The following is a 57,671-nucleotide window of genomic DNA, read 5'->3' as shown; positions in this document are numbered from 1 at the left end:
TTGATTTCTTAAAGGACGAAAGTAGTCAAACTTGGCTGCGTCTACCCTTGTCCTTCGGTTTTTTTGACTACTTAGCCAAAGATATTACCGATGGTGAATTGCCTTCCTCGGTCGGCACTATGACCATGACACCCGGCATCGAACACCACTGGCAAGCAACGGTAAACACGCGGATGGAAGCCTATCTGGATGTGGGGTTTGGGACGAATTTCGATACCGATGCAAACGTGGCGATTTTAGCCTCGGGCGTGAGTAGCTTATATGATTTCAGCCTCGCGGGTGAAGACAGCGTTTGGGTGTCGAGGTTAAGGTTTGCGGGCTACAGTGAGCGGGTAGGGAAATTAACCGACCAATTTGCGGTATTGCAAACCGGGGTCGATATTGGCCTTTCACCCCGCTGGCAATGGTTGAATATTCAGATGCAGCCGAGAGTCTTTGCGGTTGGCTATTGGTATTTCAACGAGCTGGATTTTAGCCAAAATGCTGAAGATGAAACCATTGTTTCCGGCAGCTACGAATTTGGCGCGACACTCGCCTTTGCTAAGCCTTTGGGTGGTGAACTCCTCGGCATAGATAGAATTGGGATCAGTTATCGAACCGGTGATGGATTAAATATCTGGCGTTTATTATTTAGTTTCCCTATTTAGTTTGCTATTCAAATCAAGCGTTAGACGCGATATTTATGAGTAGTCGTTAGTGGTTCATTTCGAGATTAACCTGCCGATTTCTTGGCTTCTCGCACTTTTTGCTCCATCAAACTAGTCATTTGACCGCTAAGCTGCATAATTTGATCCTGTAACAGCTTGCGCTGTTGAGCCGCAGCTTCTGAGTTATCACCCTTCAGCTTAGTGAGTTTTTCTTGCAAGTCTTTGATTTGTTCTTTGATACGCTTAATTTGCTCATCAATAATCGATGTGGGTTTCTCTTCCGTTTCCTTACTTTGTGACTGCTGCAGTTTGTCGGCGAATGCAGTTCTTAAGGTTGCACTAAGATCGTTGGCAAGCGCTTGCCTTCCCGCATTTGAAATATTCACGCTGGATTGTGTGTCTGACTGAGACTCTGTGCTCGCCGCCGTATCGGCTGGGGAAGTGACGGGTGGAATTGAAACATATGCCGTAGATACCGACTTAAAGGCGCCGCTGTTTGCGGTAGTATTTAATCCATTAATGTTCACGATAGATTCCTTTAGTACTTCAATGTGGTCGCTCAACTATGTTCAATAGCGTAACCAATGTGAGTGACACGTGTGCTTTATCAAGTTATCGGCTGATGGATAAAAAACTCAAGCAGATTTTTACCCTTATTTTGCAAAGGACGCGGTATGTGCGATTGAGAAAGGGCAAATTGGCAGTGAGTTATTTGTTACGGAAACTTCCTTGTTGGATTGACATGCTAAGTCAGGGGATTTGGTAATACGGAATATCTAAGGTAACGTAGGCCAATTAATTGTACGACAATAATTTTACCCTACTAGGATGCGAGTCAATGGATCATAAAAAACGCGCCGTACTACTCACAACAGCCAGTTTTAAGGCGGTTTCTCTCTTATCTCTCAGTGTCTTGAGTGGTATTTCTACGCCAGCAATAGCCAAGAATATCTTAGATAAACTGACGGTTGCCGAAGGTTTTAACGTAAGCCTATTCGCTGATGATGTTGAAAATGCGCGCGAAATTGCCGTATCCGATAAGGGCATCGTCTATGCGGGCTCAATGAAGGCGGGGAATGTTTATGCCCTAATCGACCGTAACCAAGACGGCGTTGCCGATGAGAAAATCCTCGTTGCCTCAGGACTTAAGCTACCTTCAGGTGTGGTCATCAAAGATGGCGATCTGTATGTCTCCGAAGTCGAGCGCATCATTCGATTCAAGGATATAGACAACAACTTAAACTCACCCAAATTTGAGGTGGTCTTCGATGGCTTTCCAAGTGAAACCCACCATGGTTGGAAAGTGTTAGGGGTTTCACCGACAGGCGAGTTAATCATTCCGGTGGGCGTGCCCTGCAATGTGTGCGCGGAGAATGAACGCTATGGGCGCATTTTCTCGCTTAATCTTGAGACCAAAAAATTAACGACGATTGCCCAAGGGGTTCGTAATTCCGTCGGGTTTGATTTTCAGCCTGGCACTCAAACCCTTTGGTTTAGCGATAATGGCCGCGACATGATGGGCGATGATATTCCTCCCTGCGAAATCAATAAGGTCAGTTACTTGGGTGAACATTTTGGCTTTCCTTATGTGCATGCAGGTACGATTCTTGACCCTGAGTTTGGCCAAGGTAAAGATCCTGCCAAATACACTGCACCGGCACTCTCCCTAGGGGCGCATGTTGCGCCGCTCGGCATTCATTTTTATTTGGGTAAACAGTTCCCTAGCGACTATCAACAGCAGTTATTTGTGGCCGAGCATGGTTCGTGGAATCGCACTAAGAAAGCGGGTTATAAAGTGGCCGTGGCAACGATTGAGCAAGGCAAGGTGGTGAAATACACCCCGTTTTTAACTGGCTTTATGCAGGATGAACAAACCTTCGGTCGCCCAGTGGCGTTTGCCGAATTGGCCGATGGCAGTTTACTCGTATCGGATGATTATGCGGGGGCGATTTACCGTGTGACTTATCCGCAGACAAAGTAGCCGATAGCTAAGGCTTAAACGTTAATCCGGCTGTTAAACCACTTAAAAAATAATGCGCGGGATAATCGAGTGAATTATCCCGCGCATTTTTGTCTGTTCTTGTGAATGCGCTTTTGAATATTCTCGCGAAATTAGTCGCGCTTGCCCCAGATATGGCTATTGATCTGGCCATCCGTTGCAGTTGTCGATGCGGCTGCATTCGTCTGAGCAGGTTTTTGTGCGGGTTTTGCAGGCTTCTTGGCCGCTGCTTTCGCCGGAGCGTTAGATGATTTTGCGCCTGGCAGTGGTAGTTTATTGGTTTTTAAATACAAATATTCCACTTTTTCCCGCGCCCAGTCGGTTTTTCTTAGAAAGCGCAGACTCGATTTGATACTCGGATCTTCGGTAAAACAACGGATTTTGATGCGCGCGCCGAGTTCTTCCCAACCATAGTGTTCCACCAGTTGGGTGACTATGGCTTCGAGTGTGATGCCGTGTAATGGGTTATTTGATTGAGTCATCTTGAATAAACTGCCGTGAACAATGGCGGGATTATACCAGCATTATGGGCTTAGGCTTAAGGCGATGGATAAAAAAACGGACACTGATGAGTGTCCGTTCAATTTGAGTCGCGATATTTCTAGTGGTTTTGCTAGAAATTAGGCTTCATCCGGTAATTCGCCTTCGCTATCGACTTCGCCTTTTCCTTTGGTTTTCACAATCAATAACGCAGTGATAACTAAGGTTGAAATGCTTCCTGCGATGGTCGACAGGGTCATAGGCAAACCTGCGCCTAAGGTTGCTGAATTGAGCAGGAAAGTGATAACCACGGTAGTCATAAACATCGCTGGAATAGTGGTGATCCAGTGCAGTTTATTGTGACGTAGTAGGTAAGCAGAGGCTGTCCAGAGCATTAATACTGCGGTCGCTTGGTTAGCCACACCGAAGTAGCGCCAGATCACGCCGAAGTCGACTTGAGTCAATAAACCACCAATCACAAACAATGGGATGGCCAAGACTAAACGTTTTGGTAGGGCAACCTGTGGCATTTTAAAGAACTCAGCCAAGATCAAACGGGCAGAGCGGAAAGCGGTGTCGCCTGACGTAATAGGCAGAATGATGACCCCAAGGATGGCCATAAAGCCACCTACAGCACCTAATAGACCGGTAGAGGCTTCGTAAACTACGTTTGCAGGGTTGCCCGCCATGCCTGTGCTTAATCCTTCAACACCGTGGAAGTAAGACAGTGCAATCGCACACCAGAGTAGGGCGATGATACCTTCACCGATCATGGCGCCAAAGAACACGAAACGGCCGTTCTTTTCGTTTTCAACACAACGTGCCATCAGCGGCGATTGTGTCGCGTGGAAGCCTGAAATCGCACCACAAGCAATGGTGATAAACAGTGCGGGCCACAGTGGCATGTCTTTAGGGTTTAAGTTTTGGAAGAAGTCACCCGCTTGCACATTAGGCAGCAGTGTATGTTCGCTCGATAATATGATCGCAAAGGCTAAACCAAAGGACATAAAGAACAGCAGCGCGCCAAAGAAGGGATACAGGCGGCCGATAATTTTATCGACAGGTACCACTGTAGCAATCAGGTAGTAAATGAAGATAATCGCAACGAAAATGCTGACATCCCAACCCGTTAGCTTGCCTAACAGACCCGCAGGTGCAGAGATAAACACCACACCCACAAGTAACAGTAGGATGATGGCAAACACGTTCATAAAGTGTTTGGCACTCTTACCTAAGTATTTACCCGCAAGGTTAGGCACAGATTGGCCGCCGTTACGGACCGACAGCATACCCGAGAAGTAATCGTGCACCGCACCGGCAAAAATACAACCGATCACAATCCACAGCATGGCTGCTGGACCGTAAAGCGCACCAAGGATTGGGCCGAAGATTGGACCCACACCCGCGATATTCAATAATTGGATTAAGTACACTTTGCCTTTCGACATAGGCACATAGTCTACGCCGTCAGTTTGGCTAAAAGCCGGTGTTTGACGTTTTTCGTTGATACCAAATACCTTTTCAACAAAGGTACCGTAGATAAAGTAACCGCCGATCAATAGACCGACGCAGAGTAGGAACCACATCATTTTAGTTATCTCCCCATTTTGAGTTGTGCAGAGTGTAAACAAGTTGTTTACACAAAACAGGGCTAACTGGGTGAGAGGTCGATAATGCTGACTCAGCGGTAATAGAATGGGGCGAGCGGTTGCATACGTATGTCATTCATAAGTATTAACTGCCCCGAGCGGTTAGGAGGTGAGCATAAGCGGTTAATTATCGGACTATTGGAAGCCAAACAATTGCTTAAGGCTTTTGAGATAGCGGCGAGATACGGGCACTTTGTCGCCAAGCAGGGTGGTGACTTCGGCGCCGGTATCGAGCAGTTCTATCTCGGCAATGGCCTTGGGTGAAATCAGATATTGGCGATGACAGCGCACTAGCGGTGTTTTTTCCTCTAACACCTTCAGTGTGAGCTGGGTGTGGACCTTGCCCTTAGTACAAGCGACATGAATACCGCTTAAATCGCTAAATACATATTCAACATCTTGAATGGGGATGACTTTTAACTTACTGCCGCTGTAACAGGGCAAATGCTCTAGCGTCGATGGGGCGATAAGATTTACGGCTTGGGGCGTAAGATCCTTACGCACTCGTTTCAAGGTTTGACTGAGACGCTCGGCATCTATGGGTTTGAGTAGATAATCAAAGGCATGATTATCAAAGGCTTTGACTGCAAACTCATCGAACGCAGTCACGAACACGATTTTCGGCAAAGTGTCGGGGTCGAGCATGGCAATCAACTCCATGCCGGAAATCCGCGGCATTTGGATGTCGAGAAAAATCAATTGAGGTTTTTCTTTGGCAATGGTTTGCAGCGCCTCAATCGCATTGGAGCATTGGCCAATAATCTCAATATCGGCTTCTTGACCGAGCAGATCGGCCAGTTCCTCGCGGGCAAACAATTCATCGTCGACAATTAAACAAGTGATCACGTGTTAGTTTCCGTCTGTTCTATGGGTAAGCGAATGGTGACTTTGGTGTACTCATCCGGCTCGCATTCCACCTGAATGCCATACTGCTCGCCAAACAGGTTTTGGATCCGTTTATGGACTAAGTTCATGCCTAGCCCTTCAGAACCAATAATCGGTTGGTAAAGCCCCGCATTATCAGTGACTTCTAAGACTAATACCTGTTCATCCATCCGGCCTGTTACCTTGATTTGCCCTTGCTCAATCATATGGGAGGTGCCGTGTTTGACGGCATTTTCAATAATCGGCTGCAGGGTAAATGCAGGTACTTTGCAGTGATAGAGTGACTCAGGGATAGCGATATTGACCTGTAATTTATCAATAAATCTGGCTTTCTCAATGGTGAGATAGGAGGCGATGTGATCGAGCTCATCCCCTAGTGTTACTAAACCCGTGGTACGCTTTAAATTGATCCGCAAAAACTGCGATAACTGCTGTAGCAGTTGCTTCGACATATCGGGATCGCGCTTAATAATTGCACTGATGGTATTGAGTGCGTTGAATAAAAAATGGGGATTCACTTGAGCTTGCAGCAATTTGAGCTCGGCTTGGGTCAGCAAATTTTGCTGCTGTTCAAAGCGTCCATAGAGGATCTGGTTCGACAATAGCCGCGCTATCCCTTCGCCTAAGGTGCGGTTAATGTTCAAGAACAGTTTATTTTTAGGCTCGTATAACTTGATGGTGCCAATGACTTCAGTGTCGCTGCGAAGTGGGATCACTAGGCTCGAACCGAGTTTACACTGGCTCGAAATCGAGCAGGAATAGGGCATTTCTACCCCATCGGCGAACATCACCTTGTTCTGGTTAATGGCCTCAAGGGTTATTTTTGAGGAAATCGGTGTGCCGGGAATATGATGGTCAGCGCCTATGCCAATAAAAGCCAAGAGTTTTTCGCGGTCGGTAATGGCCACTGCGCCGACATTGGTTTCTTGGATCACAATTTGCGCGACCTTACCGCTGCTCTCTTCGTTAAAGCCCTTGGAGAGTAAGCCCACGCTGCGCTCGGCAATCTTGAGCGCCTTGGTCGAGAAGCTGGAGGAAAGCTTATCGAACATGGTTTTTTGGTCACGGATCATGCTCATAAACAGCGCTGCACCGATGGAGTTAACCAAGAGCATCGGCGGCGCAATCTGCCGAACTAATTCCCAGGCATCATCGAAAGGGCGGGCGATCAGTAGAATAATGCTCATCTGCATCATTTCGGCGTAAAAGGTAACGAGGCAAACTAACAGTGGATTGTAGATAAGCTCGCTCTTGCCCGCGCGGCGCAGGTAAAAACTGATCATGCCCGCAGACAGACCTTCGAGGGTAGTGGAAATGGCGCAGGCTAAATCGGTAAACCCCCCCATGCTGTAGCGGTGTAAACCACCCGTGAGTCCGACTAAAAATCCCGTAACAGGACCACCGAGTAAGCCTCCTAATACGGCGCCCATCGCGCGAGTATTGGCAATGGCGCCCGAGGTTTGCTCGCCAAAATAAGTCGCCATGATGCAAAAGCTTGAAAAGATAAGATAAATAAATACCTTGTGCGGTAGGCGGGGGGAGGTTTCGGCGAACAGTTTAAAGAGTGGCGTTTTACTGACCAAATACACTATCACTAAGTAGAGTGACATCTGTTGAGTCAGGAGCAAGATCAAGGACATAGTGGCTCACTTTATCGTCATTGCAGTCGGCACAGGCATTGAAATCGGCAGTATGTGCGCAAGATCAGGGTTAAAATTCAACAGTTCGGATATAAAGCTTAATCTTTTTTACATCTTTTGGAGAGACTATGTCCGATTCTGTTCACGGTCATGACGTTATGGCGCTGATGGTAGCGCAAGAAAATCCGCTTTTAAAGCCTGAGTTTATCGCCTTGATGGCACAAACCTTTGGTGATAATGCACGTTACCACACTTGCAGCGCCGATAATCTACAGGCGGAAGAGCTGATTAGCTTATTACTGGGCAAAGGAAAAATACTGGAATCGAAGCAAGGTTTGACATTGGTTGCGGGCCGGCAGTGTAATCATTCACACCACTAGATAATTTAAAGACTCACTTGCTAATCGAAGCCTAGCTAATCGAAGCTTAGGCAATAGAGGTTGAGCCTAATTGCAATCTAGGTCATATGAGCTTGGGCGAACTGACCTTAGTCGATATAGCGTCGGTCCAGTTTAGAACCATTGGCCGTATTAGGTTGCGGCCAATTAAATCTCTCTAAAGCGGGATTTTATAGAGGTTTGCATCGCGGCAGTTTTATTGCAGAAAACTTAAGCCGTTATCACTCACCGATAACCGCTAATATCAATGCATAAAGAGTCGAGTTAACCCTCATTTTTCTTACTTTTATTGACTACTTTGAGTTGTTCCTCAGCCGTTCTGTGGCTGAACTCATCAATCAAAATCCGCAGCAGCCGCGATTTAGCAATCTTGGTTTCCTTTGCCAGGCCATCGAGCTGGGAAATACTGGTTTCGGTTAAGGTAAAAGTGGCGTGGCGGTAAATCTTGGCGGACTTTTTATCTAATCCCTTTGGCTCGACTGTGGGGATGTTAAGAATACTCGCCTTGCCAAGAGCATAGTTATTGGCATCTTCAATAAAATCATCAACAGAAACCGACTTGATGACTTGTTTGGGTTTCTTACGTTTAAGATCAGTTAAGCTCATAACTATTTTCTGGAGGTAAGGTGAACAGCTCATCCACAATTGCGCGGATTTCGTCGGCCGCTTTTCCATCGGGCTCAATTTCCATCACAGACGATCCTTTTTCCTCACTGTCATCGTAAATATTGCGGCAGAACGTCACCGAATTAAGCACGCGTAACCCGAAGGATTGCACCACTTCTTTGGCCTCTAAAATACGTTTAACCTGTGTGGGCAACGCGGGACATTGGGTGAGCACTATGGTGGCCACCATTTTGGGGTTAACCATCTTACAGGTGCTGAGCATGTCTTCCATATGGGGCAAGGTTTTTAGATCGCGACGCTTAGGTCTTAGGGGGATCACCACGTAAGTGGCCACCGACATCGCGGCGCGCATCGCAAGGTTATCTTGGCCACCACAGTCGACAATCACATAGTCAAAACGCTCGTTGAGACTGAGCAAATCATTGCGAATTTTGCCGTAGAGTTGAATACAGTTAATAGCAGGGAGGCTAGGGTCGTTGTTTCGGGCTTGGATCCAATCGGATGTGGTACGTTGTGGGTCACAGTCGACCATCAGCACATTGGCGTCAAATTTCTGTTTTATATACACCGCCAGATTTTGTGCGAGGCAACTCTTGCCACTACCACCTTTTTCACCACCCACCAGCAATATCATAGCTATGTCCCCTGTACGAATAGTTCAACTAATTCAGTGTAGAACAGCTCAATCGACCCTGCGTAGCTGGATTGAAATTAAAGCAATTGCATGGCGACATGATAACTTTGATCATGACGTTTAGAGCAGCGGCAGACCTGACCTTTAACGCTATTCTCATGATCGGTGTCAGGATTAAAGGTCACTGTGACTAAGTCACCCAGCGAGAACGGTTTTTTATAATCAAACAAAATGCCTCGACGGGCTAAATCGATGCACACGCCTTGGTCGGTATGGTTTACATCGTCGTTATCTGTCCAATGTAAGAGTACGCGCTCGGCTTCCATATCCACGCGAAGCGACCCACGTTTTTCTTCAAATCCTGTTGGATGGTCACCCATAACTCAATTGCCCCGTAAATAATTGATCTCAGTAAAACTAGCATAATTGCTTTTTGGCAGAATACCAATGTGAAAGCGAGGTCTTTGGTGGGGATTTTACTGGCAAGAACATCGCGCCATTGCCTTTGGCTGGCAATGGCGCGCGTGAGGATTAATTATCGTATTCTTGATTTTTAGGGTAGGGCATTTTTAATTGGCCCCAACGGATAACGATAACCGTGGCCGCTAAAATCAAAGTCGAGAGAGAAATGGCGGCAATGCGCCAGTCGTCCATGCTCTTCATATCTAAGATTAAGTACCGCGCTAGGGCGACAATCGCAATGTACAGCGGCATACGCACGGGTAATTTGCCCGATTCGGCGTAGTTGGCCACCATGGCGAGCACTTCAAGGTAAATAAACAATAACAGTAGATCGGCAAGCGCTACGGCGCCGACATTAAAGACATGAACAATTTCTTGGCCGATGGCGACAACGGTCGCAATGGCGATGATGATTAATACCAGATGCTCAACGGCTTTTAAGCCCTTGGCACCGTATTGGCGATAAAATGGCATAGGTACTCCCTACTGAATATTTTTATAGATAGTAACAGTAAAAATACCTTAGGTAGGGAAAAGAGGCGTGATTCTCTGTGACTCAATTCACAAGATAACAAATGCTCGCTGAGCCACAGAATAAAAGCGCCGTGATTTTAGACGCCGCTTTAGCCTGGGCGCCCATCGGCCCTTACGCGACAAAGCATAGGTCCATAACAGTAACAGAAACAGCCAAAGGCTAAGATCCACAGCGCAATGGCGGCGAGCATGAGTTCGATAAACCAAGTACTAAGTAAGCCCGCGAGGACGCGCAGCACTGTGGCGCAGAGGATCAAGGCAAAAGCCAGCGCCATTGGTCGCGGCGGTGTCAGTGTACGCCCCGTATGCCCGAGTGAAACCCGTGACATCATCGCAAGGATCATTCCGCCTAATCCCCCAACAGTAATGGCATGCATGCCAACGGAAAGTGGCAATCCTGCAGCAATTAGCCCTAAACCTATGGGGATACATAAGTAATTTAAATGCAGCGACCATAATAGCGGCACAGGCCAACTGGCATTCCATCCCCAGCGAGACCAACGAATGAAGAGTACTAAGCCTGCAACACCTGCAAGGAGGCGGGTCAATAATGTTTCTGTTAAAAAGAGACTTATCACTAGGGTTAATAGGCTAACGAAACTTAAATACTCTAGCGCAGGGAGCGGGGCTTGCTTTTGCCATTGGGTTGCACGTTCAGTAAAAAATGGGATCACCCGTCCACCGAGCACCGCGACAATAACCGCGACCAATATCACTGCGGCATAGAGTCCGTTATTCATCCAATTCAATTGATTAGTCATTAAGCCGTAGTAACTCACGCCGTTGAAAACGGTGAGTAAACTCAGAATGGGGATAAACACAAAGTTGCGCCACTGGCGAACCTCAATCACCGAAATGGCTAATAAGACCGCCGTTAAGGGTAAAAACAGCAGATCGATGATCATTATGACAACAAGCGGAATGTTGAAGGGCAATATGAACAACAAACGAGGCAGTAGCCATACTAAAAATAGTCCAGCTAAAGGCAAACCTTTAATGCCAGGGCGTCCCGTCCAGTTTTGAACGGCTGTCAGTAAAAAGCCTGCAACTACAGCGCAGACAAAGCCAAAAATCATCTCATGGCCATGCCACCACAGAGGATTGAGTGTGCTTGGTAATAACGATTTGCCTGAGAGCAAACCGCCCCATATACCCAAACTTAAGAGACTAAACAGGCTGGCAAATAGGAAAAAGGGTCTAAAACCTAAGCGAAACAAGGCCACTTTGGGTTGTAGGTGTGCGGGTTCATCAATATTCAGCATACAGAGCAGTGGTGAAGGTGAACATGGGGACATTTTAAGCTGCAAATAAAATGAATGTATATATCTCCTTTTGAGTAACAGTCAGTTTACTGCGGTGAAAGCTGTTTATTTTGCTGTTAGATGTGACGGATTGGCTCTTAGATTCGAGACGAGATAGCGGGCAGCTTAAGGATTTAAGTTTAGCAAGCGGCAAGTGTTACAGGGGCTGAGAAGGTCATGCAGAGAGGAGTTAACTTGTTCAATATCTTGGGTGAGCTTGACTACGAGATCCAATGCAACAAGTTAAGCCAATGTACTAAGCTGGATCACTAACAAGACATCTAAGCGCTAATCAAAGTGATTAGATGCGCTTAGATGCCCTTAAATCAAATACGAGTGAGCTGCGGGATGGTGCAGCAAAGCTTCGGCAATTATTTTGTCTTACGCTTTTGCCATTTAAACATGATGGAGTATTTCCACAGGTTACTGATCGTCAGGTATCCCAAGGCGGAAAATATGACTCCCAACACTAAGCAACCAAGCAAAAATGCAGGGCCAATGGTGGCCAATGAGGATTCAATCCATTGCCAGCTGGCTTCAAAGGCAAACTCCTGCGGCGCATGGCCAAGAATTTTTGCGCCTAATAAATAAGCACCATAAAACATTACCGGCATGGTGAGCGGGTTGGTGATCCACACTAATGCGACAGAGACGGGAATATTGACATTAAACAAGATGGCGAAAGCGGCGGCGACCACCATTTGAAACGGCATTGGGATCCAAGCGACAAACAAGCCTATGGCAAAGGCCCCTGGGGCAGAGCGGCGATTAAGCGCCCACAGATTGGGGTTATGTAATAAGCGACCGAAAATGCGTAGGTGTTTGTGCTCACGCAGAGTTTCAGGCTTAGGCATATATTTTTTGATTAATTTTTTTGGCATAGGCTGAAATTGCTGTCTTAACTTAATTCACTATGAATGGATTCATTTTTGGCTTTAGTGCCACCTTATTATCAGCGATGTTGTGGCCCTCGCTGCTGCCAATCAATTCTTTACCCTACCTTTGCCTTGGGGCACTCATCTTATTCAAAAAAGCGCCGAGTTTGTCTGGCATGCTTTTCGCGATGTGTTGGCTTACAGGGTTTTGCTTAGTCTTATCTCGGCAGGATCTTCCTTTATCGCAACAGCCAATTCAAGTGAGGGCCGAAATCATATCACTAGTTAGTCAAAACAGCGACTGGGTTAGCTTCGATATTATTGTCGATAAACCAAATTTAATCTTTTGGCCAAGGGCGAAGTTGCGACTCACTTGGCAATCTCCCGAAGCGGTGCAAGTGGGGCAAGTTTGGTCATTTACGCTGATGCCTAAAACTATCTCGAGTGTGTTAAATCAAGGTGGCTACAACGAGCAAAAGCAATTGATTAGTCAGCATATTGTTGGCAAGGGCAGGGTACTACATGCAACGTTAGAAACATCGCTTTTTTCATTAAGAAATCATCTGATTAGCCAATTGTCCCCTAAGTTGTCGACATTTGCGCAGGGGGATATTTTGCTCGCGCTGATCTTGGGCGATAAGCAACTCATACCAGCCAGTAAGTGGCAGGCATTAAGGCAAACCGGAACTGGGCATTTAGTGGCGATATCAGGGCTGCATTTATCTGTGATCACCGCTTGGGTTTATGTATGCACGCTGTTTCTATTAAGCCGCTTCGCGGCGCATCCGAGCAGGCGAAATCTAGTGATTGCGCTATTGCTCGCCGGAGGTAGTGCCTTATTTTATAGCTATTTAGCGGGGTTTGCCGTTTCGACCCAACGCGCGTTAGTGATGATTTTATTGATCATGCTGCTGAGTTTATTAAGACGCTACTCGAGTGCGTGGGACCGTTTACTGTTTGCACTCTTTATTGTGCTTTTGCTCGATCCGCTTGCCTGTTTGAGTGCTGGTTTTTGGCTGTCGTTTTGCGCCTTGGCGATTATTTTATATACCTTGGAAAGCGCGCCGCGTATTCAGCCCGTTGAAGGTAACGCTACCTTTAGGGCAAAAGCGAGAGGGAGACTTGCGCAATTTTGGTCAATTCAATGGCGTTTAAGTCTGGTATTAGGGCTGGTGCAGGCGGTTTTTTTCGGCGGCCTTAGTGTACACAGTCTGTGGATGAATATGCTGGTGGTGCCGTGGTTTAGCTTAATTGTTATCCCCTTGTCTATGCTGGCGTTTATCCTCTGGTGGTTAGGCACGCTTTTTGGTCAAGTATGGTTTGCGTTGTTCCATCTGGCTGATTTAACACTGTTACCCTATGGCAAGTTATTGGAACTTAGTGGTGATTTACCCGCCCATTGGCATTCAGTTTCTGAGACCTTGCTCGGCGCCAGTCTGTGCGGACTGTTGGCCTTGATACTGTGGCGTTACCTTCCGCATCATAGTCGGTATGGGCTCTGGCATTTACCCTTAGCCTTGCTGTTTATTCCGTTCATATTAGTGATTTTTCCTCGGGTGACTGAGTCCTCTTCACCTCAGTGGACACTGCATCTACTCGATGTGGGGCAGGGATTAGCCGTGGTGATTGAACAGGATAAACGCGCACTTATCTATGATACGGGCGCCGCCATTGGTGAGGATTTTAGCTATAGCGAACGGGTGATTATCCCGTTTCTTAACAGCAAAGGCTTAGCTCAGGTGGATTATATTGTTGTGAGTCATGGCGATAACGACCATGCAGGTGGTGCTGAAGTACTGGCTAAAGCCTATCCAAGGGCAAACTGGATAACCGATGTGGCTCATTTAGAGGGTATACCTTGTTTGCCGCAGCAAATTCACTGGCAGCAATTAACGTTAAACTTTATTTCGCCGCAGACGGCCAAGGGAGGGAATAACGCCTCCTGTGTGCTGCGTATCGATGATGGCGCGCACAGTTTGTTACTCAGTGGTGATATTGAAAAGGAAACCGAAGCGGTACTGATTGAACAAGCGCTCACAGGCGCCGAGCTTAAAAGCCAAGTGCTCATTGCGCCGCACCATGGCAGCCGCACCTCATCAACCCCTGCCTTTATCGATGCTGTCGCTCCTGAATTAGTGTTGTTTCCAGCAGGTCTCAATAACCGTTATGGTTTCCCCAAGCCCGATGTGGTTGCGCGCTATCAAGCGCGTGATATTCATTATTTAACGACGGGGCGAGAAGGGCAGATCAGCGTTTCTTTTGCTGCTGGACGGCTTGAGGTGAAGACCTATCGGCGTGATTTGGCGCCATTTTGGTATAACCGCTTGTTTAGATTTGGTGACTTGATTAATCCAGAGTAGAATGGCCACTTTGCCATAATTTAGTGTTTTCAATGACAGCATCTCCTAAAGACGAAATGTGGACAGTTTTCAAACGACTACTGGGCTACCTCAAACCGATGAAGGGCATGTTTTTGCTTTCAGTTGTCGGCCTGATTGTATATGGGCTTGTCGACGCGGCCTTTATTTCTTTTATCGGTCCTTTTATCGATAAAGGCTTTTCCAGTGCACCGGCGATCAGTAACGGTATCGCACTCCCAACCACGCAAGGCTTTCATGCCGATAACCAAGTGTTATTAATGGCGCCGATAGTGGTTATTTTGATGTTCTCCCTGCGTGGTTTTGCGAACTTTGTCTCCACCTACGGCATTTCGTACATGAGTGCGCGTTTGATCATGGATATGCGCCAGCAGGTGTTTGAGCATTATCTAAGCTTGCCCGTGAGCTACATGGACAAAGAAAACACCGGGAACTTGATTTCAAAAGTGACCTTCGATACCGAGCAAATTGCCCGAGCATCGGGAAGTGCCTTGATTTCCATCGTGCGTGATGGGGTGACGGTTATCGGTATGCTTGCGCTGATGTTTTATAACTCTTGGAAGCTTTCCCTGTGCATTTTAGTGATTGGCCCGATTATGGGGCTAGTGATCACTATTGTCAGTCGCCGCTTCCGTAAGGTATCGAAACAAATCCAAACGGCGATGGGCGATGTCAGTGCCGCGACCGAGCAGATGATCAAAGGCCATAAAAACGTGTTGGCCTTCGGTGGACAAGAAACCGAAACGGCGCGTTTCGCCAAAATTAATGACAGAAACCGTCACCAAAACATGAAACTCGCCGTGGCGCAGGCGATTAGCCAGCCGCTGATCATGGTGATTGGCTCCTTTGCCTTGGCCTTTGTGCTGTATGCTGCGAGCCTCGATAGCATGAAAGCCGATCTGACCGCAGGTACCTTCGCGACCATCCTCGGCGCTATGATGGCCATGCTGCAACCCATCAAAAACCTCACGCGTGTGAATGCCGAATTTCAGCGAGGTATCGCGGCCTGTACCACGGTCTTTGAATTGTTAGACACTTTGCCTGAATCCGATACCGGGACTTATACCGTCAAGCGTGCTAAGGGCAACTTACGTTTTGATCATGTTTCCTTCAGTTATGATGGGCAGGAGCGCCGCGCCTTAGATAAAATCGACTTCGAGGTCACCCAAGGGCAAACCTTGGCCTTAGTCGGCCGCTCTGGCTCGGGTAAATCCACTATCGCCAGTCTGGTAACGCGTTTTTATACTGGCTTGGAATCTGGTGATATTCTGCTCGATGATGTCAGCATCTATGATTACTCATTGAAATCATTACGTAATCAAGTGGCGCTAGTGTCGCAGCAAGTGACCCTGTTTAACGATACCATTGCCAACAACATAGCCTATGCCTATCCCGGTGAAGCGACCCGCGAGCAGATTATCCAAGCGGCGACCTTGGCCCATGCGATGGAATTTATCGAGCAACTGCCCGAAGGTTTAGACACTCAAGTGGGTGAAAACGGCGTGTTATTATCGGGCGGCCAGAGACAACGTATCGCGATTGCCCGCGCTATGCTGCGTGATGCGCCAGTGCTGATCCTCGATGAAGCCACTTCGGCACTCGATACCGAATCTGAGAAGGCGATTCAGCAGGGGCTGGATAATCTACGTCAAAACCGTACCTCGGTTGTGATTGCCCACCGTTTATCGACCATTGAAAGTGCCGATCAAATTTTAGTGGTCGATCAAGGCCGTATCGTTGAGCGTGGTACCCATAAATCCCTGCTGGAACTTGGCGGCATGTATGCCAAGTTATACCAAATGCAGTTTGGTAGCTAAATGCAGGCGCTGGTGAATAAAATTTGGTACGAGGGTCACCCATTGCGGTGGCTCTTGCTGCCGTTTTCTGTGCTATTCGCTTTGATCACCGCGATTCGTCGCAGCCTGTTTCGCTTGGGGCTCAAATCACAAACCTCATTACCCGTACCCGTTATTGTGGTGGGGAACATTACCGTTGGTGGCAGCGGTAAAACCCCCACAGTCATTTATTTGATTGAACTGCTACGGCAACAGGGGTTTAACCCTGGCGTTATCAGCCGTGGTTATGGTGCGGATATCCAAGGGGTAAAAGTCGTTACCGCAGCGGATAGCGCGGCGGCTGTGGGCGATGAGCCTGCCATGATAGTGGCACGCACCGGCGTACCTATGGTGGTGGGAGCCAAACGTGTCGATACCGCCAAGGCGTTGCTGGCACAGTTTGCCGTAGATGTGATTATCTGTGACGATGGCTTGCAACATTACGCCCTTGGCCGTGACATTGAGCTGGTGGTGATTGATGGAAAACGCGGTTTAGGGAATCGTCATTTACTTCCCGCAGGGCCACTACGTGAAGGTGCTTGGCGCCTAAATCAAGTGGATTTTGTGGTGGTCAATGGTGGGCCCGCGCAGGTCAATCAGTATGAGATGCAGCTGAGTCCGAGTGCGGTGTTGCCGGTAAATCCCAAAGCTGAGGCCGTGTTTGACCCGACGCAACCCGTGGTGGCGATGGCGGGCATTGGTCATCCGGCGCGTTTTTTTGAGACGTTAACGCAGCAAGGTATTCAACTCGCGTTATCCCATGGTTTTGATGACCACCAAGCCTACGATAAACACGTGTTATGCGAGCTTGCGGCATCTCGCCCGTTGATGATGACAGAAAAAGATGCGGTTAAATGTCGCGATTTTGCACAAGAAAACTGGTGGTATTTGGCTGTGGATGCCAAGCTATCGCCACAATTTGATCAACAGCTGCTGAGCCGTGTGCGCTCTGTGGCTGCAGCTAAACAAGGAAAATCCCATGGCGTTTGATAAAAAACTGTTAGACATAGTCGCTTGCCCGGTGTGTAAGGGAAAATTGGAATACGATAAAACAACGCAGCAACTGATTTGTAAGGCAGACAAATTAGCCTATCCAATCACGGATGGGATCCCTGTGTTACTCGAAAACCGTGCCGTTCCTTTAAACGAAGCGGTTTAATCTGCAGGAACATTGTGAATCATCGGTAGGTCATTTGGGGCTTAAGAAGCATTCAGTCTATAAATGGCAAGCTTAAGAGGGCGATAATCTCGCCCTCTTAATGTTTTAAAAAGGCACGAATTTTTGTTTGTCTTCCTCGGTGGCGCCTTCTTTGCATTCTCCGCGAATTTCGCCACGTCCCGATTCAATATTTCGACTCAACTCGAAATAACCCTCGCGGCAATATCCTGTCATTTCTAAGGTTTTATCTAATCCCAGTTCGACTTGTTTACCCCAAATTTCGAGTGAGTCAGCCTGCTCTTTGCGGCTACGGCGTTGCTCTCTAGGATCTTGGGCGACTTGGCGCATGCGTTCTTCGTGGGGGAAGGGGCGCTCAGCATTATCTTTTTTCGATTTGTCTTCGGCTAAACCGGCTTGATAGGTAAAGAGTTTCAGGCCATCGGCGCGGATATCTGTGGTGAGCTTATCTTTAAACTTACCCGCAAATTCAGCGGGATCTATCGGTGCGCTGCTACAGGCGAGTAGGGTAAAGCAGCTCAGCAGTGTCAGACTTAACGATCTTAATGGCATATGAGGGATTACTCTTCGGTGATTCACTTATCGAAGAATACCTTAATATGCCGCGAAATATCATGCAATTATGGGTTTTATTCGCGATATACTCACTCTCGTATATCGCTTATCTTTACCGCTTTAGCACGCCGAATGGCGCTGTACCGAGGGAGCCTTACTCATGTTGGACTTTTGGGCGAATCGTTTTGCACAAATCGAATGGGATATCAGCCCATTGCAGTGCCTGAGTCTGTTGCTGCTGGGACTGTGGATTTATGCCATCTGGCCCAAGGAAGAGTTACAACAGGTACTGAAGGACAAAGGCCTACAATGGCGACTGTTACTGACCTTGATTGCGGTGAACACCCTGTGGCTGCTCAATGCCAGTATTCAAGTGGGATTGCATTTACACTTTTTAGGCATAGTCACTTGCCTACTGATGTTTGGTTGGCGTTTAGCCACGGTTGCCTTGCTGCTACCGAGCGCTTTTTTCAGTGTCTTTGTGTTAAAGCTGCCCGCCGAGTTTGGTGCCTTTAGCCTGTTTGCGATTGCGATCCCGCTGTTCTGCGCTTTTATTCTCTACAGCCGTAGTTATCATTTGTTCCCTAAGCATATTTTTGTTTTTATTTTTGTTGGCGCCTTTATTAATGCTGGTTTGTCGACGGTTTTTCATCAATTCAGTTGGGCATTCTGGCTATGGTGGTCAATGGATTATGACTGGGGCGTGTTGATTGATAACTATCTGATGTTAATCCCACTATTAGCCTTCCCCGAAGCGCTACTCAATGGTATGGCGGTGACGCTTTTGGTGGTGTATCAACCCCAGTGGTTGTTTGATTATTCCGATCGCGAATATCTTTGGCGTAAATAAACGTGGTGCCTGTAAAGCAAGAGGAAAATAAAAAGCGCGCCAAAGGGCGCGCATTTTATTTAGGCAAAGCGTTGATCTAAGTAATTAATAATTTCTTTTGATTCATACAGCCATTGTACTTGGCCATTTTCTTCGATGCGTAAACAAGGAACCTGTTGTTTACCGCCCTTTGCGATGAGCTCATCTTTGTGCGGTGATTGTTTTGCATCAACCGTTTGAATATTCAGTCCTTGACGACGCATGGCGCGGCGCACTTTTACGCAGAAAGGGCAGGCATTGTACTGATATAAGGCCAATGCTTGGGTCTGGGCGTCAATCTGTTGTTGCTCTGCCTGTGGGCGCTTGCGCTTCTTTGGAGTGAACACAAAGTTCAGTAACAAAATGATCCGACCTAAAATCCAGCGAATAATAAACATAATTACCTCGAATAAAGTGTGTTAGCGCGCCGCAGTATGGGGAGTGCAAAAGGGCATTTCGTTGTCGAAAAGACTTGGCGAAATGTGATTCCGCTCGCATAAAGCCGCAGAGTGTAACCTAAGGGATGCGTGAGGCCAAGCAATTGAGAGTGAGGCTGTTTGTCGACTTGCGGTATAAAAACGCCCAGTGGGCACTGGGCGTTTTATTATCCATGTTTTGATGTTGGTGAGTATTAGTTCGCGTCGATGCTCATATTCACCTGCGCCGCATCTTGGTTCAGGGTCACGCGGCTCTCGAGTAGGAAAATCCGCTCCGGCGCGATCCCTTTACTGTCGACAAGATAGGCCTTCACCGACTTCGCCCTCTCTTGGGCTAAATCACCAAGCATACCTTGGCTGACGTTTTGCGCTTTTACCGTGAGGTTATACAGGGCGATGTGCCAACGGGTAGTGAGTTCCTCTTTGCTGAGTGGTGCATCTTTGGTCTCGGCAATAATAGTGTCTTTCACATCATCCGGATTGGTTTTGACTTCCTGCTCGTACAGTTTGACCAAAGCATCGGCCAGTGGACCTTCGGTTGGGAATTGGCTCGGACTGAGATCCGCGGGTAATTCCGTCAGTGGCAGATTGGCTAGTGTGGCCAGCTTACGCTTCATCATACGCTCGGCAATCGCTTGGCTATCCTTGACGGCATCCACGCTACCCTCGAGGCTCAACTTGAGCATTGGGCGATCGTCTAAGCCTTTAGCGAGTTTATCTAAGCTTTCCAGCTCCTGTAGACTGAGTACAAATTGCCCTGGATTGAAGGGGATTTTATCCAAGGTTTCATCGGAGCCCACCAGACCCGCAAGGAAAGAGAAGGGCGCAGTTACGGCCTTAGTGATCACATTGGTGATGGCCGTCATGATAATACCGCCGACACTAAAGCTGGGTGAGTCTAAGTCGCCGGAGACTTCCATACCAAGGTCAATCACGCCGTGGCGGTCCTGCAACAGGGCAATCGCTAATGTCACCGGTAAACTGGTGGCTAAGTCACTGTTGCTGCGTTTACCCAGTTTAAGCTGATCAATCACTAAGTGGTTGCTGCCCTTGAGCTGGTTTTGCTCCAGTTTGTAGTTGAGCGCTAAGGATAATTGTCCCTTATCGATGTAATAACCTGCATAGGTGCCCGAATAAGGATTCACAGAGGTTAGCTCGACACTCTTAAACACTAGGTCTAAGTCAAGATAAGGCTTATCTAGTAGTGGGTTAATATCCCCTTTTAGGGTCACTGGCGCATAACGGTCAATTTTCCCCTTAATATCGACCGATGCCTTAGTGCCGGGTTTAGAGGATAAGTGACTGATATTGCCTTCAAGCTGCTCAATGCCTGAGGCAAAGTTAGGCGTGAGGGAGTTATCGGCGAAAAAAGCCGAGCCTTGGTTAAAGCTGATTTTCTGAATATCTAAGCTTAACTCGGGCTGTTGAGCCGAAGCATTTGGGCTGCTCTGCGTCTTAGCCACAGTCTTTGCCGTTGAAGCAGCATTTTTAGGCGCGTCGGTCGCAGGCGTTTCCACAATCAGATTACTGATATTGGTCGTGCGATCCTTAGCGATAACCACTTTAGCGTAGGGCTGGTCAAAGCTTAAATGGTCGATATTAATTTTATTCAGCTGTTGGTCAAAATCGAGCTGATTAATATGCATTTTTTGCCATTTAACCAAGGGCGCTTTACGAATGTTGTCGAGGATACTCAGCTCATCCAGTTGAACACTGCCTTGATAAATCGCCTTACCTTTGCCATCGGCGTTTAGCTTACCCTCACTGCTGAATAGGCCGCTGCTGAGCTGCATATTCACATAGGGTGCAAGGTAGGGTTGGAATTGGGCTAAGGCGAGCTGCTCGACTTTCAGGTTTGCACTAATGGCTTCGCCTGGCACATCGACCTGCCCTTGGGAGAGGAAGCGCCCTTTGTCATTCAGACCAAAGGAAAGTTCGTAGTCGATGGGGGCCTTTAAATCACTCACAATGGCTTGTGTTGCAAAATTAAGAGGATAAACACGCCATTGCTGTGGGGTTTGGGTGAGTTTATGCTCCTCAAGTTGAATATCGTAGTTTGCGATACTCAGCCCGCCCAGTGTCACTAACCAAGCATCTTGCTGTTCAGTGGCGCTTTTTTCCGAGGCCGTTTGGGAAAACGATGCGGCTGACGTGTTCGTCTCAGCTGGCGCTTCTGCTGTTTGCGCTTCTGCAGGCGAAGCCGCTTCGGTGCTGGCAGCCATAGATGTTGGCATTAACAGCTGCGCTAAATCGATGCCTTGTTCATCCAACTTGGCCTTAAGGCTTAAACCTTCACTGTGGATTTGCTTAATGTTGATGCGCTGCTTGGCGAGGTTGAGGTTTATTCCATCAATCGCCAGCAAGGGTAAGGCGATCACGGACTGGTCGCCATTGAGTAAATCAACTTTCTCTACAATCACTTGGCCGCGATCGGCCGTGAGTTGTAGGTTACCATCCGCTGGCAACTCAACTTGATAATGACTGTTGATACTGAGTTCTCCCGCCGCCAGTTTTACCTTGAATTGGTCAGCTATAAATGGCCAGAAGGGGGCGAGTTGCAGTTTTGCGAGCTGTACATTCCCGACAAGTTTAAAGGGGAAAAGCTGGAATTGTCCGGCAAGGCTGACTTCACCCGCATGGGCATCCTGTAGCTGGGCGACAAATTGATTGTGCAGAATGCTCGGAGGATTCGATGCCGCGTTGGCCTGAGCCGTAGGCGTAGCCGCTGCAGGCTTATTCTGAGATTGAGTCGCTTGAGCAGTTGCAGGGCTAGTGGGTTTGGCCATCATCAAATACTCAGTATCTAACTGACTGAGTTTGAAATTGATATTGGGATAATCAACCAAAGCATGGGTGACGTTATCCTCAAATTTGACCTTACCCGCCGTTAAGCTGAATTCACCTAATATTACTCGCAGTGGGCGGGTATTTTCAGTGGTGGTTTCTGGCTCATTCGGGGTTTTCGCCTGATTAAGCCGAGTCAGGATGTCGTCAAAATTGAACTGAGTTGCCCCTTGAGATTGAAAACGGCTGACATTGGCGAAGGGACCTTGTAGCTGAATATGGTCAATCACTAGGGCTTTATTAAACACGGATTGCCAGAAGTTCACTTCAAATTGAAGTTGAGATAATCCCGCAAAGGCTTGATTGTCTTTCTCTTTAACTTCTAACTGTTCGATATTGACTCTATAGGTAAAAGGATTAATTCGCAGATCCAGTAATGACACAGGACGGCCCAATATTTCAGTCAGTTTCTCTGGGGCGAAAGACACTACTGCTTTGGGAAGTACTAGCCCAAGGATAATTAGGTAACTTAAGTAGGTTATCGCTAAATAGGCGAGGATTCGTTGGTATCGTGGGCGGCTAAAGAACGCGAGTTTTAACCGTGATAGCTGAGTCAACATAGTGAGATTAAGGCTCCAATACGCACGCTGGCGCGAAATCTATCAATTAATGCGGCTATTCTAGCTAATAATGCTTAAGTGTGCATGATTTGTTTTGATTTTTCCCAATAAAATCTGAGCATTACCTTGCGATAACCCATTTAGGTGATAAGCGATATTAAGTGATAACCCTAGATTCACAGGGGCAACATTTTTGTGCCGCTCAACTTTGGCTGACAAGTTTCGCCCCATACTAATAATCTAATAATCAGAAGATGCACACGCTCAATGCTCTGTTATACCGAGAGATAACTTATTGCCGCGATAATGGCACCCTGTGGATCTTTTATCCAACAAAAACGACCTACTTTGGGAATATCCTCTGGGCCAAAGAGAATGTCTCCGCCAAGCTTTTTGGCATTAATTGCCACTATATCGACATCGGCGACAGTGACATAACCCGTCCAATGGCAAGGCAGTGCGGGGATTAGATTATCTGTGATCCCTCCGATGCCGACACCTTGATTTTCAATGAGGTGATACTGACCATGGGGCATTTTGACCGTTCTAAACTGCCAACCAAACACTTCGCCATAAAAGCGCATGGCTTCTTCGGAATCGTGGGTACTGAGTTCATGCCAACCTAAGGCACCAGCGGTGTTAAATGCAGAGTCCATAAGCGCATCCCTTATGTTTTGAGTTATTGAGCAAACGGGTGAAGTGATAGCCACCTTGAGTGTAGACGATGCTTTTCAATAATTCCTAAGCGCCTCGAGAAATGTGCAATTATTTTTGTTTAATAATCATTAAACTAAGTTAATGTTAATTAATGAAATAACCTCATTCGCTTCGCTCATCATTATCTAAGTAACGCCGGTTCGGTACCGCTTGAGTTAGCTGGGTTTTCGCGATGTTTTATTGATCTTTGGTGACGCTTCACATCTCTTTTCAGCATTAGACCTGCATCCCCTTCGCTTGCTAAACTAGCGCCATTTGCAATCGCATCGATAGCTTAAGAGGGGAGTAAGATTGAATAAGAGTTTAGTGACAAATGTGTTAGCGGCCATTTGTGTGATTTTGGGATACGCACTGAGCTTACCCATTCTGTTTAATGTGGGTTTGTTTGCCCTATCTGGTGCCATTACTAACTGGCTTGCGGTGTATATGCTGTTTGAGAAGGTCCCAGGTTTATATGGTTCGGGCGTGGTGCCATCGCGTTTTGAAGAGTTCAAAGCGGGGATTGCACATCTTATGATGAAGCAGTTTTTTACCACAGAGAATATTGACCGTTTTCTGTCGGAAAAAGAGGGTATTAGCCAAATCGATTTGGCGCCAGTGATTGATAAAGTCGACTTAGCACCATCCTTTGATGCCTTAGTTAACACTGTGGCACAATCTTCCTTCGGCGGCATGTTATCCATGTTTGGCGGCACAGAGGCGTTAATGCCGTTAAAGGAACCCTTTATCGAGAAAATGAAAGCCTCTTTGGTGGAAATGTCCGAGAGTGAACAGTTCCGCAACTTATTGAAACAAGAGATTGAACAGCCGAGTGTGATGGCCGATCTGCAAACGAAGATCGCCAATATCGTTGAACAACGCCTGAATGAATTAACGCCGCAAATGGTTAAACAAATCGTGCAGGAGATGATCCAGACACATTTAGGTTGGTTGGTCGTGTGGGGCGGGGTATTTGGTGGCGCCATCGGACTTGTCGCCGCCTTAGTACAAGGTTAATCTGGCAATAGCCAGCATACTAAAGGGAGCATTGGCTCCCTTTTTTATTTTGATTAATCATAAGCAGGGAACGTTATGGATCATCACAGTATTAATTATTTAGAAATCCCCACCACAGATATTGGCCGCTCCAAGGCTTTTTTTAATACGGTATTTGGCTGGCGCTTTGAAGATTACGGCCCGCAGTACAGCTGTTTTATTGATGCGGGGATCACGGGAGGGTTTTATCAAGCAGAGGTGAGTTTTAACCTCGAAAAAGGTTGCCCGCTCATCGTGTTGTACAGCAAGGACTTAGAACAAACTCAAGCGGCGGTGAAGGCGGCGGGTGGTGTAATCAGCACGGCGATTTTCAGCTTTCCCGGTGGACGGCGTTTCCACTTTATCGAGCCTGCGGGCAATGAATATGCGGTCTGGTCAGAGTAATCACCTCGAACATCCCTGCGTGCGAAATTGCTGCCTCGATCAGCAAGATATCTGCATGGGCTGCTTTAGGCATTTGGATGAGATCTTAGCGTGGCGCACCATGACACAGGCGCAGCGCGATGTTTGTTACTTGAGAATGGCTGAGCGAAAGGCGTTGTTCGAGGCTAAACGAAGCGCTAATCCTTAAGTGTTAATCTTTAAGCTGTAGGCGGTAAATTAAGAGTATCTTATTGTAACAGCTAGAAAAACGGCGCTTAGCAAATACACGTGTATAAAGCTAAAGCGCCGCTAGACTCGCGTTAAACAGGGTCGACCACAATGTGCTCAAGTTCGATGGCCGCAACGGCATGTAAAGCATCCATGGTTGCGCCCACTAAACTGATTTTCCCCTGTGATGATTCGACCAACACCGCACGGCGGATCTCGCCAAAATCACGGTTATGTCGAGTCAGATTCGATAAGGCCATCTGCATTGGCAGCATGGAAGGGTTAAACGCCGCGTTTTCAGCGTAGCGACCACAATAGGTAGCACCATCTGCCGTTTCTAATACGACGGCCGCGTAACTTTGGGTATAAGGTGCATAGCTTAAACCCGCATGATCTAACGCCTCAATCACCATAGGATCGCTGCTATCGAGGGCAAATTCGGTTTCATGCTTGACCAGCAAGGGCGACTGTACATTTAAGTCCTTTGGCCCAAATGCGTAGGGTAGGTAATAGGACAGTAAATGGCTGTCTTGCGATGGCAGATGGATCTTAATTTGGCCACCCTCGACGAGTTCGTTCATAAACTGACGGCAATGACCACAGGGGCTGGCATTGACTATCATGTCGACAATTTGGCTCTCACCACTTAACCATGCGTGGCTGATGGCGCTTTGCTCCGCATGCACTGAGTGAAACAGGGCCTCGCCGGGCAGTTCTAAATTGGCGCCCATATAGATGTCGCCACTTTTCCCTTTGGCAATCGCTCCGACATAAAACTCGCTGATCGGCGGTTTCGCTAAGGCGGCGGCTATAGGCAGCAGAGCCAGTAACACTTCGGCTTCGGTCATTTTGCTGCTTTGGACTAACTCTGCCAGTTGCTGCGCATCAATATGTCCCGCAAAGTTTTGATGTAATAGGGGAATTAATGCGTCAGCCAATGGTGTTGGCAGCTGGGTTATGCTTCTGATAAATCTATCTTGCATTTCCCGACTCCTTGTTTGTTAAGTTCATGGAAGAACATTCTAGTAATTTTGTTACGGTATAAATGCGAGTTAGTTCGCGTTTACACCTCAATTTAACGCCAGATAGGTTACATCTGAAAGTCGTTATCACTGTCTGGCGTTAACTAACGGTCTTATTTAGCTATCTGCTTATCGGTTCACTATCGGTGTTTTAGCGTTTGCGTCGCTTTACAGCCCGCGTAGATAGTGACACAGGGCCGCGAGTAACTTCTGTTTGTGTTCATCACCCTCGTTATCTTGCAGCAGATTTTCAAGTTTCAGTAAATAATCCTGATCGCTTAAACGTTGCTGGCAGAAGGTGCGCCAACGCTGGGCTTCTTGATCGTTTAACAGCTCTGGGTAGTTACGTGCCCGATAGCGAAACAGCATCTCGGGGATACGTCCATCGTCAAACTGCAGATCTAGCGCCGCTAGATTTTGTGGCAAGGTATGGCGAATGATCTCCATCTTGGCTTTATCGGCGGGGCTGAAAAAACCACCGGAATACAGCATCAAATCGGGATCTGTGGTTGTCACTTCGCCTTCATGCTCAAAGAGTTGCGCGAGTTTTTCCCGCAATTCTGGGTGAGCCTTTAAGCGTTTGTATTGCTCTCTAGCAAAGGCTTTATCGATATTAAGTCTTTCTGCCTGGGCATCATCCAAAATCTTGGCCGAGGTAATAAAAGGACATTTGTTAAGGTGGACTTGTTTGACAGGGATAGGTAACTCATCCGCGGCAAGTTCGGCTCTTGGTGTATACATGCGAGTCTTTATTTGCTCGACATCCAGCTCAAACAGTGGGTTTAAATCCATCGCTAAGTTAACGCAAATAATGGCGTTTTTGTTGCTTGGATGGTGGGCTACTGGGGCTATCAGCGTCGTACAACCCTGCAGCGCACTGATTTTGGAACTCACATGGGCAAGCGGTTGCATATTCAATACATCGATTTGTGCACTAACGGCCTGCTTACGGCGCAGCTCAAAATAGTATTGATATAACTTGGGTTGCTTTTCTTTAATCAGCTTGGCCATGGCGATGGTGGCGTACACATCGGACATGGCATCGTGGGCTTTTTCATGGCTTAAACCATTGGCTTGCGTTAGGTGCTCTAACTTAAAACTGGGCGAGCCATCTTCTTTTAATGGCCAATGGATCCCGTCTGGTCTAAACGCATAGCAAGCTCTGACTAAATCGATGATATCCCAACGTGTATTGCCATTTTGCCATTCGCGGGCATAGGGATCGATAAAGTTACGGTAGAATCCGTAACGGGTGACTTCATCGTCAAAGCGTAAGGAGTTATAGCCTGCGACACAGGTATTCGGTTGGCTAAAGAGTGCATGAATGCGCCCCATAAACTCGGTTTCTGGCAAGCCTTTTAAGTTGGCTAATTGTGGTGTGATTCCTGTGATTAAAATGGCTTCGGGCGAGGGGAGATAATCCGTTGATTGTTTACAGTAAAAAGTCTCGGGTTCACTGATGATATTGAGATCTAAGTCTGTGCGGATCCCGGCAAATTGGGCCGGTCTATCCTTGGCGGGATTGGCTCCGAAGGTTTCATAATCGTGCCAAAAAATACTTGGCTGAGATGCTGTATACATAATTTCAATCAAATGACGGTTTTGTCGAATGATAGCATCTTAACACTTAAACTCACCGCAATATTCATTAGCAAAAACCGAGATTGAGAAATTATATTGAAAAGATAAGCGCTTAAGAGGTGATCTTTACCTCGGTTGGCAGTTACAATTCCCCTTCGAACAGGGAATGAGTCTTATGCATCATCAATATCTTAATGAACCTATGGTACTCGACGTCGGGCAGAGTTCGACGCTGACCTTAACCTTGCCCAGCAATATCAGCGATTTTATTGTGCTTGAGGCGATGGGGGCACCATTGCTTGAGTTGATAGTGGTGTCTGAAACACCGCAGCCGCAGATTGCTGTCCGTTTTCAACCAATCTTAGGACTTAAACTCAATGCCGCGATAGTGGAAGCGACAAGTTTTGCCGCATCGACGTCAAGATCTTTGGGGCAAGGAGTTCGGCTTTACCATCGTCTAGGCACAGCACCCAAATTTTGCGCGCAGGAACTGCGGGCAGGCATTGCAATTAAGGTTGATGCACAGGCTGGGATCAGTGTGTCACTGCAAACAGCATCTAAATTTGAGCTCGTCGCACTCGAGTCAGATGGCCGAGGTTTGCATGAGCCCAAAGTGTTGATGATGGCAAAAGCGATATTAGCGCGGGAATATGACTATAATGCTACCGCTGAATCCTTGGCCGTATGCTTGACTGAAATAGAACAAGTGCGGCTCGAGCTACAAGCGTTTTTGCGCGGAGACTTGGGGCATTGTCATACTGGGTTAGCCGAAGAAGTGGTGCGACTTGACCCCTTGCTGCAACAAAAGCGTCAATGGTTATTTCGCACTTATACTCATATGTTCGAACGACCTAACTTCAGCCGTGCGGCCAATGACGGTGTGAATATCGATAAAGCCTTAAGGAAGCTCGAGTGTTTTGAGCTGCTCGCCTCCCCAGAATTACTGCAAATGGTGGAGCGACTCATGGAAGATGAGGCATAAGCCAGACATTCCAATCATTTATAGAGTTAACCAATGCAATATATATGTCCTTTGTGTGCCTTACCGCTCACCTTGACTGAACGAACTTGGGGATGCCCGCAGGCACACAAGTTCGACATGGCCAAAGAAGGCTATGTGAATCTGCTTCCCGTACAGAAGAAAAATTCCAAAGATCCCGGTGACAATCAACAGATGATGTTGGCTCGCAGGGAGTTTTTAAATGCGGGTTACTATCAAAGTTTAAGTGACAGAGTGAATGCGTTGGCACTTGAGTATGCCAACGAGGCGCAGCAGATCCTCGATATCGGTTGTGGTGAGGGGTATTACAGCCATCGTTTATACAATGCGCTTGTTGCCGAGCATCCGTGCCAGTTACAGGGCGTGGACATCTCCAAATCGGCAATAAAAAATGCAGCTAAACGTTATCCGAACCTTAGCTTTTGTGTGGCGAGCGCCTACGAAATGCCGATCCCATCAAAGAGTATTGATTTAGCGATTCGTATTTATGCGCCATCGAAGCTGGAAGAGTTACAGCGGGTCATGGCGCCAAATGGTATTTTGATCACAGTATCGCCAGGACCTTTACATCATTTTGCGCTAAAACAGCAAATTTATGCCGAACCGAGATTGCATCCAGCGTCGGATGCCAAGATTGAGGGGTTCGAATGTTTACACCAAGAGCGGCTTAGGTCACAACTTGAGCTAAATAACAGCCAAGATATTAGCCATTTTCTGGAAATGACGCCCTACGCTTGGAAGTTTACGGCCGAGCAAAAGCACCTATTTGCCCAGCGCGGATTAAGCTGCGAATTAGACTTTCAGATTGAAGTACATCGCATTTCAGTCTAGAGGTTGATTTTAACCTATTGAAATAAATTATTTAAAATGCTTAACTGTCGATGCTTACGCCGTAAGAACATGCTGTTCTGCGAGCCGGTAGCAAAACCTGAGATTGGCTTGGTTTAAATAAATTTTTCAAAGTGTCGCAGTATGTTGACTTATCTTTAGAATGGTTTATAGTCTTACTAGCTTGAAGGTTGGGCTTATATTTATGTGTTCAATACGACCAGTTCGTCCTGTAAACATAAGTAATACCGGCATTTTCCAGCTCCACCGCCGTTAAGGCTTTAATTTTTTATTTACAGGATTTATATCATGTCTCAAGTTACTGGTGTTGTTAAGTGGTTCAACTCTGACAAAGGTTTCGGCTTCATCGAGCAAGAATCTGGTCCAGACGTATTCGTACACTTCCGTGCGATCAACTCTGACGGTTTCAAAACTCTTGACGAAGGTCAGAAAGTATCTTTCACTGTGACTCAAGGTCAAAAAGGTCCTCAAGCTGAAAACGTAACCGTAATCGGTTAATTTTCAGTGCTGTTAGCCTAAGCGCTGATAGCAATGGATTTAAGAGCTGTGGTTAACACCATGGCTCTTTTTATTTGTGCCGCGTTTAAGTTTTCTGCGTTATTGCTTTACGTCCCCGCGTGTTGATTCGATAGTTTTCTTGCTCACAGCTCACAGCTCACAGCTCACAGCTCACAGCTCACAGCTCGTTTTCTCTATTGTTATCTCATATTTATCAAACCTAAGTTTGGGTGTGATGTTAAGTCATCAGGTGTTTATACACATCAAGTCTTGTTTTCAATATAAAAATAAACCCACGATCTTTTGTGAAGTTAGCCTTCAGACCGTGGGTTATGCAGCTTCATTAGGTGCTTTTTAAGAATCTAGTTTATCGTCCGCGACTTTATAGTGGGGATCGTCTAGCAAATTCACTTCAACCAGATCGCCCGCTTTGTGAAGTAAGGCCTTGCAGTCGGCACTTAAATGCACCAAATGCAGTTTTTTGCCCAGCGTGACATAACGTTCGGCAAGCGTATCTATGGCTTCTAGCGCCGAGTGATCGGCTACACGTGAATGTTTAAAGTCGATGATAACATCTTGGGGATCCTGCGAGGCATCGAAGAGTTCGAGGAAGCTGGCCACTGAGCCAAAAAAGAGTGGGCCGTTCAGCTCATAGACTTTCCAGCCAAGGCTATTTGAGGTTACTTTTACGCTGATGTGTTTGGCATGTTGCCATGCAAACACAAGCGCTGACACCACGACACCGACAAAGACGGCAAAGGCGAGATCGGTAAAGACGGTCACAGTGGTCACGAGCACAATGACAAAAGCATCATGTTTCGGCACTTTGCCCATAAACTTAAAGCTTGCCCATTCGAATGTGCCTAGCACCACGATAAACATCACGCCAACCAGAGCGGCAAGTGGAATAATTTCGATAAAAGAGGCACCAAAGAGGATAAAGGTCAGTAAACCGATAGCCGCGGTAATACCGGATAATCTGCCACGTCCTCCTGAGTTAATGTTAATCATCGATTGACCAATCATGGCGCAGCCGCCCATGGCTCCAAAAAAGCCGCTGGTGATGTTACCCACGCCTTGGCCTATACATTCTTTATTGCTACGTCCGCGGGTATTGGTCATCTCATCGATAACCGTTAAGGTTAACAGGGATTCGATTAATCCGACGGCGGCTAAAATAAAGGAATAGGGCAGAATAATGTAGAGTGTCTCAAGGTTAAACGGCACCTGTGGGATCGCAAAGCTTGGGAGTGAACCTGCGATGGTCGCATGATCATCGCCACTCATGGTTTTAAGAAAATCCAACACATTTCGGGTGTCTAAGTCAAAACCGACCACAATGGCGGTCACGCTTAAAATCGCAACTAACGATGAGGGGACCGCTGTAGTCAGTTTGGGGAGAAAGTAAATAATTGCCATGGTCAGTGCGACTAACCCTAACATCAGCATCAAAGGCTCTTGCGGTAGCCAGACTAATTCCCCTGCGGCATTTTTGACTTTAAATTGCCCGAGCTGAGCCAAGAAAATCACAATGGCGAGGCCGTTTACAAAACCTATCATCACAGGATAGGGGACAATGCGGATAAACTTACCCAGTTTAAATATCCCAGCACTGATTTGGATTAATCCCGCCAGTACCACAGCAGCAAATAAGTATTGCACGCCATGTTCAACCACGAGGGACACCATCACAACGGCCATAGCCCCCGTCGCGCCAGAAATCATGCCTGGGCGTCCGCCTATTAATGCGGTAACTAATCCCATAATAAAGGCTGCATAGAGTCCGACCATAGGTTCGACGTTGGCGACGAAGGCGAAGGCTACGGCCTCAGGGATCAGCGCTAGGGCGACCGTCAGTCCCGAGAGAATATCGGCTTTGTGACTAGATGTTTTGTGGCGAAAGAGATCGAACATGAAACCTCTGTTAATTATTTGTGTTGGCAAAATAGCCGCGAATACTAACAAAAAAGCCGATTCAGCTAAACCTTAAATATGGCTTAATTTGCTGAAAATAAAAAAGCCATGCGAGTGCATGGCTTTTTTCACAACAGCTTGAGGATTATGGACGAGCCATATCCGATTCGGCGCTGTTGCTGTGTTTCAGTTTAGGCGCAGCGGCTTCGGCTGAGGCGACATTGTCATACTCGCGGCCTTTCGGCACTTCAACCTGAGCTCTAACTTCTACCGTTGGCTTGGTCATTTCAGATGACACCATTGAACCAAAACGACTCGCCGCTTTGGGCTTGCTCACCACGGTTTCAGCTGCAGGAGCTGCGACAGCTTGAGCCACAACGGGTTTCGCCTGAGGTTTAACGATAGGTGCAGGTTTTGCCATTGGAGCCGAGGCCACAGACTTCACGGCATCTTTCACTTCGGCTTTTTCCACTTCGGGCGCGACAGCTTCAACTGCGACAGTTTCTGCTTTCGCTTGAGCAACTGGAGTTTCGGCTGGGGTCACAATGGCTTCTATAACCGTTTCTACCGCTTTAGCTGGCTCAACAGCAACGTCTTCAGCCTTAACGCTCGTCTCTGGCTTGTTATTTACCGCAGTGTCAGCAGGAGCTTCTGTTACTGCAACTTCAGCTTTAAGCTCGGCCACTTGCTCGGTAGCTACTGACTCAACAACTTCAGTCTCAACAGCTTTATTGGTTTCAGCAACCACACTGACATCTGCCGTTTCGACTACAGCTGCAGGAGAAGTGACAGTCGGTTCAGCGGCAACTTCAGTTGCTTTTGCTTCTGTGGTCTCAGCTGCTTCTGCAGTTTGAGCGGTTGGCGCAGGGTAATCTTGAGCATCACCGAGTGCATCGTTTGGTACGAATTGCGCAGGTGCAGAGACGCCTTGCTCATCTTCATCACGGCGACGACGTTGACCGGCCGCTCTTAAATGACGTGGGCTACGGCGACTACGACGTTGTCCATCGCGAGATTCGCGTTTCGCTTTATCATCCGCATCGGCACTGACTTCTGCGTTATCAGCATCGGTCTCGGCTTCGGTTTTCACTTCGATTACGTCAGCTGGGGCCTCAGCACGGTTTTCAACCACTGGCTTTTCAGCGCTAACTTCAGCGTTTGCTTCCACTTGGCTTGCTGCGTCAGTCGCTTCTACTGTCTCATTGGCAACAGCGGCATCTTTGCGTGGCTGGCGACGTGAGCGAGGTGCTTTCGTCTCAGCTTGTGGCTCAGTTGCAACGTCAGTATTGGCTGCATTAACGGTGGCCACTTCGGCTAATACCACTTCTTCTTGAATTGGCGCTTCGGTCGTTTCATTGGCGTTATCGATGCGTACTTTACGACGCATGTTACGGCGCTGACGACGCTCACGGGCCACTTCTTGCTTTGGTGTGTCGTCTTGAGACTCGGCTACCACTTCTTTTGGTGCTTGATTACGACTCTTAGGCTCTGGTTTAGTGCGCTTTGCATTCTCATCTTTTTCACGAGCTGGGCGCTCTTGAGCCTGAGGTACATCAGCCGACTTCTTGGCATTGCGAGTGCGTGGCTCGCGGGTGCCTTCTTTCGCTTTGTCAGCATCTTGGTTATTGCGAGTGCGGCGAGTGTCATTACGACGATTACGACGGTTCGCATTGGCAGTTTGGCTGTCAGACTTTTTGGTTTCTGTGGTCTTTTCTGCCGCAGGCTTATCGCTTGAGCTGAAGAAGGCGCCAATGGCACTGAACAGTTTGCTGAAGAAACCTGGCTCGGTTGCTTCCACTTTGTTGGCAACAGGTGCAGCGGCTTGTTCGACTTTCTGCGGTGCGGTGAAGCCTTTTAGGGCTGGTGCTGGCGCAGCAGTGCGTTCCAGTTTACGGGGTTCGTATAACTTGGCTTCAGGCTGTTCGATGCGCTTGTAGCTGGATTCATCGATTTCATCGTCAGTGCGGTGACGAATAACGCGATAATCAGGAGTCATCATATGTGGATCTGGGATCACATAGACTTCCACATCATGGCGTTGCTCAGTGATACGAATCGCTTTGCGTTTTTCGTTCAGCAGGAAGGCCGCCACATCGACAGGCACGATGGCTTCGATTTGTGAGGTGTTTTCCTTGATGGCTTCTTCTTCCATCAAACGCAGAATCGACAGCGCTAAAGATTCGGTACTACGAATCGTGCCTTGGCCATGACAGCGAGGGCAGATATGTGCAGCTGATTCTTCTAAGGATGGACGCAGACGTTGACGCGACATTTCCATCAGACCGAAGCGAGAAATGCGGCCTAATTGTACGCGGGCACGGTCGTGGTGCACGGCATCACGCAGGCGGTTTTCAACTTCACGTTGATGGCGCACAGGCGTCATATCGATAAAGTCGATCACGACCAGACCACCTAAGTCACGCAGACGCAATTGACGGGCAATCTCATCGGCGGCTTCAAGGTTGGTATTTAATGCGGTTTCTTCAATATCGCCGCCCTTCGTTGCACGGGCAGAGTTGATATCGATTGAGGTTAATGCTTCAGTTGGGTCGATAACAATCGAACCACCCGATGGCAGACGCACTTCACGTTGGAATGCCGATTCGATTTGCGACTCGATTTGGAAGTGAGTGAACAATGGCACTTCGGCTTCGTAGAGTTTTACGCGCTCAACGAAATCAGGGCGCACCAGTGCAATATGTTGTTTGGCTTCTTCAAAAATGCGAGGGTGGTCGATGAGGATCTCGCCCACATCACGGCGAAGATAATCACGAATTGCACGTACAATGACGTTACTTTCTTGATGAATTAAGAAAGGAGCGGCTTTACTTTGTGCGGCTTCGGTAATGGCGGCCCAGTGGTGTTGTAGAACTTTTAAGTCCCACTTCAGTTCAGTCGATTCTTTGCCAACACCCGCAGTACGCACGATAAGTCCCATACCTGCTGGTACTTCTAAATCGGCCATGGCTTCTTTTAATTCGGTGCGCTCATCACCTTCGATACGGCGAGAAATACCGCCAGCACGAGGGTTGTTTGGCATCAGAACTAAGTAAGAACCCGCTAAGCTGATAAAGGTCGTTAGTGCAGCACCTTTGTTGCCGCGCTCTTCTTTGTCAATTTGAACAATAACTTCTTGTCCTTCACTGACCACTTCTTTGATGTTTGGGCGACCTTGGAAAGAATAACCTTTAGGGAAGTATTCTCTGGCGATTTCTTTTAGCGGTAAAAAGCCGTGGCGCTCGGCACCATAGTCAACGAAAGCGGCTTCTAAAGAGGGTTCTACGCGGGTAATTTTACCCTTGTAAATGTTGGATTTTTTTTGCTCGTGACCAGGACTTTCAATATCCAGATCGTACAGTTGTTGCCCGTCAACCAGGGCAACACGCAACTCTTCTGATTGAGTTGCATTGATTAACATACGTTTCATGATGACGTCATTCTTCTTTAAATGGAGGTCATCAAACAATCGCGTTTCGCTGCATTACGGGCCTAGCAGTAGGTCAACGAAGCCTCACGGCTGGTGGCTAGGCAAGGTGCGCATTACTGTTAGACGCAGTCGCTGCGTGTCGCATCCTATTTATGGCTTATTTTTTAATGATTACAAAAACAAGGAATTCGTTGTAAAACATCAACCAACCCCATAAATTCTTTAATTTCGTTCCGGTAATGCCCAAGTCGAATCGGTTTGTCTGACGACAAGTTAAAATATATTTCGAAATCGGTGAGAAAAACTTTAGATAAACCTAGTCAAAGTAAGGTTAGATTCTCGATTTAATCGTAAAAAACGCATTTGTGGTATTTTTACTCAGTATACGATTTGCAAATCAATGAGTTGCTATCAAGAAAATCTTTTTTAATCTATAAAGCTTTTCACTTGGGACTGGGACCTTGTGAACACTTTATTCACGGCTTATCCCTAATCGCTGGTGAAATATAGCAATAATCAAAAAATTCAGCAATGGAAAGGCACAATTCTTCTTAAGTGTTGTACAATGGCCGCCGTTTTAAGCAGATGGCACATCATGAATACAGAATCTCCACAGCTACAGGTGCAGTTGATCACGATTGACGAAGACCACCTCGACCAACGAATCGACAATTTTTTAATCACAGTGCTAAAGGGCGTTCCTAAGAGCATGATTTACCGTATCGTCCGCAAGGGTGAAGTACGGGTGAATAAAAAACGCATTAAGCCCGAGTACAAATTGCAAATCGGTGATGTGGTCCGTGTGCCGCCGGTCAGAATGGCTGAGCAGGATAATCGCACCGCGCCTTCTGCAAACTTGAGCAGAGTCTCGCAGCTTGAAGACCGTATTTTGCATGAAGACAATCATCTGATTGTATTGAATAAACCTGCGGGCATTGCGGTGCATGGTGGCAGTGGTGTCGATTATGGTGTGATTGAAGCGCTACGCTCCTTACGTCCGCAACAAAAGTTTTTAGAGTTGGTTCATCGTCTCGATAAAGACACCTCGGGCGTGTTGTTGGTGGCCAAAAAACGCAGCGCCCTTAAGCATATGCACGATCAGCTGCGTTATAAAAAAATGCAGAAGGATTACTTGGCCTTAGTCAAAGGAGAGTGGTCGGCACAGGATAAAGTGGTTAAACAGCCACTATTAAAATTAACGCTTAAGTCGGGTGAGCGTATCGTTCGAGTCAATGCCGAAGGTAAACCTTCTGAAACGCGTTTTAAAATTGTACAGCGTTATCAAGGTTGTACGCTTGTGCAGGCGAGCCCTGTAACAGGCCGTACCCACCAAATTCGGGTGCATTGCCAATATATGGGACATCCTATCGCCTGTGATGAAAAATACAGCGAGCAGGCGTTTGATGACAGTATGCGCGCACTGGGTCTGACTCGACTGTTTTTACATGCGGCAGAGCTAATGTTTATTCATCCTGAAAACGATGAGGTGATGCGAGTCTCAGCGCCGCTTGATGATAATTTGCAACAACTGCTAGGCAAGTTAAAGCGCGCTTAGCGTTTTTTCTGCGCCTATTACCCATGGATAACCTGAGAGCGTGAAAGTGTCAGTAAGCCATTCAACCCAACGAAAATATGATTTAGTGATTTTTGATTGGGATGGCACGTTAATGGATTCCATCGGCAAGATTATTGTTTGCATTGAGAATATGGCTAGGGCGCTGGCGTTACCCGTGCCAGCTGAGACGGATATTCGCAATGTGATTGGCTTGTCGATGACGCAGGCGTTACAGGTGTTATTTCCCGCAGGTTTGACTTCAGTGCTGTCGCATATCGGATGTGCAAGCAGTGCAGCACAAGGAAATGCAGCTCAAGCACTTGTGGGCACCGATGATTGCTATATTAAGATGCGCGCCGAATTCAAGACGCATTATTTGCACCTTGATACCACGCCAACGCCGATTTTTAACCAAGCCCCCCATTACTCGAATCATTATCAATTGCTGGATACCAACTTGCGGTCGCGACGGGTAAGGCGAGAGCAGGCTTAGTGCGCGTGTGGGAGCAATCTGGCTTAGGTCACTACTTTATCGCTTCTCGCTGCGCCGATGAGGCGCAGAGTAAACCTCATCCAGAAATGATCTTAAGTCTGCTGCAGGAGTTAGATGTTCAGCCTGAACGAGCCTTGATGGTCGGAGACTCTTTATTGGATTTGACCATGGCGGCGAATGCGGGGATTGACGCTGTGGGCGTGACTTACGGCGCCCATAATGAAGCAATGCTCCAACAAGCCAATCCCATCGCCTTAATTGATTCCCCTGAAAAACTCTTGCTGCATTTATAGTGATTGAATCATTAGTTCAGATTAATGAGCACTGAAAACTTGTACCGTGAGTAATCCAAATGCTTTTTGAGTCATTTGAGCAAGCGATATGGGCAAGTGCCATCTCGCTTGCCCATATTTAGTCGCACTTGCGTCATGTAACCTTAATAACCGCTTCGCGTTAGTCGGCTAAGACATCGATTCCTTGAGTGAGCAGCATTTCAGTTAATAGTATTAAAGGCAGCCCAATCAACGTGTTAGGATCGCGGCCTTCTAAGCGATTAAACAAGGCAATCCCTAATCCTTCACTCTTAAAGCTACCCGCACAATAAAAAGGTTGCTCTTTATCGACATAAGCGGCAATTTGCGCAGCCGTCAGCTGACGAAAATGCACGGTGAAAGGTTCGACCTGAGCCGTCACTTCTCCAGTCTTAGCATCATAGAGCGCAAGACCGGTATAAAAGGTGATTGCTTTGCCCGAGGCTTGGCTGAGCTGCTTGATCGCATTGTCTCGATTTAATGGCTTACCAATAATCTTGTCGTCAATCACGGCGACCTGATCTGAGCCTATAATGAATCCCTGTGGAAAATGGCTCGCACCTGCCTCGGCCTTGGCTTTGGCAAGCCTTAAGACTAAGTCTTGGGCGGACTCATTTGCCATGGGGCTTTCATCGATATCCGGATTGCAAGTCTCAAAGGCTAAGCCTAACTTTTGTAATAGTGCTTGTCGGTAAACAGAGGTGGAAGCGAGAACTAACTGGGGCGTCATCGGTAAAATCCATAAGAAAACCTGACTCATTGTCGCTAACCTAGCCGCTTGAATGCAAGCGAGTGGTGGCAGATAGAATGACTTTGGGGCGGTAATCGGGGATTCTTACGATGAGTGCGGCTATTTTAGCCGGCTTACGCTTGTGCGCCGCCCCGTGCTTGGGTAAAATTTCGCTTCCGTTAATTTCAATGTTGGGGCTAGAGAATCACTTAAGTCGCAAACTGGGACTTAAGTTAGAAATTTTTCTTTGACTCTAGCGTTTTCAAACTATAATATGCGCGCCTTATGCAAACAGTAAAGATACCGGTTTCAATTGATCCTTTTCGCGCCGCCTCGAGCCGTTCTACCTATGAGGGGATAGTGCCTGGGCAGCAATTGAGAAGATTAAATGAGTTATGTGCCGGCGACTGTTCCGATGTGGCAGTGTCGATTGAATGTGGCGTAGATTTGCAGGGGATAGTCTACCTGAAAGGGAAGGCTGTGACGGAGCTCACTCTGGTTTGTCAACGTTGCATGACGCTATTTACCACTGAGGTTACGGTCGAGTTTTGCTTCGGTCCATGCCGGACTAAGGCAGAAATCGATGAGCTCCCGGATGCGTATGACCCAATTGAGTGCAATGAGATTGGCGAAGTACGTCTGCATCAATTGATCGAAGATGAATTGATAGTCGCTATGCCTATCATCCCGATGCATGAAGAAACTGATTGCAACATCGGGTCAATGGACATAGTTGTAGGCGAGATCGAACCCGCTCAAGAGGAGCGTCCAAATCCGTTTGCAGTGTTAGAAAAACTGAAGAGCAAGTAATCTAGGAGACAGGGCCAATGGCTGTACAACAGAATAAAAAATCTCGTTCTAAGCGCGGTATGCGCCGTTCACATGACGCACTGAGCACTGCTCAGCTGTCTGTTGACGCTACCAGCGGTGAAGTCCATATGCGTCACAACGTGACTGCTGATGGTTTCTATCGCGGTAAAAAGGTAATCAACAAGTAATTTGTTGGTTTCCTAATGACGAGTCTGACGCTCGCGTTAGATGCGATGGGTGGCGATCATGGCCCCCACGTCACGGTGCCTGCAGCCTTGCGGGCACTAAAATCTCACTCTTCCCTTAAAATCATTTTAGTCGGCGATAAGACTGAAATTGATGTCTATCTGCGTCAAGCAGAACAACCGTTACTCTCACGTATTGAAGTCATTCACACCGATGAAGTGGTGAGTATGTCCGATAGACCCGTGCACGCTTTACGTACCCGCAAGAATAGTTCGATGCGCTTGTCGATTGAACTGGTGCGTGACGGACGAGCTGCGGCGTGTGTAAGTGCGGGTAATACTGGTGCCTTGATGGCCATGGCCAAGGTGTTATTGAAGACCTTGCCCGGTGTAGACAGACCCGCGTTGGTCAGTTGTTTACCCTCGGTCACGCAAAAGCCAGTTTATTTATTGGACTTAGGTGCCAATATCTCCTGCGATTCAGAAACGCTTTTCCAATTTGCCGTGATGGGCTCTGTGTTGTGTGAGGCGGTGGATAAAAAATCCCGCCCTAAAGTAGCACTCCTTAATGTGGGCACAGAAGAAATCAAAGGCAACGATCAGGTTCAACAAGCGGCGCAAATACTGCAAAACACCGATCAGATTAATTACACCGGCTTTATCGAAGGTGATGAAATCTATTCGGGCAATGTGGATGTGATCGTTTGTGATGGTTTTGTGGGTAACATCACGCTCAAAACCTCTGAAGGCATTGCCAAGTTATTGGTTCATCTGTTAAAACGTGGCCTAACCCAAGGTTTCTTCGTGCGTTTTTTGGCAAAACTCATCGCCCCACGCATTCAGGCGGTCCTCAGCCAGATGAACCCCGACCACTATAATGGTGCAAGTCTGATAGGATTGCGCGGCATAGTTGTAAAGAGCCATGGAAATGCGGATGAAACTGCCTATTTACAAGCAATTAGTTTGGCAGTGACTGAAGCGCAACGTCGACTCCCCGAAATGATAAAAGATCGTTTGGAGTCGATTCTTTTAGATATAAATAACTGATTCCTCCTTATGCATACAAAAATTCTCGGAACTGGTAGTTATCTGCCAGTGCAGGTGCGTAGCAATCAAGATTTGGAAAAAATGGTGGAAACCAGTGACCAATGGATTGTTGAACGTACAGGTATTTCAGAGCGTCGCATCGCGGCGCAAGACGAAACTGTCTCAACTATGGGCTATCAGGCGGCATTAAATGCGCTTGAAATGGCCGGCATAGAAGCATCAGAGTTAGATATGATCATTTGTGGCACCACCAGTGCGGCAAATGCATTCCCTGCGGCGGCCTGCGAAATTCAAGCCATGCTCGGCGTACATACCATTCCAGCCTTTGATATTGCGGCGGCTTGTTCAGGTTTTGTGTATGCCTTATCCGTGGCGGATCAATTCGTTAAAAATGGTACCGCGAAAAAAGTCCTCGTGATTGGCGCCGACGTATTATCCCGTCTGTGTGAGCCAGAAGATCGCACTACTATTATCCTATTTGGTGATGGTGCAGGGGCGGCGGTTATCGGTGCTTCCGATGAGCCCGGGATTATTTCAACCCATATTTATGCCGATGGTCGCCAAGGTGACTTGCTTAAGTGCGCCTTCCCACCTCGTCAGGGGGAAACCTCTGAGGCGGTTGGCTTTATGACCATGAAAGGTAATGACGTTTTTAAAGTAGCTGTGACTCAGTTATCCCATGTAGTCACTGAAACATTGCGCCTGAATAATATCGACAAGTCGGAAATCGACTGGTTGGTTCCCCATCAGGCTAACTTCCGCATTATTAATGCCACGGCAAAAAAGCTGGACATGAGCTTAGATAAAGTGGTGTTAACCCTTGCCAAACACGGTAATACCTCGGCGGCGTCGGTACCGATTGCCTTAGACGAGGCCGTGCGTGATGGCCGGATCCAACGTGGTCAGCTATTGCTGCTCGAAGCCTTCGGTGCCGGTTTTGCGTGGGGCAGTGCGCTCGTCCGTTTTTAACCGTATCTGGATACGACTAAATTCCTAATTATCGTTATCTTGGTTTGCTGTCCAAGATAACGGTTTAGTGTTCAATAAATTAAGTTCGCCATAGGTAATTTGATATGGAAAATGTAGCTTTTGTATTTCCAGGCCAAGGTTCACAGGCTCTAGGCATGTTAGCCGAGCTGGCTGGTGCGCAGCCGATTGTGGGACAAACCTTTGCCGAAGCGAGTGAGGTGTTAGGGTATGATCTGTGGGCATTAGTGCAAGATGGCCCCGTTGAAACCCTAAATGAAACCGATAAAACCCAGCCTGCCTTATTAGCGGCAAGTGTGGCGATTTGGCGTGCCTATGTTGCTTCTGGCAAGGCCATGCCTGCGATGTTAGCGGGTCACAGCCTAGGCGAATATTCTGCATTAGTTTGTGCTGGTGTCATCGACTTTAAAGATGCGATCAAACTGGTTGAGCTACGTGGTCAACTGATGCAGCAAGCCGTACCAGCCGGTACTGGCGCTATGTACGCGATTATCGGTCTGGATAATGACGGTATTGCCAATGCGTGTATTGAAGCCGCCCAAGGCGAAGTAGTGAGTCCGGTTAACTTCAACAGCCCTGGCCAAGTGGTTATTGCCGGTCAAAAAGAAGCGGTTGAACGTGCAGCTGCGGCCTGTAAAGCGGCGGGCGCTAAAATGGCGGTAGCGTTGCCTGTCAGCGTGCCATCACACTGCGCATTAATGAAACCTGCCGCTGATAAATTAGCGGTAGCTTTAAACGAAGTGCAGTTTAATACGCCAAGCATCAGCGTTATCAATAACGTAGATGTGGCATCACCAATCGCGGTCGCCGACATTAAAGATGCGCTGGTTCGTCAACTTTATTGCCCAGTGCGCTGGAGCGAAACCGTTGAATTAATGGCTGAAAAGGGCATTACCCAGTTAGTTGAGTGTGGCCCAGGTAAAGTATTGACAGGTCTTGCGAAACGCATTAATAAATCTCTTTCTGCCCAAGCAGTTAATGACGTTGCATCCCTTGCCGCGTTAACTGAATAAGGAGTTTGTATGAGTATCAATCTGAGTTTAGCGGGCAAAGTTGCCTTAGTGACAGGCGCGAGCCGTGGTATTGGCCGCGCGATTGCCGAAACCTTAGTCGAAGCCGGTGCGATTGTGGTAGGAACTGCCACAAGTGAGAAGGGCGCCGCAGCAATTCAAGAATATCTGGGTGACAAAGGTTTTGGTTTAGTGCTTAATGTTACCGATAGTCAATCCGTCACCGATTTATTCGATTCGATCAAAGAAAAAGCGGGTGATGTTGATATTCTAGTCAACAACGCGGGTATCACCCGTGATAACTTGCTGATGCGAATGAAAGATGATGAATGGAACGATATCATCGATACCAACCTGACATCATTGTTCAGACTATCAAAACCTGTGATGCGTACCATGATGAAAAAGCGCTTCGGCCGGATCATCAATATTGGTTCAGTGGTAGGCACTATGGGCAATGCAGGTCAAGTTAACTACTCGGCTGCAAAGGCTGGTTTGATCGGATTTACAAAATCTCTTGCAAGAGAGGTTGCATCTCGTCAAATTACAGTTAATGCTATCGCTCCTGGATTTATCCAGACCGATATGACTGATGAGCTGACCGAAGATCAGCAAAAAGCTATCATGTCTCAGGTTCCGATGGAACGATTAGGGCAAGCGCAAGAAATTGCTAATGCTGTACTCTTCTTGGCATCGGATTCTGCCGCTTATATCACAGGCGAGACCTTGCATGTGAATGGCGGAATGTACATGGTTTAAGGGCGGATGGCAGGGATACTGTCGCAACTGAGTAGTGATCTGTATCAATTGGTCGCTAAATTTCGTGGTTAGACCACGAAAACTAAGCTTGCATTGTCAGCCAAATCTAATAAACTACTCGCAATCTTACGCAAGTGCGTAATTTGAATAGGAAAGAAAACTAATGAGCAACATCGAAGAACGTGTAAAGAAAATCATTGTAGAGCAACTGGGCGTTAAAGAAGAAGACGTTAAACCAGCGGCATCTTTCGTTGACGATCTGGGTGCAGATTCTCTGGACACTGTTGAGTTGGTTATGGCTCTGGAAGAAGAGTTTGATACCGAGATCCCTGATGAAGAAGCTGAAAAGATCACTACTGTTCAAGCAGCGATCGATTACGTTTCTAAGAATCAGTAATTCTGAATTCTAGAGAACAGGCGGCAAATATGCCGCCTGTTTTTGTTTTAGCCCCGCCCAATTCTGCATTAGTGCCATTCAATCGTCTCTGGAACCTGTGTTGCATTTGTCCATGAGATGCTCGCCGCAGATTGGCGAAGACTCTTTATGATAGAAACACCGTTATCTGTCATAACCTTATCTATTTAGCATTAAAAGGTGACTGCCGTGTCTAAACGTCGTGTAGTGGTAACCGGTTTAGGGTTAGTAACTCCCGTGGGCAATACTGTCGATACTACTTGGAAGGCGCTGCTTTCGGGTAAGAGTGGTATTGCACCTATAACCAAATTTGATGCCAGCGAATTCACCACTCGTTTCAGTGGTTCTGTAAAAGATTTTGATGTTGAGCAGTACTTAACCAAGAAAGACGCCCGTAAAATGGACCTCTTTATTCAGTATGGTATGGCTGCTGGCATCCAAGCTATCCAAGACTCGGGTCTGGATATGAGCAAAGTAAATCCTGGCCGCGTCGGTACCGCAATTGGTGCGGGCATGGGCGGTATGTGGTTAATCGAACAAAACCACAGCGCGCTATTAAGCGGTGGCCCCCGTAAGATTTCGCCTTTCTTCGTGCCAAGCACCATCATCAATATGATTGCTGGCCATTTATCGATTATGTACGGTATGACAGGCCCTAACTTTGCCGTCACGACCGCTTGTACTACCGGTGTGCACAACATCGGTTTTGCGGCGCGTACTATCGCCTATGGCGACGCCGACGTGATGGTTGCTGGCGGTGCCGAAGATGTCACTTGTCCATTAGGCGTGGGTGGTTTTGGCGCAGCTAAAGCGCTGTCGACCCGTAACGATGACCCAACGGCAGCCAGCCGTCCGTGGGACAAAGACCGTGATGGTTTTGTCATCGGCGATGGTGCAGGTGTGATGGTGATGGAAGAATACGAGCACGCTAAGGCGCGCGGCGCGACCATTTATGGTGAACTCGTTGGCTTTGGTATGAGCGGTGATGCGTTCCACATGACATCGCCTCCAAGCGATGGTGCGGGCGCTGCTGCGGCTATGGTCAATGCAGTGAATGATGCCAAGTTGCCATTTGAGAAAATTGGTTATATCAATGCCCACGGCACTTCAACACCTGCGGGCGATAAAGCCGAAGCGGCAGCGGTGAAATCTGTGTTTGGCGATCATGCCTACAACCTGCTGGTCAGTTCGACTAAGTCTATGACGGGTCACTTGCTGGGCGCTGCGGGTGCAGTAGAAGCGATTTTCACCCTGCTTGCACTGCGCGATCAAGCTGTACCACCGACCATCAACCTCGATAATCCAGATGAAGGCTGTGATTTAGACTTCGTGGCGCACACCGCCCGCGATGTGAAGTTAGAGTACGCCCTGTGTAACTCCTTCGGTTTTGGTGGCACAAACGGTTCATTGCTGTTTAAGAAAGTTTAAACAACGGTTAGCTCAATAAAAAATGCGCCTATAGGCGCATTTTTTATGCCCGAATTGTGCCGAATATCACTTTCTAACCTGCTGATATCCAAATAGTTAACCTTTGTTCATCAAGCTTGTTTAATCCAGCTTGCCGCCGATAATGACAGGCATATACCGCTTAAATGGATGCTTGTCATGTTAAACCCTCTGGTGATCCCACTTGTGCCAATCGTTGGCGCCGTAACCGCAAATTTGACCGAACTTATCCGTGGTGAATCCAAAGTTTGGCATCCGAATATGGATATCGGCATGAAGACCTTCACCTTTGCCATTGCCGCATATGTACTGGTGTGGTTTGCGTTGTTGGTGACTGCCATCAGTGTCGGTGGCAGCAACCATATGTCATCGGGATTTGAAGTGATTGGGCTGTTTTTGGCGGGGTTGGGTATTTACACTTATGGCAAGGGCACTCGCTTTGTTAGCAGTCAATTACAACTGTGGTTGTATCGCCTAGCGTTGCCGGGATTATTACTCACCTGCGGGCTGATAAGCTACTTTGGCTAAATCGGTTCTCTTCACTGGGACAATCGTAATTATCTTTACGCTATTGCGCATTTCTATCGTAAACTCAACTTATTGCAAAATCATTGAGCCACAGAGGCTGAATAAGTTGAGGTTATATGGCTGGTATCGATAGACAAATTACCCTGAGATTTTTGTCTGAGCCTGCGGATGTGAATTTTGGTGGTAAGGTTCACGGCGGCGCTGTGATGAAATGGATTGACCTTGCGGCCTATGCTTGCGCTGCGGGTTGGAGTGGTAAATATTGCATTACCGCCTATGCGGGGGGAATTCGATTTGTACAGCCGATCCTTGTGGGCAATATTGTCGAAGTCAGCGCAAAGGTGATTTATACCGGCAAGACCTCGATGCATATCGGTATTGATGTGCGAGCAGGGGATCCTAAGGTCTCTGAGCGCCATCTCACTACTCACTGTATCGTTATCATGGTGGCCGTGGATGAAAATGGACAACCGACACCTGTGCCTGAATGGGTGCCGCAGACTGAGCATGATATTCACCTGCGTGATTCTGCGCTGCGTTTAATGGAGATGCGCAAGAAAATTGGCGCCGAAATGGAAGCCCACGTGCAAAAGTGATTTTGGCTCGTGATATAACACAAAGGCGCCTTAGTGCGCCTTTGTTGTTTCTGTCGAACACTGCGTTTGCTGCCAAGGGCATTTTTACTCTGACGCTCGCCTAAGCGAGTGCTACACTGCCGCCAGCGTTTTTTTTACCGATTGACCCTTTAAGTTGAAACACTTGCTCGCATTTTTTTAGTTTAGGTCGGGTCTTTCTCGGAGTAACATAAGCGCGCGTTCAGCGTGTCGTTAGTCCATTGTGGTCAATTCAGTATTGTCAATCTGGCGGTGTTAATGAACGCAGTAAAATGTGTGGTGTAAAACGTTTCACCTTGTTTATCAATCAAAGGAATTCCTCATGGCAAAAGTCGCATTTATTGGTTTAGGCGTAATGGGTTACCCCATGGCAAGACACTTACTCAACAAGGGCCATGAGGTTACTGTGTATAACCGCACTTTTGCCAAGGCACAAACTTGGGTTGAGAACTACGGCGGTCGTTGTTGCCCAACGCCCAAAGAGGCGGCTATTGGCCAAGATATTGTGTTTACCTGCGTAGGCAACGATAACGACTTGCGTGAAGTGGTATTAGGCAATGATGGCGTGATCCATGGTATGGCTCAAGGCACTGTACTGGTTGACCATACAACGGCTTCTGCCGATGTGGCCCGTGAATTACATAAAGTGCTGGCCGAAAAAGGCATCGATTTTCTCGATGCGCCTGTATCGGGGGGCCAAGCTGGCGCCGAAAATGGCGTGCTGACCGTGATGGTCGGGGGCGATCAAGCCGTGTTCGAGCGTGTAAAGCCCGTTATCGAGGCGTTTGCGCGCTGCGCCGAGCGTTTAGGTGAGGTAGGAGCAGGTCAACTCACTAAGATGGTTAACCAAATTTGTATCGCAGGTGTGGTACAAGGCCTTGCCGAAGCCCTGCAATTTGCCCGTAAGGCTGGCCTTGACGGTGAAAAAGTGGTTGAAGTGATCAGTAAAGGCGCGGCGCAAAGCTGGCAGATGGAAAATCGCTACAAAACCATGTGGGGCCAAAGCTATGATTTTGGTTTTGCCGTCGATTGGATGCGTAAGGATTTAGGCATTGCCCTAGAAGAAGCTCGCCGCAATGGCTCGCACTTACCCTTAACCGCATTAGTGGATCAGTTTTATTCTGAAGTTCAAGCCATGGGCGGTAATCGTTGGGACACCTCAAGCTTGTTAGCGCGTTTTGAGAAAAACACTAAGTAGGCGGTGATTGCCAAATAGATGACCATCGTGAATTTGATGGCATAAAAAAGCCCAGTCATGCACTGGGCTTTTACATTGATGGGATATCGACAAAGACGGATTAGTCTGCCCAGCGAATATGGGTGACTAAACTGTGACTCTCGCCGGGGGCCAGCGTTAATTTATCTTCAAGCACATTGGCGGCTTCTAAACACACCATGGTCAGATAGTCATCGTCATTAAAGCGGGCAAGGCGAGTTGATTTTTCAATCCAAGGGTTCCACAACACGGCCGAGTGGCTATTTTCGCGGCTCACTTCAATCACACCTTGGGGCGTATGTAAGTGTTGTACTGGGCCTAGCTTGGTGTAAACGCGATCGGTTTCGCGGTCGAATAGCACGTCGTCCGTTGTTTGCGGGTAAGGCCCTTCGGCAAACTCAATATATTGAGCACCACTAAAACCCGTGGCTTTAAGTTGGTGAATATCTTCAATTGGAAAATAACTGTGTAGTGCTTGGGTGAGTGTTACGGGCACATCGCCAAGGTTAGTGTTAACTAAGCTGATACTTAAGGTTTCACCTAAGGTAAAGAGGACGTTGACTTGGGTATGGTGCGGCCAAAAAACCTTATCTTCTTCACCGATCGTTAAGCTGAAACGCAAATCTACCAATTGATTACGCATCTCAACCGACTCGAGTGTCCAAATACGGGTACGGGCAAAACCATGTTGTGGAAAATTAGCTTGGTTGCTCATGCCAAACCAAGGCCAGCAGACAGGTACACCGCCACGGATCCCATTACCCGGTTGATAGTCATCCGCCGAAGACACCCATAACAAGGGCGGCTTACCTACGGGTTGAAAATGATCGATTTGCGCGCCCTGTAAAAAAATCCTTGCTTGGCATAACGCAGTGTTCACTTCGACATAATCGAGCCCGTTTGCGTGTTTTTTGGTGGTAACAGAACCCATAGTAACAATATCCTCAACCTGATGACGTATCAGCAATACAGACACTTAGCTTACAAACTTTTGCACTTGAGCATAAGCCTTTGTTGCGATCAATTTACGGTTTCGCTGTTCGATTGTGTAAACAAAAGTCATTGTGCCAAGGTCCAGATGCTTCCTTTTTCAACAGATTTAGCTAAAGTGGTCAGAGCACTGAGTTCATTGCCATAAAACAAGAAAGGGAAGCGATTATGCCAGTCTATCAAGCACCACTACGTGACTATCAATTTATCCTCGATGAAATGTTGCATATTTATCAGCAAGATGCCTTAAAAGGCTTCGATGAAATCGACCCCGATCTGGTCGATGCCATCCTACAGGGTATGGCGGATTTCAGTACTGAGGTGATGTTGCCGTTAAATAGCGTAGGGGACGTGCAGGGCTGCAAACTCGTGGATGGCAAAGTGGTTACCCCCGAAGGTTTTGCCGACGCCTATCAGCAGTTTGTCGATAATGGCTGGCCTACACTGACCTGCGATCCCGCCTATGGCGGCCAAGGACTGCCCGAAGTGGTCGGTATTTTCGCCACAGAGATGCAAACCTCGACCAACATGGCCTTTGCCATGTATCCCGGCCTGACCCATGGCGCCTATGCGGCCATTCATGCCCACGGCAGTGAGGCGCTGAAACAGAAGTATTTAGCCAAATTAGTGAGTGGTGAATGGACTGGCACCATGAACCTAACCGAATCCCATGCAGGAACCGATTTAGCACTGCTGCGTACTAAGGCCGTTCCCGCGGCGGACGGCTACTTTGTCATCACTGGGGAGAAGATTTTTATCTCCTCGGGTGACCATCAATTTACCGATAATATTGTGCATTTGGTGCTCGCCCGTTTACCCGATGCCCCCGAAGGCGTGAAGGGGATTTCGCTGTTTGCCGTGCCTAAAGTGTTGGTGAACAGTGATGGCAGTTTAGGTGAGGCGAACAGCCTCTATGCTAGCGGCCTCGAGCACAAAATGGGGATCCACGGTAATTCAACCTGCGTGATGGTATTTGAGGGGGCACTCGGTGAGTTAGTCGGCGAACCCCATCAAGGGCTGCGCGCCATGTTTACCATGATGAACCAAGCGCGCCTTGGTGTCGGGATGCAGGGATTAGGCGTGTCCGAAATCGCCTATCAAAATGCCTTGGCCTACGCCAAGGATAGATTGCAGAGCCGCGCCATTAGTGGGGCTAAGGCGCCCGAAAAAGCCGCCGATCCGATTTTGGTTCACGGTGATGTGCGCCGGATGTTGTTATCGCAAAAAGCCTTTAATGAAGGTGCCCGGGCACTCGTTGGCCAGCAGGCACTGTGGCTCGATGAGGCAGAGCGCCATAGCGATCCTGCCAAAGCTAAAGTGGCCGCCCAGTTAGCGGCGTTATTTACACCAGTGGTGAAAGGCTTTATCACAAACCGTGGTTTTAACGCCTGTGTGGATGCCCAGCAAGTATTTGGTGGTCATGGCTATATCCACGAGTGGGGCATGGAACAGTTCGTGCGTGATAGCCGTATCGCTTTGATTTATGAAGGCACTAACGGTATCCAGGCGCTCGATTTAGTTGGGCGTAAATTGCTGAGCGATCGCGGCGCTGCCATGCAGCAATGGTCTGCGTTAGTGACTGAGTTTATTCAATCACAGGGTAAAGATCCGCAAATGCAGCCCTATATCAGTGGGCTAATGGATTGCGCCACCGATTTACAAAAGGCGAGCGGTTATTTAGCGACCCATGCAGCCAGCAATCCCGACATTATTGGCGCGGCATCGATGGCGTATCTCGAGTTATTTGGTATTACTGCCCTTGCATGGATGTGGGCGCGTATGACTAAGATTGCCCTGACTGCGCTCGATAATGGCACGCAAGAGTCCGATTTTTACCAAGCTAAACTGAAAACGGCGGACTTTTACATGGCGTATTGGGCCGTGCAGAGTCGCAGTCTGCGTAAACAGTTGGAGCTGGCGAGTGAGATGTTAACCACGCTCGATGAGGCGATTTTTTAAGTTTACCTTCAAAGTGTTACAACCAGTCAAAGCCAGCAGCGTGATGCTGGCTTTTTTATTAAGATAGCTTTCATTCAGCGCCATTCAATAGGAGCCATACACTAAGAGCCATGCACTTATATCCGTACATAATGAATGGACTCTCTTTACAATTGTTACAAACCCCGACCGATGTAAATTTAAATGAGAATTATTGTCATCTAATAATCAAACTTTATAATGACGGCACATTTTAGATGACATGGGTAAACCACAGGTTTGCTCAAGGTTGGGGGACTTTGTGAAATCACGTTTTGCCTATTCAATACTAACGCTTGCCCTGATGCCGCATTTGGTCTTTGCGGCTGCGCCTAACGCTCAAGAGAGTCAACCCGAGCAAGAAAGTGCTTCAACGGCACAAGCCGATATACAAACCAACACACAGGCCGAAGCACAAGCCAGCACACAAGCTGAGACTAAGGCGCCAGAGCGAATTGTCGTGCGTGGTCGCGCCATGCAGATGTATGTCGATAAAGAGACGGAAATCGGCACTAAAACGGCAATTAATGTGATGGAGCTGCCGCAGTCAGTGCAAGTGCTGACCGAGCAACTGATTGACGATCAAGCCGCCCGCAATATTACTGACTTATACCGCTCCATTGCCGGTGTGAGTGAATTTAGCTATTCCGGCGTGACCTTTCGTGGCTTTCGCGACGATGCCAACGTGTTTTACGATGGCGTGCGTGGCGACCCGTATTCGGGATTCTCGGTGCCACAACTGTTCAACGTGCAGCGGGTTGAAGTATTAAAAGGCCCGGCATCGGCACTCTATGGCGGCGGTGAGCCCGGCGGCATGATTAACTATGTGACGAAAAAACCGACCTTTGTCGAGCGTAAAGAGCTCACCTTAAGCACGGGCAGTTACGACATGATGGGCGGCTCGCTGGATTTCACCGGCGGTTTAACCGAGGATTTAGCCTATCGATTGGGGGGCTATTATCAACAGGAAGATAGCTTCCGTAACAATGCCGATAGTTTAAATGCCGAAGTAGCAGGTGGCTTACTGTATGAAATCAGTGACGATACTAAGCTGACCACCACATTCGATCTGATAAGACAGGATTTGGGCGGCAATCGACTCCGTGGTGTACCCGTGGATGATGCGGGGAATTTCCTGGTTGACCCTTCCTACAATGCCAACGAGAAGAGCGACTTCCAGAAAATGGATGCCTTGGTGCTGCAAGCGATTCTCGATCATCAATTTAGTGATGATTTTTCGGTAAAAACTCAAATTCGTTACCTGAATAATGAATCCGATCAGCAATATCACGAATCCCGTGGCTGGGTCGATGTGAACGGTGATGGTAAGGCAAACAGCGCTGATGGCACCATCAAACGTGAATATCGTGTCCAATCCCGTGCCAATGACGAAATCAGTTTAACCAACGATTTTGTCTATCGCTTTAATGCCTTAGGTTTTGAGCATGAGTTCCTGTTTGGTGGTGATTATCACTACGTCGAAACCGAATACCATTACAAGTTGGCGACCAGCAAGGAAGGCGTGGGTAATCTCAATATCTTTGAGCTGAATTACGGAGAAACTAATCCGAGTACTTATCAGTTAAAAGACATGGATACCGACGGTACTCGCTCCAACCGTTTTGGCTTTTATCTGCAAGAACATCTGCATTTCAACGAGCAGTGGTCTTTAATTGCGGGTCTACGCTTTAGCCAGTTTGATGATTACGACAAAAAGACCGGATTCTCCTTTAGCGATAATGCCATTACCCCAAGGGCTGGGCTGAATTATCGTCCAATCGAATCTATGTCTTTCTATTTGAACTACTCAGAGAGTTTCAATCCGGCATCATTGTCGGATCAAGAGAGCATTAAAAGTGACGGCGCACTCGATCCCGAAACTGGTAATCAAATAGAACTCGGGATGAAAAACGAGTGGCTTGATGGCCAGTTTATGACCACGCTCGCACTCTATCGCATTGAAAAACAAAATGTTGCTCAGGCAAACCCTCTAGATACCGGCGATGACGATGGTATTCCTAACTTAGTCAATTTAGGCGAAGTACGCAGCCAAGGGGTGGAATGGACGCTGGTGGGCGATCTCACTGATAATCTTACCGTGACGGCCAACTATGCCTATAACGATACCGAAGTGATTAAAGGTGTGACCAACGACAGTTTGACCAACACCTTTGGCGACGGCAAACACTTTGCCAATGCGCCGCGTCATCAAGCCGGTTTATGGACGCGTTACGATATTCAAGCGATTGATTCGGCCATTGCCTTCGGGATGGACTATGTGGGCGAGCAATTTAGCCTCAATGGTCAAACGGTGAAACCCCATACAGTGTTTGATATGAGCTGGACAACCCAATGGGATCAAACCCAAGTGCGCGTAAATCTGAAGAATATCTTCGACAAGGAATATGCTGTTAGCGGATTTAGTGAGCGCAATGGCCATTTCCCCGGTGAGCCGCGTAATGTCACCTTGGAATTGACCCATAAGTTCTAGCGTAAAGCTTCCAAGTGTCATCTATGCCCGCGTGATGATTCGCGGGCATAGATTGATTGTGCAAAAGATTGTATATAAAGATAAATTTCGCTATATCTTTGTAATGTGCATGAGTGTTTTAGCATTGCTGCTAACCATGCCATGATCCGCATGAAACGCTTCTTATATTTCATTTACCGATTACAACGATAGATTCTATCCGTTTTTGACTGTGACTATCTTTGTTTAGACTGAGCTTATCTATTCTCCATTGCGTCTTTGTTGCGATAAGGTCAGTTATGCCGCCGATTAGCTATTTATCTTCTGCCTCTCAATCTGTTACCGCGCCGAAAGTAGCGTTAATTGCAGAAGGCGGTGGCCAGCGCGGCATTTTTACTGCGGGCGTACTCGATGCTTGGCTTGAGGCGGAATTCGACCCCTTCGATTTATTGATTGGTACCTCAGCAGGCTCGCAAAACTTGACCAGTTTTTTAGCCAGACAAAAGGGTTACGCCAAAAAACTCATCCGGGGCCTTACGCGCCATAAACGCTTCTATCAGCTAGGGCGTGGTCTGATTGGTGCCAATGTCATCGACCTCGACTGGTATTTTGAGCAGACTCAGCGTGGCAGCTTTAAGCTGGATTTAGCGGCGGCCAGTCATTCCCTCAATGGCCGAGAACTCCTTATTACCACCACGCGAGTCTCTGACCGCCAAGGGTATTTCTTGAGTCCAACCAGTCATGAGCACTGGCGTGAACTACTCAAAGCCTCTAGCGCCTTGCCTTTTTTATATAAACAGGGGGTGAAGTTAACGCCTTGGTTAGGGATTGGATCTGCTAATCATAGCGATGCGACACTCGAATCCAAGCAAGACTTTTACCTCGATGGTGGCTTAGCGGCGCCGCTGCCCGTGCGTGAGGCGTATAAACGGGGTGCCCGCAAAATTGTGGTGGTCAGGACGGTCAATGAGGACTTTCAAGCCCAATCGGCTTGGGTACATAAGCTTAAATCGTGGATCTGTGTTTCTGGTTTTTGCCCTAAGACCATTGATTACCTAGTGCAGCATGAAGAGGCCTATCAGGCCGAGCTAGACTTTATTGCCAATCCTCCAGATGATGTTGAAATTGTGCAGATTTTTTCGAAGGCGCCATTACAGAGCAAGCTGTTAGGCAGCACAGATGCGGATTTACGCATTGATTATCAGCAAGGGATAAAGGCGGGGAAGGCGTTTCTTGCAACGTATTCTGGGCAAATTTCCAAGGCTAAAGATGCGACACTCGTTGCACCGCTGGCGATATCGGCCTAGGTTTTTAGTTCGCTCTACTTGAAATACTCAAGGTGATATTCCAAAGCAACATTTATGTTTGGTGCCGTGTGGTCAAGCTAAATCAAAGTCTTAAAGAGTTAGATAGTTAAAGATAAAAGCCACCCTAGGGTTAACACCTATCACTTAAGGTGTTTAGAGCGAACAGGGTAGCGAGTTTTATTGATACGAACGGTCCTTGCTTTGGGCCGTTTTCTTTTTTGGGGCAGTATGTAGCGTTTAACTCTCTCCCGCATGGCCCTTAGCTTTCTCGGGATGGAGCCGGGGGAGGCTATCGCACACCACATCAGCTCATCCTGAATATCTCTCAATGCCATCATAAAACTTATACGCAATGGCGATACCTGCGCCTCTCTCGCAATACGACTGATTTCCAGGCGAACCAAATTGTAAGCTATCAATATTCCCCAGATTTCTTGTATTACCCCCTCCACAGACTGACTTCGTAGCAGCACTTCATCTTCGAGCATATTGTGCTTTATCTCTCCGTAGCTGTTCTCTATTTCCCATCGTTCAAAATACACATCCAGTAATGACTGCGTACCATATTCCAGACTCGTTAAGGAGGTGAGAACACCTATGACGTGATTAGGTTGTTCTGGCTTAGGGTACAGGACAAGGCGGGCTTGCCATTTCTCCGGCAAGCTTGGGTCTTGTTTCCGAGCATGGGCTGACACTTTCATTTCCACTAAAAGGTCTCGCCCTTCCTTATCCAGTTGCTCAACCACTTCATATTGCGTGTTGGATTTTATCGGCGTCATCCAGTGACTCGTCGTATGTTGCCGTTGCCAATTAATCATCAACTCGGCACTGAGGTAACAGCGGTCAAAAATCGTCAGGGAGTGAGCGGGGGCTGAAGCGGCCAGCTGTTTGGCATAAGAGACCTCTCCTGTCGAGCTGGGCCCAAAGACAACATCATGTAATAAACGACTTCGCAGCGATGTGAGGGCACATAATCGAACAATCGGGTATTCAGTATGGTGGTTTTCATTGTACTTGATGTATTGGAAGTGCTCTGCAAGACAGGCGGTATCATGGGTGCGGAACTGAGTGCCGTCGACAGAAAGTAAACTCAGTCCAAACCATTTGTCATCGCTATCTTCCTGCTGGGTCCAATGGGCTGCTGTCAGTTTAAAAAGCGCTTCCAAAGGTTGGGCGGTGAGGCGCTTTCTCGCTTGAGGAATAGCACTTGGTGCAACAGAATCCCCTAAGTGGTTGGAAAGCTTGAGGTCTAGTTTATCTAAAACTTCCGTGATGGGTTTATCCCGATACAAGCCAATACCGACAATTAGCCAAACGACAAGTTCGGCGGGTAACTTACGCCGTCTCATGCTGGCTTTATTGGTAGAATCAAGGGCTTGCTCTATCCATTCGAGCGGGAGTTCTTTTTGGAAGAGAGCCAGTGATTCTGGTGCAGCAAACGTATCGACATCAATCAGCCAGTGAGCCAACATAAAAAATACCCTCAGCAATTAGTGTACTGAGGGTATTGTTAACCATCCGTAGGATCGTTCAACTGATCAATGCCTTAACTGATCGGTGTTAACCCTAGGGTGGCTTTTATCTTGATGACATGCCTCAGCGATTAATAACTAGCAGCATGCACTGAGCGTACGGCGCGGCCTGATGGGTCGATAATGCCACGTAAGCTTTCGTCCCACGCCAGCGCTTCAGGCGTAGAGCAGGCGACCGACTTGCCACCGGGAACCGTTTCGGCGGCACTTGGCAATGGATAATGCTCTTCAAAGAAACAACGGTAGAAATAGGCTTCCTTGGTTTCTGGTGTGTTGTACGGGAAGCGGAACTTCGCATTGGCCAGTTGCAAGTCGTCGACTTGCTCAGCGGCATGGGCTTTTAAACCATCGATCCAAGAGTAACCCACGCCATCGCTGAATTGCTCCTTTTGACGCCAGGCGACTTCTTTTGGCAATTTATGCTCAAAAGCTTGGCGCAGAATGTGTTTCTCAATCCGACCATCCTTAGACATTTTTGCCTCAGGGTTGATACGCATCGCCACATCCATAAATTCCTTATCGAGGAAAGGCACACGGGCTTCGAGTCCCCACGCCGCCATGGCTTTGTTGGCGCGCAGACAATCGAACAGATGCAGTTTATCCAGTTTACGCACGAGTTCCTCGTGGAAGGCCTGCGCGTTTGGCGCCTTGTGGAAGTACAAGTAACCGCCAAAGAGTTCGTCGGCACCTTCACCCGATAACACCATTTTAATGCCCATCGCCTTGATTTTACGCGCCATCAGGTACATGGGTGTCGCGGCACGAATGGTGGTGACATCATAGGTTTCTAAGTGGTAGATGACTTCTTTAATCGCATCTAAACCCTCTTGGAAGGTAAAGTTGATCTCGTGGTGAATGGTACCAATCGCATCGGCGACCTTCTTAGCAGCTGCTAAATCCGGCGCGCCTTTTAACCCAACGGCAAAGGAGTGCAGCTGTGGCCACCAAGCACCACTTTGATCGTCATCTTCGATACGGCGTTTGGCAAAGGTTTGGGTAATCGCCGAGATCACCGAGGAATCTAAACCGCCAGACAACAACACGCCGTAGGGCACGTCGGACATCAATTGGCGCTTAACGGCGGCTTCGAGGGCATCACGTAATTCTTCCTGGCTGGCGCCGTTATCTTTCACCGCATCAAAGCTCTGCCAATCGCGAGTGTAGTATTGCACTGGCTCACCGATGCTTGAGTACAGATATTGCCCAGGCTGAAATTCGGCCACGGTTTTACAGACCGGCATCAGTGCCTTCATTTCGGAGGCCACGTAGAAGTTACCCGCCGCATCACGCCCAGTGTAGAGCGGGATAATACCCATATGATCACGGCCAATAAGGTAGGCATCTTTGGCTTTATCGTAGAGTACGAAGGCGAAAATACCGTTTAATTTATCAAGGAATTCAGTGCCGTATTCTTGATATAGCGCCAAGATCACTTCGCAGTCAGAGTTGGTTTGATAGCTGTATTTATCGCCGAGTTGGGCTTTGAGTTCTTTATGGTTGTAGATCTCACCGTTGACCGCGAGGATAAGGCTGCCGTCTTCGGTTAGTAGTGGCTGCGCACCGTGTTCAATATCGACAATCGCCAAGCGCTCATGGGCCAAAATCGCTTTATCGCTGGCGTAAATGCCTGACCAATCGGGGCCGCGATGGCGCATCAGTTTGGACATTTCCAGTGCCACTTGGCGTAGCTCTTTCGCATCGGATTGAATATCTAAAATTGAAAAAATTGAACACATAATGCAACTCCTAAACCGCTGTATTTCATTTGAGGATGTCTCAATTGAGTATCAATGTGCCAGCGATTCGGGATTTTGCCAAATACTATTTTTGATGATTTGTTTGTTTTTAGGTGTTTTCGATGGTTTTGATC

General features: G+C 47.7%; 52 protein-coding genes and 1 pseudogene (1 of these 53 cut by a window edge). 30 read left to right on the top strand and 23 right to left on the bottom strand.

What is annotated here, in order from left to right; translation table 11 throughout:
* Positions 1-647: the 3' portion of a hypothetical protein gene (locus N5E87_RS13275; protein WP_249555771.1), read on the top strand. The gene continues 223 nt to the left of window position 1, outside the view; only the last 647 of its 870 coding nucleotides appear in the window; its start codon lies beyond the left edge, outside the window; its stop codon occupies positions 645-647.
* A 65-nt stretch (positions 648-712) separates the two neighbouring features.
* On the opposite strand, the gene N5E87_RS13270 is transcribed toward N5E87_RS13275, so the two are convergent.
* Positions 713-1,174, bottom strand: coding sequence for a hypothetical protein (locus N5E87_RS13270; RefSeq protein ID WP_086902595.1), 462 nt, complete (start codon positions 1,172-1,174; stop codon positions 713-715).
* Between the two features lie 311 nt (positions 1,175-1,485).
* Between N5E87_RS13270 and N5E87_RS13265 the strand changes: the two genes are divergently transcribed.
* Entirely contained in the window at positions 1,486-2,628 is a 1,143-nt protein-coding gene (locus N5E87_RS13265; protein WP_086902596.1) for a PQQ-dependent sugar dehydrogenase, read from the top strand.
* A gap of 131 nt (positions 2,629-2,759) precedes the next feature.
* Here N5E87_RS13265 and N5E87_RS13260 read toward each other — a convergent pair whose 3' ends face one another.
* The 4 genes from N5E87_RS13260 to N5E87_RS13245 all read right to left on the bottom strand — a co-directional run bounded on the left by N5E87_RS13260 (position 2,760) and on the right by N5E87_RS13245 (position 7,300).
* Positions 2,760-3,128: a VF530 family protein gene (locus N5E87_RS13260; RefSeq protein ID WP_011717495.1), complete on the bottom strand. Its 369-nt coding sequence runs from the start codon at positions 3,126-3,128 to the stop codon at positions 2,760-2,762.
* A 138-nt stretch (positions 3,129-3,266) separates the two neighbouring features.
* A complete protein-coding gene (locus N5E87_RS13255; protein WP_086902597.1) occupies positions 3,267-4,715 on the bottom strand; it encodes a carbon starvation protein A in 1,449 nt (482 codons plus the stop codon).
* 195 nt (positions 4,716-4,910) lie between these two features.
* Positions 4,911-5,621 carry a two-component system response regulator BtsR gene (btsR, locus tag N5E87_RS13250; protein ID WP_011717493.1) on the bottom strand — a complete coding sequence of 237 codons (711 nt, stop codon included), beginning with the start codon at positions 5,619-5,621 and terminating at the stop codon, positions 4,911-4,913.
* A complete protein-coding gene (locus tag N5E87_RS13245; RefSeq protein WP_086902598.1) occupies positions 5,618-7,300 on the bottom strand; it encodes a sensor histidine kinase in 1,683 nt (560 codons plus the stop codon). The genes btsR and N5E87_RS13245 overlap by 4 nt, the downstream gene beginning before the upstream one ends.
* A gap of 128 nt (positions 7,301-7,428) precedes the next feature.
* Between N5E87_RS13245 and N5E87_RS13240 the strand changes: the two genes are divergently transcribed.
* Positions 7,429-7,680 carry a YecH family metal-binding protein gene (locus N5E87_RS13240; protein WP_086902599.1) on the top strand — a complete coding sequence of 84 codons (252 nt, stop codon included), beginning with the start codon at positions 7,429-7,431 and terminating at the stop codon, positions 7,678-7,680.
* A 282-nt stretch (positions 7,681-7,962) separates the two neighbouring features.
* Here N5E87_RS13240 and N5E87_RS13235 read toward each other — a convergent pair whose 3' ends face one another.
* From N5E87_RS13235 to N5E87_RS13210, 6 genes are all read right to left on the bottom strand, one after another.
* Entirely contained in the window at positions 7,963-8,304 is a 342-nt protein-coding gene (locus N5E87_RS13235) for a hypothetical protein (RefSeq protein WP_011717490.1), read from the bottom strand.
* Complete coding sequence (locus N5E87_RS13230) at positions 8,291-8,959, bottom strand: AAA family ATPase (protein ID WP_086902600.1); 669 nt, start codon at positions 8,957-8,959, stop codon at positions 8,291-8,293. Before N5E87_RS13230 ends, N5E87_RS13235 begins: the two co-directional genes overlap by 14 nt.
* A 77-nt stretch (positions 8,960-9,036) precedes the next feature.
* The gene (locus tag N5E87_RS13225) at positions 9,037-9,339 is read right to left on the bottom strand and encodes a PilZ domain-containing protein (RefSeq protein WP_011717488.1); all 303 of its coding nucleotides are present in this window, start codon (positions 9,337-9,339) and stop codon (positions 9,037-9,039) included.
* Positions 9,340-9,490: 151 nt separating this feature from the next.
* On the bottom strand, positions 9,491-9,895 hold the full coding sequence (locus N5E87_RS13220; protein WP_011623180.1) for a phosphate-starvation-inducible PsiE family protein: 405 nt from the start codon (positions 9,893-9,895) through the stop codon (positions 9,491-9,493).
* Between the two features lie 149 nt (positions 9,896-10,044).
* Positions 10,045-11,217, bottom strand: a complete 1,173-nt coding sequence (locus N5E87_RS13215; protein ID WP_086902633.1) for an NnrS family protein — start codon at positions 11,215-11,217, stop codon at positions 10,045-10,047.
* Positions 11,218-11,627: 410 nt separating this feature from the next.
* Positions 11,628-12,137, bottom strand: a complete 510-nt coding sequence (locus tag N5E87_RS13210; RefSeq protein WP_011717486.1) for a DUF2062 domain-containing protein — start codon at positions 12,135-12,137, stop codon at positions 11,628-11,630.
* A gap of 32 nt (positions 12,138-12,169) precedes the next feature.
* Here N5E87_RS13210 and N5E87_RS13205 point away from each other — a divergent pair, with 32 nt between their 5' ends.
* Genes N5E87_RS13205 through N5E87_RS13190 form a run of 4 tightly spaced genes read left to right on the top strand, consistent with a single transcriptional unit; the run spans position 12,170 to position 17,503 of the window.
* Entirely contained in the window at positions 12,170-14,491 is a 2,322-nt protein-coding gene (locus N5E87_RS13205) for a DNA internalization-related competence protein ComEC/Rec2 (protein ID WP_086902601.1), read from the top strand.
* A gap of 32 nt (positions 14,492-14,523) precedes the next feature.
* Entirely contained in the window at positions 14,524-16,326 is a 1,803-nt protein-coding gene (gene msbA, locus N5E87_RS13200) for a lipid A export permease/ATP-binding protein MsbA (protein WP_086902602.1), read from the top strand.
* A complete protein-coding gene (gene lpxK / locus N5E87_RS13195) occupies positions 16,327-17,334 on the top strand; it encodes a tetraacyldisaccharide 4'-kinase (protein WP_086902603.1) in 1,008 nt (335 codons plus the stop codon).
* Complete coding sequence (locus N5E87_RS13190; protein ID WP_011623174.1) at positions 17,324-17,503, top strand: Trm112 family protein; 180 nt, start codon at positions 17,324-17,326, stop codon at positions 17,501-17,503. The genes lpxK and N5E87_RS13190 overlap by 11 nt, the downstream gene beginning before the upstream one ends.
* A 105-nt stretch (positions 17,504-17,608) precedes the next feature.
* Here N5E87_RS13190 and N5E87_RS13185 read toward each other — a convergent pair whose 3' ends face one another.
* Positions 17,609-18,073 carry a hypothetical protein gene (locus tag N5E87_RS13185; RefSeq protein ID WP_086902604.1) on the bottom strand — a complete coding sequence of 155 codons (465 nt, stop codon included), beginning with the start codon at positions 18,071-18,073 and terminating at the stop codon, positions 17,609-17,611.
* Between the two features lie 163 nt (positions 18,074-18,236).
* Here N5E87_RS13185 and N5E87_RS13180 point away from each other — a divergent pair, with 163 nt between their 5' ends.
* The gene (locus N5E87_RS13180; RefSeq protein WP_086902605.1) at positions 18,237-18,926 is read left to right on the top strand and encodes an energy-coupling factor ABC transporter permease; all 690 of its coding nucleotides are present in this window, start codon (positions 18,237-18,239) and stop codon (positions 18,924-18,926) included.
* A 59-nt stretch (positions 18,927-18,985) separates the two neighbouring features.
* Here the strand turns inward: N5E87_RS13180 and N5E87_RS13175 are convergent, their stop codons facing one another.
* The 3 genes from N5E87_RS13175 to N5E87_RS13165 form a co-directional block, all read right to left on the bottom strand.
* Complete coding sequence (locus tag N5E87_RS13175; protein ID WP_086902606.1) at positions 18,986-19,342, bottom strand: glutathione S-transferase N-terminal domain-containing protein; 357 nt, start codon at positions 19,340-19,342, stop codon at positions 18,986-18,988.
* A 233-nt stretch (positions 19,343-19,575) separates the two neighbouring features.
* A complete protein-coding gene (locus N5E87_RS13170) occupies positions 19,576-22,785 on the bottom strand; it encodes a DUF748 domain-containing protein (RefSeq protein ID WP_086902607.1) in 3,210 nt (1,069 codons plus the stop codon).
* Positions 22,786-23,060: 275 nt separating this feature from the next.
* A complete protein-coding gene (locus N5E87_RS13165; RefSeq protein ID WP_086902608.1) occupies positions 23,061-23,441 on the bottom strand; it encodes a VOC family protein in 381 nt (126 codons plus the stop codon).
* A gap of 352 nt (positions 23,442-23,793) precedes the next feature.
* On the opposite strand from N5E87_RS13165, the gene N5E87_RS13160 reads away from it, so the two are divergent.
* From N5E87_RS13160 to N5E87_RS13150, 3 genes are all read left to right on the top strand, one after another.
* Complete coding sequence (locus N5E87_RS13160; protein WP_086902609.1) at positions 23,794-24,498, top strand: DUF445 family protein; 705 nt, start codon at positions 23,794-23,796, stop codon at positions 24,496-24,498.
* 75 nt (positions 24,499-24,573) lie between these two features.
* Positions 24,574-24,921 carry a VOC family protein gene (locus N5E87_RS13155; RefSeq protein WP_086902610.1) on the top strand — a complete coding sequence of 116 codons (348 nt, stop codon included), beginning with the start codon at positions 24,574-24,576 and terminating at the stop codon, positions 24,919-24,921.
* Complete coding sequence (locus N5E87_RS13150; protein WP_086902611.1) at positions 24,896-25,108, top strand: DUF1289 domain-containing protein; 213 nt, start codon at positions 24,896-24,898, stop codon at positions 25,106-25,108. The genes N5E87_RS13155 and N5E87_RS13150 overlap by 26 nt, the downstream gene beginning before the upstream one ends.
* A 112-nt stretch (positions 25,109-25,220) precedes the next feature.
* Here the strand turns inward: N5E87_RS13150 and cdd are convergent, their stop codons facing one another.
* Positions 25,221-26,111 carry a cytidine deaminase gene (gene cdd / locus N5E87_RS13145; protein ID WP_086902612.1) on the bottom strand — a complete coding sequence of 297 codons (891 nt, stop codon included), beginning with the start codon at positions 26,109-26,111 and terminating at the stop codon, positions 25,221-25,223.
* A gap of 207 nt (positions 26,112-26,318) precedes the next feature.
* Positions 26,319-27,731 carry an exodeoxyribonuclease I gene (sbcB, locus tag N5E87_RS13140; RefSeq protein ID WP_086902613.1) on the bottom strand — a complete coding sequence of 471 codons (1,413 nt, stop codon included), beginning with the start codon at positions 27,729-27,731 and terminating at the stop codon, positions 26,319-26,321.
* A 175-nt stretch (positions 27,732-27,906) separates the two neighbouring features.
* Between sbcB and N5E87_RS13135 the strand changes: the two genes are divergently transcribed.
* The 3 genes from N5E87_RS13135 (at position 27,907) to N5E87_RS13125 (ending at position 30,078) form a co-directional block, all read left to right on the top strand.
* On the top strand, positions 27,907-28,713 hold the full coding sequence (locus tag N5E87_RS13135) for a hypothetical protein (RefSeq protein ID WP_086902614.1): 807 nt from the start codon (positions 27,907-27,909) through the stop codon (positions 28,711-28,713).
* Between the two features lie 33 nt (positions 28,714-28,746).
* Positions 28,747-29,562 (top strand): 23S rRNA (guanine(745)-N(1))-methyltransferase, encoded by an 816-nt coding sequence (rlmA, locus tag N5E87_RS13130; protein ID WP_086902615.1) that lies wholly within the window; start codon positions 28,747-28,749, stop codon positions 29,560-29,562.
* A 306-nt stretch (positions 29,563-29,868) separates the two neighbouring features.
* Entirely contained in the window at positions 29,869-30,078 is a 210-nt protein-coding gene (locus N5E87_RS13125; protein WP_011072720.1) for a cold-shock protein, read from the top strand.
* A 354-nt stretch (positions 30,079-30,432) separates the two neighbouring features.
* Here N5E87_RS13125 and N5E87_RS13120 read toward each other — a convergent pair whose 3' ends face one another.
* Entirely contained in the window at positions 30,433-31,992 is a 1,560-nt protein-coding gene (locus N5E87_RS13120; RefSeq protein WP_086902616.1) for a SulP family inorganic anion transporter, read from the bottom strand.
* Positions 31,993-32,137: 145 nt separating this feature from the next.
* Positions 32,138-35,419 carry a ribonuclease E gene (rne, locus tag N5E87_RS13115; protein WP_086902617.1) on the bottom strand — a complete coding sequence of 1,094 codons (3,282 nt, stop codon included), beginning with the start codon at positions 35,417-35,419 and terminating at the stop codon, positions 32,138-32,140.
* Between the two features lie 595 nt (positions 35,420-36,014).
* Between rne and rluC the strand changes: the two genes are divergently transcribed.
* Positions 36,015-36,974: a 23S rRNA pseudouridine(955/2504/2580) synthase RluC gene (gene rluC / locus N5E87_RS13110; RefSeq protein ID WP_086902634.1), complete on the top strand. Its 960-nt coding sequence runs from the start codon at positions 36,015-36,017 to the stop codon at positions 36,972-36,974.
* A 112-nt stretch (positions 36,975-37,086) separates the two neighbouring features.
* Positions 37,087-37,760: pseudogene (locus N5E87_RS13105) on the top strand (HAD-IA family hydrolase).
* A gap of 160 nt (positions 37,761-37,920) precedes the next feature.
* Here N5E87_RS13105 and N5E87_RS13100 read toward each other — a convergent pair.
* Complete coding sequence (locus tag N5E87_RS13100) at positions 37,921-38,508, bottom strand: nucleoside triphosphate pyrophosphatase (protein ID WP_086902618.1); 588 nt, start codon at positions 38,506-38,508, stop codon at positions 37,921-37,923.
* 285 nt (positions 38,509-38,793) lie between these two features.
* On the opposite strand from N5E87_RS13100, the gene yceD reads away from it, so the two are divergent.
* The 11 genes from yceD (at position 38,794) to N5E87_RS13045 (ending at position 47,507) form a co-directional block, all read left to right on the top strand.
* Positions 38,794-39,318 (top strand): 23S rRNA accumulation protein YceD, encoded by a 525-nt coding sequence (gene yceD / locus N5E87_RS13095; protein ID WP_023267847.1) that lies wholly within the window; start codon positions 38,794-38,796, stop codon positions 39,316-39,318.
* A gap of 17 nt (positions 39,319-39,335) precedes the next feature.
* Positions 39,336-39,506 carry a 50S ribosomal protein L32 gene (gene rpmF, locus N5E87_RS13090; RefSeq protein WP_011072715.1) on the top strand — a complete coding sequence of 57 codons (171 nt, stop codon included), beginning with the start codon at positions 39,336-39,338 and terminating at the stop codon, positions 39,504-39,506.
* A gap of 15 nt (positions 39,507-39,521) precedes the next feature.
* Entirely contained in the window at positions 39,522-40,550 is a 1,029-nt protein-coding gene (plsX, locus tag N5E87_RS13085) for a phosphate acyltransferase PlsX (RefSeq protein ID WP_279775360.1), read from the top strand.
* Positions 40,551-40,559: 9 nt separating this feature from the next.
* Positions 40,560-41,519 (top strand): beta-ketoacyl-ACP synthase III, encoded by a 960-nt coding sequence (locus N5E87_RS13080; protein WP_086902619.1) that lies wholly within the window; start codon positions 40,560-40,562, stop codon positions 41,517-41,519.
* 104 nt (positions 41,520-41,623) lie between these two features.
* On the top strand, positions 41,624-42,550 hold the full coding sequence (gene fabD, locus N5E87_RS13075; RefSeq protein WP_086902620.1) for an ACP S-malonyltransferase: 927 nt from the start codon (positions 41,624-41,626) through the stop codon (positions 42,548-42,550).
* A gap of 9 nt (positions 42,551-42,559) precedes the next feature.
* Positions 42,560-43,306: a 3-oxoacyl-ACP reductase FabG gene (gene fabG / locus N5E87_RS13070; protein WP_011623152.1), complete on the top strand. Its 747-nt coding sequence runs from the start codon at positions 42,560-42,562 to the stop codon at positions 43,304-43,306.
* A 163-nt stretch (positions 43,307-43,469) separates the two neighbouring features.
* On the top strand, positions 43,470-43,703 hold the full coding sequence (gene acpP / locus N5E87_RS13065; RefSeq protein WP_006081231.1) for an acyl carrier protein: 234 nt from the start codon (positions 43,470-43,472) through the stop codon (positions 43,701-43,703).
* Between the two features lie 207 nt (positions 43,704-43,910).
* On the top strand, positions 43,911-45,149 hold the full coding sequence (gene fabF / locus N5E87_RS13060) for a beta-ketoacyl-ACP synthase II (protein ID WP_039978489.1): 1,239 nt from the start codon (positions 43,911-43,913) through the stop codon (positions 45,147-45,149).
* 177 nt (positions 45,150-45,326) lie between these two features.
* A complete protein-coding gene (locus N5E87_RS13055) occupies positions 45,327-45,695 on the top strand; it encodes a hypothetical protein (RefSeq protein WP_086902621.1) in 369 nt (122 codons plus the stop codon).
* A 116-nt stretch (positions 45,696-45,811) separates the two neighbouring features.
* On the top strand, positions 45,812-46,291 hold the full coding sequence (locus N5E87_RS13050; RefSeq protein WP_011623149.1) for an acyl-CoA thioesterase: 480 nt from the start codon (positions 45,812-45,814) through the stop codon (positions 46,289-46,291).
* 340 nt (positions 46,292-46,631) lie between these two features.
* Complete coding sequence (locus tag N5E87_RS13045; protein WP_086902622.1) at positions 46,632-47,507, top strand: NAD(P)-dependent oxidoreductase; 876 nt, start codon at positions 46,632-46,634, stop codon at positions 47,505-47,507.
* Positions 47,508-47,607: 100 nt separating this feature from the next.
* Here the strand turns inward: N5E87_RS13045 and N5E87_RS13040 are convergent, their stop codons facing one another.
* A complete protein-coding gene (locus tag N5E87_RS13040) occupies positions 47,608-48,456 on the bottom strand; it encodes a D-hexose-6-phosphate mutarotase (RefSeq protein ID WP_086902623.1) in 849 nt (282 codons plus the stop codon).
* Positions 48,457-48,683: 227 nt separating this feature from the next.
* On the opposite strand from N5E87_RS13040, the gene N5E87_RS13035 reads away from it, so the two are divergent.
* The 3 genes from N5E87_RS13035 (at position 48,684) to N5E87_RS13025 (ending at position 54,269) form a co-directional block, all read left to right on the top strand.
* Positions 48,684-50,474 carry an acyl-CoA dehydrogenase C-terminal domain-containing protein gene (locus N5E87_RS13035; protein ID WP_086902624.1) on the top strand — a complete coding sequence of 597 codons (1,791 nt, stop codon included), beginning with the start codon at positions 48,684-48,686 and terminating at the stop codon, positions 50,472-50,474.
* 280 nt (positions 50,475-50,754) lie between these two features.
* Entirely contained in the window at positions 50,755-52,983 is a 2,229-nt protein-coding gene (locus N5E87_RS13030) for a TonB-dependent siderophore receptor (RefSeq protein WP_086902625.1), read from the top strand.
* Between the two features lie 278 nt (positions 52,984-53,261).
* Complete coding sequence (locus N5E87_RS13025) at positions 53,262-54,269, top strand: patatin family protein (protein WP_086902626.1); 1,008 nt, start codon at positions 53,262-53,264, stop codon at positions 54,267-54,269.
* A 140-nt stretch (positions 54,270-54,409) separates the two neighbouring features.
* Here N5E87_RS13025 and N5E87_RS13020 read toward each other — a convergent pair whose 3' ends face one another.
* Positions 54,410-55,741, bottom strand: coding sequence for an IS4 family transposase (locus N5E87_RS13020; RefSeq protein ID WP_043015601.1), 1,332 nt, complete (start codon positions 55,739-55,741; stop codon positions 54,410-54,412).
* Positions 55,742-55,872: 131 nt separating this feature from the next.
* Positions 55,873-57,537 (bottom strand): asparagine synthase B, encoded by a 1,665-nt coding sequence (asnB, locus tag N5E87_RS13015; protein ID WP_011717455.1) that lies wholly within the window; start codon positions 57,535-57,537, stop codon positions 55,873-55,875.
* Between the last annotated feature and the right edge of the window lie 134 nt (positions 57,538-57,671).

It is taken from the genome of Shewanella sp. GD03713, assembly GCF_029843705.1.
Lineage (GTDB): Bacteria > Pseudomonadota > Gammaproteobacteria > Enterobacterales > Shewanellaceae > Shewanella.
The sequence above is the reverse complement of the archived record's forward strand: the minus strand, read 5'-3'. Positions and strand labels throughout refer to the sequence as shown.

Excerpts from the sequence above, each read along its gene's own strand:
- N5E87_RS13265 (WP_086902596.1), top strand. The coding sequence starts at position 1,486 with ATGGATCATAAAAAACGCGCCGTACTACTCACAACAGCCAGTTTTAAG.
- N5E87_RS13260 (WP_011717495.1), bottom strand. The coding sequence starts at position 3,128 with ATGACTCAATCAAATAACCCATTACACGGCATCACACTCGAAGCCATA.
- N5E87_RS13255 (WP_086902597.1), bottom strand. The coding sequence starts at position 4,715 with ATGATGTGGTTCCTACTCTGCGTCGGTCTATTGATCGGCGGTTACTTT.
- N5E87_RS13245 (WP_086902598.1), bottom strand. The coding sequence starts at position 7,300 with ATGTCCTTGATCTTGCTCCTGACTCAACAGATGTCACTCTACTTAGTG.
- N5E87_RS13240 (WP_086902599.1), top strand. The coding sequence starts at position 7,429 with ATGTCCGATTCTGTTCACGGTCATGACGTTATGGCGCTGATGGTAGCG.
- N5E87_RS13235 (WP_011717490.1), bottom strand. The coding sequence starts at position 8,304 with ATGAGCTTAACTGATCTTAAACGTAAGAAACCCAAACAAGTCATCAAG.
- N5E87_RS13230 (WP_086902600.1), bottom strand. The coding sequence starts at position 8,959 with ATGATATTGCTGGTGGGTGGTGAAAAAGGTGGTAGTGGCAAGAGTTGC.
- N5E87_RS13225 (WP_011717488.1), bottom strand. The coding sequence starts at position 9,339 with ATGGGTGACCATCCAACAGGATTTGAAGAAAAACGTGGGTCGCTTCGC.
- N5E87_RS13220 (WP_011623180.1), bottom strand. The coding sequence starts at position 9,895 with ATGCCATTTTATCGCCAATACGGTGCCAAGGGCTTAAAAGCCGTTGAG.
- N5E87_RS13215 (WP_086902633.1), bottom strand. The coding sequence starts at position 11,217 with ATGCTGAATATTGATGAACCCGCACACCTACAACCCAAAGTGGCCTTG.
- N5E87_RS13210 (WP_011717486.1), bottom strand. The coding sequence starts at position 12,137 with ATGCCAAAAAAATTAATCAAAAAATATATGCCTAAGCCTGAAACTCTG.
- N5E87_RS13205 (WP_086902601.1), top strand. The coding sequence starts at position 12,170 with ATGAATGGATTCATTTTTGGCTTTAGTGCCACCTTATTATCAGCGATG.
- msbA (WP_086902602.1), top strand. The coding sequence starts at position 14,524 with ATGACAGCATCTCCTAAAGACGAAATGTGGACAGTTTTCAAACGACTA.
- lpxK (WP_086902603.1), top strand. The coding sequence starts at position 16,327 with ATGCAGGCGCTGGTGAATAAAATTTGGTACGAGGGTCACCCATTGCGG.
- N5E87_RS13190 (WP_011623174.1), top strand. The coding sequence starts at position 17,324 with ATGGCGTTTGATAAAAAACTGTTAGACATAGTCGCTTGCCCGGTGTGT.
- N5E87_RS13185 (WP_086902604.1), bottom strand. The coding sequence starts at position 18,073 with ATGCCATTAAGATCGTTAAGTCTGACACTGCTGAGCTGCTTTACCCTA.
- N5E87_RS13180 (WP_086902605.1), top strand. The coding sequence starts at position 18,237 with ATGTTGGACTTTTGGGCGAATCGTTTTGCACAAATCGAATGGGATATC.
- N5E87_RS13175 (WP_086902606.1), bottom strand. The coding sequence starts at position 19,342 with ATGTTTATTATTCGCTGGATTTTAGGTCGGATCATTTTGTTACTGAAC.
- N5E87_RS13170 (WP_086902607.1), bottom strand. The coding sequence starts at position 22,785 with ATGTTGACTCAGCTATCACGGTTAAAACTCGCGTTCTTTAGCCGCCCA.
- N5E87_RS13165 (WP_086902608.1), bottom strand. The coding sequence starts at position 23,441 with ATGGACTCTGCATTTAACACCGCTGGTGCCTTAGGTTGGCATGAACTC.
- N5E87_RS13155 (WP_086902610.1), top strand. The coding sequence starts at position 24,574 with ATGGATCATCACAGTATTAATTATTTAGAAATCCCCACCACAGATATT.
- N5E87_RS13150 (WP_086902611.1), top strand. The coding sequence starts at position 24,896 with ATGAATATGCGGTCTGGTCAGAGTAATCACCTCGAACATCCCTGCGTG.
- cdd (WP_086902612.1), bottom strand. The coding sequence starts at position 26,111 with ATGCAAGATAGATTTATCAGAAGCATAACCCAGCTGCCAACACCATTG.
- sbcB (WP_086902613.1), bottom strand. The coding sequence starts at position 27,731 with ATGTATACAGCATCTCAGCCAAGTATTTTTTGGCACGATTATGAAACC.
- N5E87_RS13135 (WP_086902614.1), top strand. The coding sequence starts at position 27,907 with ATGCATCATCAATATCTTAATGAACCTATGGTACTCGACGTCGGGCAG.
- rlmA (WP_086902615.1), top strand. The coding sequence starts at position 28,747 with ATGCAATATATATGTCCTTTGTGTGCCTTACCGCTCACCTTGACTGAA.
- N5E87_RS13125 (WP_011072720.1), top strand. The coding sequence starts at position 29,869 with ATGTCTCAAGTTACTGGTGTTGTTAAGTGGTTCAACTCTGACAAAGGT.
- N5E87_RS13120 (WP_086902616.1), bottom strand. The coding sequence starts at position 31,992 with ATGTTCGATCTCTTTCGCCACAAAACATCTAGTCACAAAGCCGATATT.
- rne (WP_086902617.1), bottom strand. The coding sequence starts at position 35,419 with ATGAAACGTATGTTAATCAATGCAACTCAATCAGAAGAGTTGCGTGTT.
- rluC (WP_086902634.1), top strand. The coding sequence starts at position 36,015 with ATGAATACAGAATCTCCACAGCTACAGGTGCAGTTGATCACGATTGAC.
- N5E87_RS13100 (WP_086902618.1), bottom strand. The coding sequence starts at position 38,508 with ATGACGCCCCAGTTAGTTCTCGCTTCCACCTCTGTTTACCGACAAGCA.
- yceD (WP_023267847.1), top strand. The coding sequence starts at position 38,794 with ATGCAAACAGTAAAGATACCGGTTTCAATTGATCCTTTTCGCGCCGCC.
- rpmF (WP_011072715.1), top strand. The coding sequence starts at position 39,336 with ATGGCTGTACAACAGAATAAAAAATCTCGTTCTAAGCGCGGTATGCGC.
- plsX (WP_279775360.1), top strand. The coding sequence starts at position 39,522 with ATGACGAGTCTGACGCTCGCGTTAGATGCGATGGGTGGCGATCATGGC.
- N5E87_RS13080 (WP_086902619.1), top strand. The coding sequence starts at position 40,560 with ATGCATACAAAAATTCTCGGAACTGGTAGTTATCTGCCAGTGCAGGTG.
- fabD (WP_086902620.1), top strand. The coding sequence starts at position 41,624 with ATGGAAAATGTAGCTTTTGTATTTCCAGGCCAAGGTTCACAGGCTCTA.
- fabG (WP_011623152.1), top strand. The coding sequence starts at position 42,560 with ATGAGTATCAATCTGAGTTTAGCGGGCAAAGTTGCCTTAGTGACAGGC.
- acpP (WP_006081231.1), top strand. The coding sequence starts at position 43,470 with ATGAGCAACATCGAAGAACGTGTAAAGAAAATCATTGTAGAGCAACTG.
- N5E87_RS13055 (WP_086902621.1), top strand. The coding sequence starts at position 45,327 with ATGTTAAACCCTCTGGTGATCCCACTTGTGCCAATCGTTGGCGCCGTA.
- N5E87_RS13050 (WP_011623149.1), top strand. The coding sequence starts at position 45,812 with ATGGCTGGTATCGATAGACAAATTACCCTGAGATTTTTGTCTGAGCCT.
- N5E87_RS13045 (WP_086902622.1), top strand. The coding sequence starts at position 46,632 with ATGGCAAAAGTCGCATTTATTGGTTTAGGCGTAATGGGTTACCCCATG.
- N5E87_RS13040 (WP_086902623.1), bottom strand. The coding sequence starts at position 48,456 with ATGGGTTCTGTTACCACCAAAAAACACGCAAACGGGCTCGATTATGTC.
- N5E87_RS13035 (WP_086902624.1), top strand. The coding sequence starts at position 48,684 with ATGCCAGTCTATCAAGCACCACTACGTGACTATCAATTTATCCTCGAT.
- N5E87_RS13025 (WP_086902626.1), top strand. The coding sequence starts at position 53,262 with ATGCCGCCGATTAGCTATTTATCTTCTGCCTCTCAATCTGTTACCGCG.
- N5E87_RS13020 (WP_043015601.1), bottom strand. The coding sequence starts at position 55,741 with ATGTTGGCTCACTGGCTGATTGATGTCGATACGTTTGCTGCACCAGAA.
- asnB (WP_011717455.1), bottom strand. The coding sequence starts at position 57,537 with ATGTGTTCAATTTTTTCAATTTTAGATATTCAATCCGATGCGAAAGAG.